Source organism: Enterovibrio sp. QJM3NY_24 (genome assembly GCF_057786035.1).
Window position 1 is genome coordinate 921,363 of record NZ_CM173520.1, and the last position, 57,671, is coordinate 979,033.

Sequence of the window (57,671 nt, forward strand, 5' to 3'; positions counted from 1 at the left end):
AGATTCGATGCAAATAAAAATCCCATTACTGCCGTTGTGAACCAACATATTTTTACTCTGGGTGCATATTCATGCGAGCCCGAGGAAGCTCTCAGGCAAAAAATGGATCTCTCTCCTGTGACTCAGTTTGATAATAAGCTGGCGCTTTATCAGGTCACGCTGTGCTATCGCACCGACAATTGGTATGGCGATTTGGCTGGCGAAACATTCGAGCGCGTTCGCTCGATCTCTCTTTCTTTCGGTCGATAGGAAATCACCATGCAGGTTTCTTTGCCTTCTCATCAACGCGGCATTGCCTCCATCATCTTTGTCATCATCTTTCCGCTGCTTTTCAGTGTTTTCGCACTCGCGGTGGAATCGACACGTTACCTACAAACACATGCACGGATCGGTGATAGCGTTGAAGTTGCGTCACTTGCAGTCGCCGCAAATGCAACCTTCGACACCACAACGAATCAGGAATTAGCAAAAGGCATTGTCGACGCGTATGTGCCTGATGGTGAAATCACCCTATCAGACATTAATATCGTCCGTAAAAGTTGCGATCAGATATACGGCAGCAACTGCGGGAAACCTGGGATATACGATAAAGAGGGGCTGGTATTCACCGAATACAGAGTCACTCTCAGCTCAGAATTTGAATCTTGGTACCCAGAAGATGACTATGCTGCTGGCTATGAAGAAACCTTGGTATTAGAAGGCTCAGCCGTCGCGCGAAAGTACCAAGGATTTACTATTGATGTCGCCTTTGTCGCGGATTTTTCCGGTTCCATGTTGGCAAGCTGGAACAATGACATCAAATACTTAGGCGTGATTCAGGTGATTTCAGACATCACCCAAAAACTCCAAGCCTTTAACGAGTCAACAGAACTTGAGCTCAATGGTCAGCGCATCCTCAACCGCGTTTCCTTTATTGGTTACAATATGTATCCCCATGATGGAAGCCGCTATTACAGCAATGTGGACTATTACGGAAACTATTCGAGCCTAACTTGGGAGTGGTGGAAGAACATTCCCAACATCAATTTCAATGCGACAGTATCCGACCCACTAAATAACAAGCGTACCAGTATCACGGGCCGATACGCCCAGGATTATTCCGCATTCAGAACACTCGATCTCACTGAAGACTTCCCGAGTTTTCGATCAACCATTTCGCGCTTCTATCCTTCTTACGGCACGGCGTCCTATGAAGGAATCATTGAAGCGGGGAAGATTGTTACCCGCGGTGAGAACGTCCGAAAACTCATCATTGTACTGTCTGACGGTGAGGATTCTATTGACGAGAATAATCCAACAGATAACCGCTACCCCGGTTATGCAGCCCTTCAACTCTACAACCGTGGCCTTTGTGACAATATTCTTAGTTCGTTAGAAAGTAAAAATATTGGTGGGAGACAAGTGGAAGCGAAAATCTTTGTCATCGGTTTTGGTTACGACATTGATAAAAACCCTGGGCTTAAAATCTGTGCCGGCGAAGAAAATATCCAGTCTGCAAGCTCTTACCAAGACATTTATGACACGGTACTAGAGCTTATCAGTGAAGAAGTCGGGCACCTGTATTTCCGTCACTACGACCAATAACCCCATTTTCGACCATTAACGAACACGAACAGAAAGAGAAAAATTATGAAATCAGCGCTTTCTCTAGCAGCTTTGCTTTTTACAGTGTGTACTCTGTCAATGCCAAGTGCAGCAGCAACCCTTCCAGCGATAGTTTTTGAAGATATTTGCGCTGACAAAAATACCGAGGTCGCCTTTCGCGTCAGCCTCGAACCGTCAACTGAAGTTCTATTCCATCGCGCGCAATATTTGCAGTTAGAGCGTTCAGTGGAGGGCCACCCTGCTGCGCCTTTATTTATCGAAGCACTGGTCAATGCTGGTCTAAACAAGCAATGCGCCGAGTTTTTAGTCAGAGAAACCCCAAGTGTTGCAGTGAAGCACAACCAGTTAATCGCCATGGTGCATTTTGGTTTTGATAAGTCTTCCCTCACGCCAACGGGTAAGAAAATTCTGGCGGGCATCGTTGACACCATCAAGCGTGCTGACACGCCACTGTCTATTGAAGGTCACACTGACAGTGTTGGTAGCCATGCGTACAACCTTAAACTCGGCTTGCAACGTGCAGAGTCGGTAAAAGGTCAGTTGGTTCACGCGTCAGGTGCAAACGCAACAGGAAAAAACACGCCAATTAAGACCCTGACGCGTGGCGAAACCGCACCTGTGACGAGTAATAAAACTGCCGCAGGCAAAGCCCAAAACCGCCGTGTGGAAGTCCGTACATTGGTGTTACCTGAAGACACGACGAGCAATTAACATAATCCTAGACGACACTAATACAAGGGTCACACAGGAGGATATGGCGATGATCAAATGCGAAGAATATGACTATGTAGAAATCGTCTGTTTATTTCATTACCCGATCAAGCTTGTATTAAAATCCAGTGAGGTGGTGGAAGGAATTGCCCAAGACACGGCACGCAACGGCGACAAACAAGAATGCATCGCCATGAATGTGAATAGCAAGACTGTGCTTGTCTTGCTAGACCAAGTACTCACATTAGATGTCCTTATCGACAATCCGCATTTTAAACACATCACTTTTTCGCAATAGGTCTTCGCAATAGGTCTTCGCCAATCGTATTTCACTGATCACGGTTTGCCCAACACCAGGTTGGGCGATACCTTTCCAGTGGCGAAACAAAAATTCCATTTCCAATTTGATTTCGAAACATTACACTTGCCATAGATGGAATCTAACTGGATACACTATGGCAACGGCAACACACCTCGCTGAATTACAACAGCAAATCCGACAGCGCTATCACGACTTGAGCAAGCGATTACAACAAGTCGCCCATTATGTGCTCGACAACCCAAACAGCATCGCCTTTGATACTGTCGCCGTGATTGCGACCCATGCCAGTGTGCCACCTTCCACGCTGATCCGGTTTGCCAATGCGTTTGATTTCAGTGGCTTCAACGAAATGAAGCAGCTTTTTCGCAAGAATCTGGTGGAAGAAACCAGCAGTTACACTGAACGCGCCAAACTGCTTAAAGAAAGCCAAACTGACGCGTCCTTAGATACCCCTAGCAACATTCTTCAGCAGTTTTCTCATGCCAATACGATCGCTTTACAAGAACTAACCAGTGCAGTGAGTCCCGAGCAACTGAATGCCGCGGTGGATTTACTGGAAAACGCCGATACCATTTACGTGGTCGCCATGCGGCGCGCATTCAGCATTGCCTCTTACCTGACTTATGCTTTACGCCATTTGGAACGTCGCGTTGTGTTAGTGGATGGCTTTGGCTGCATGGCCTCCGAGCAATTAGCACTCGTGAATGAAAAAGATGTGGTCATTGGTGCCAGCTTTTCTCCGTACTCGCCCGAGACCATCGAGCTTTGTGAGCGAGGAGCCGCCGCCAAAGCAAAACAAATCGTGTTTACTGATAGCCAAGTCAGCCCATTGGCGGCAAACAGTGATGTGTGTTTTGTGATTAAAGAAGCAGAAGTTGAGTCATTCCGCTCACAAACAGCGACTTTGTGTTTGGCACAATCGCTCGCCGTTTCGCTCGCGTTTCGATTGAGCAGGCAACTGTAAACGCAACGCTCAGATCAGACTCAAGAGACCATCAGAAGAAAGCTTGATACCTGATAGAAACAGAAAGAGATAACAGAGTTGATAGATTAGCGTTTGGCTGACGCGATGGAGCAACCACACGCCCATCGCCACACCCAATGGAGCAAGAGGAATTAAGATCAGCGCTGTCAGCAAGTTGGTTTGGTCAAACTCGCCAATGGCGGCATAAGGAATAATTTTCACCACGTTCAACATGGCAAAGAACACCGCCATGGTCGCTACTAGCGTCACTTTTTCGAGTTTCAGCGGTAACAGGTAAATACTCGCGGGCCGCCGCCTGCATGCACCGTGGTGCTCGAAAATCCACTAATACCGCCCCAAATTGATCCCGACAGTCTCCCTTTTCGTCTTTTCGCGGCTTTCATGACGCCCAGTTCAGACAGCACATAGTGCCCGCAGAACCACAGGGACAAGACGCCGATGGTGAGTTTTAGCCCCGCCTGTGGCACGGCATGCATATAAAAACCTGCGAGCGCAATGCCCACCAGCCCGCCCGGTAACATGCGTTTTATGACGCTGTAATCCGCATTCTTGTAGTGGTATCGCACCGCAAAAAAATCCATGACCAATAATATCGGCAGCAAGATAGCGGCAGCCTGCGTCGGAGCAACCGCAAAGGCCATCAAAGGCACCGCAATGATCCCCAATGCGCCGCCAAGCCCACCTTTACCGATGCCATAGATCAGCACCGCCGGCGCAGCTAACAGATAGAAGTAAGGGTCGGTGATCACAGACAACAGGGCATTCTCTTTTATTGGCTTTGTTCGATCATAGCCAGTTCACAATGCTCGTTGGCAGGAATGTCGTTCCTCATTTGATATAGCCAGCCATAAAAAGCCCGCGCTGATGGCGGGCTGATTTTGATTGTGAAATGACAGCTAAGAAAGTTCGTTCATTGACTAGCAATCGAGCGCGATGCCATATTCTTCGCCTGCATCTTGAAGCCACAATGCCACGTAATCCGCAAAACTTCGCCTCACGATAAGGTCATAGCAGTTCTCACTTCGGTGTCTGATAAACACCTGCGCTTTGGCGAACGTCGTTCCCACACACTTCCCAATCGGGAAATGACGCGGGTCAACGTCATAGGGCATGGATTTTTTCAGCACATCGACAGCATGCGATCCTGTCAGCGTAAGCAAAGTTTGTCCGCCAGATACATCAACGACCTGATAATGCCCGCTCAAGACAGCACGCAACGACGCTTCGGTTTGTTGTGCCGAGTCTTCAAAGCTCAATACTAACCATTCATCTGGCGATAACCACCACACTTCATGGCGTTCTGACACGGATGAGGTGCACGCCGATGTCGGCAGCGAGAGCTCAAGTACTTGTTCAACATTCGCCGCGAATTCGGCGGTTGGTTCACCACGAAGGATCAACTGACTCACCCCGTCGTATTCATGAAGATGAACACCCGGCGCGGTAGGATGTGTTTTGCCCAAATGATGCAGCGGCAAAGCATTTTTCACCGCAAAGACCTCTGACAATGGCGACACATCCGCGTCTTTGACCGTTAACGACTTTTCATTTTTGATGTCGTAAAACACCGAGCTACAAATCTGCGCTTCCAACACTGTGCCATCCGCCAAGGGGAAATGCACATGATCCCCCATACGATTTAGGCCGTTTTTGATCAGCGCCAGCGCGATAGAACCGCCCAAAACATCACTGTAATAGGAAGACGTCACATGCCCAACCATGGTCATCGGAATGGGCTGATTAGGGTTATCAACCGCTTGCGCCCCTTCTGGGATGACTTTGCTAGGTTCAGTACACTTCAACCCCACCAGCTGTTTTCTGTCGGTTCGCGATGTGTCTTCTCGCGCCCATGAACGACGACCAATAAAGCTGTACGTTTTCTGTTTACCGGTTATCCAACCCATGTTGAGATCTTGCGGCGTCACGGAACCATCGCTGTCTTGCCCCACGATGATAAAGCCTTTTTCAGCGCGCAGAATGTGCATGGTTTCCGTGCCATAAGGGGTAATGCCATACGGTTCGCCCGCTTTCATCACTTGTTCCCACACATACATGCCCGCGTTGGCATTCACGTTGATTTCAAACGACAGTTCACCCGTGAAACTGATACGGAACACGCGGGCTTCCACCCCTGCGACCATCATCGGTTTCCAGCTCATAAAGGGCATGGTTTCTTCGGAGATATCTTCATCGCCCACTAACTGCTTAAGCACATTGCGGCAGTTTGGACCAGAGATGGTCATGGTTGACCAATGATCGGTCACGCTGGTGAAGTAAAGATCCAGTTCAGGCCATTCGGTTTGATGCCAAGCTTCTAACCAGCGCAGCACGCCCGCTGCGCCACCGGATGTGGTGGTCATTAAAAAATGCTCGTCGCTAATACAAGAAGTGACACCATCATCAAACACCATGCCGTCTTCATGGCACATCAGGCCATAGCGACAACGTCCGGGGGCGAGTTTGTCCCAACCATTGGTGTAAATACGGTTGAGAAACTCACGCACGTCTTTGCCTTGAATATCAATTTTACCCAAGGTGGACGCATCTAAAATCCCGACACTTTCACGAGTCGCACGGCACTCTCTGCTCAGTGCCTGCGCCATGGTTTCATCCCCTTTCGGGTAATACCAAGGACGCTTCCACTGTCCAACATTTTCAAATTTCGCGCCTTTCTCAACATGCCATGCATGCATGGCGGTATAACGCACAGGGTCAAACATGGCTCCGACATCACGTCCCGCCAAGGCACCGAAGGTGACAGGGGTATACATAGGGCGGAAAATTGTCGTGCCCGTTTCAGGTATGGTTTTACCCATGGCATTGGCGGCGATAGCCATGCCATTAATGTTGCCTGTTTTACCTTGATCCGTACCAAAGCCCATCGCTGTGTAACGTTTGATGTGCTCAATCGACTCGTAGCCTTCACGCACGGCAAGCTCAATGCCTGCCGCGGTCACGTCATTTTGAAAATCCACAAACTGTTTTGGCGCACGGCTGACCGGCAAACGGTGCGGCGCCAGATACAGTGCCATGCCCAAATCTGTTGCCACTGCGCCCACCAATGGCATGATTGGCGTTTCGAGTGAGACATTCAGTGCCTCAGCCACTCGTAGCGCGGCATCGGCACCATCTTTCATCACGTCTGCTAGTGCACTTTGGCCGATCACAGCACCCGCATAGTCCATGCCCTTCACACTGTTTGAAGGCACAAAGGCAGCAATATCTTCATTCCACACTGGGCGTCCACCCGTGTGACAGCTCAAGTGTAAAGCTGGACTCCAGCCTCCACTGCTTGCGAGCACATCACAGGCAATCACTTGCGTGGTTCCCGTAACACTACTGCCTGTTTTGTCGATAGGCACAACTTCAGCGCCCGTCACTTCATGTCCGCCTTTCAGGTTCATCACGGCATGGCCTTGGAGCACAGTGATCCCCAATGCTTTTGCTTGTTGAACACGTTCACCGTCAGAAAATGGCCGCGTATCGACAATGGCGGCGACGGTTCGACCGCTTTCATGCCAATCTATCGCTGTGTCGTAGGCTTCGTCATTGGTGGTCATCAAAACCAACGTGTCACCGGGTGCTACGCCGTAGCGGCGCAGGTAAATTGACACCGCAGACGCCAACATGCTGCCGGGTAAATCGTTATTACCGAAGACCAACGGGCGTTCAATCGCCCCCGTCGCCAATAACACACGTTCAGCGCGAATATGATGAACGCGTTGTCGAACGCCATGTACTTCGTCGCCAAGGTGATCCGTTCTTCGCTCGACCACCCCAACGAAGTTATGGTCGTAGTAACCAAATGCGGTGCTGCGATGCAGTAAGGTGCAATCAGGATCTTTTTTAAGTTTGGCAAGAGTATCAGCAACCCATTGGTCAGCAGGCTTGCCGTCGATTTGCTCACGACAATGCAGTAGACTGCCGCCCATTTCGGCTTGCTCATCGACCAATATCACGCGAAGCCCTTGCCCGATCAGTGCGCTCGCCGCCATTAAGCCCGCCGCGCCCGCGCCGACAATCAACACCTCGCAGTGATGATGCATTTTGTCGTATTTATCAGGGTCGTTAGCACCGGGAACTTCGCCTAGCCCTGCCGCATGACGAATATGTTTTTCATACGTCGGCCACAGCGACTCGGGATACATGAAGGTTTTGTAGTAAAAGCCTGCGGGCATCATCGCGCCACCAATTTTACCCACCATCCCCATCACGTCTTTTTCAAGGCTTGGCCAAGCGTTTACGACTCGTGCATTCAACCCATCGTACAATTCTGTTTGTGTCGCCCGTTGATTGGGCAAGGCAGTGGAAGGCAGAGAGCCCAGTTGTAAGATCGCGTTCGGCTCTTCCGCGCCAGCACCAACAATGCCGCGCGGGCGGTGATATTTGAAACTGCGCCCCACCACTTTGACACCATTGGCGATCAACGCCGACGCCAAGGTGTCACCTTTGTGCCCTTGATAGACTTTCCCATTGAAGGTGAACGTCAGCGACGAATCACGATCAACTCTTCCACCTTGAGGTAAGCGATTAATCTGACTCATGCGCCTGCCTCCCCATTCGTATCCGGTGCTGAGGCACCCACTTTGTAAACGGCTTCGATGTCGTAGGTGACGGTATTGCGCTGCACGTTGAAAAATTTGCGACAGCCTGCCGCGTGAAACCACATTTCACGGTGACTGCCTTTAATATTTTTTCGATGAAACAGGTAGTGCCCCCATTCTTTATCACTCAGGGCGTCAGGGTCTTGCGGGCGAACAATGTGCGCCTCACCGCCATAGGTATATTCGTCTTCTTCTCTGTGTTCTTCACAGTAAGGGCAGTAGATACGTAGCATGTCAGTTCCTTTTCCAATACTGCGTGACGTTAATGCGCAACACCGGCAGCGCCGTGCTCATCAATCAAATAACCCGACACAAAACGGTCAATATTGAACGGGGCTGCTAGGGGGTGAGGATTGTCATTAGCAAGGGTATGGGCGAACACATGACCGGAACCAGGCGTGGCTTTGAAGCCGCCCGTTCCCCAACCACAGTTAAAATACAGCCCTTGGATGTCTGTTTTGCTGATGATCGGACATGCGTCGGGACAGGTGTCCACAATGCCACCCCAATGGCGGTTCATTCTCACACGACTCAAGAAGGGGAACATTTCGACAATGGCAGCAATGGTATGCTCAATCACAGGGAAGGAGCCGCGTTGACCAAAGCCGTTGTAAGCGTCAATACCTGCACCAATCACCAAATCGCCTTTGTCAGATTGGCTGATATAACCATGCACTTGATTGGACATAATCACGGTATCAATACACGGTTTGAGTGGCTCGGATACCATGGCCTGCAATGGATGCGATTCAATCGGCAAGGTCATCCCTGCCATGCGTGCCAGTTCGCCAGAGTTCCCCGCCACGACACAACCCACTTTTTCAGCGCCGATAAACCCTTTTGAGGTTTCCACCCCTTTGATTTTCCCGTCTTCAATACGCAAACCCGTCACCTCGGTTTGCTGAATCAAATCCACGCCTAATTGGTCAGCCGCTCGCGCAAAACCCCATGCAACGGCATCATGTCGCGCCACACCGCCTCGCGGTTGCCAACTTGCGCCCATAATGGGATAGCGAGTGTTTTCGGAGCAATCGAGCAGCGGCACTAAGTCTTGAACAGCTTGCGTATCCAGCACTTCGCAATCAATCCCATTTAAGCGATTGGCACTCACACGACGCTCAATATCTCGCATGTCTTGCAAAGTATGGCCAAGGTTAAGCACGCCGCGTTGGCTGAACATCAAATTGAAATTCAATTCTTGCGAAAGCCCTTCCCAGAGTTTGAGGGAATGTTCATAAAGCTGCGACGCTTCATCCCACAAATAATTCGAGCGAACAATGGTGGTATTGCGCGCGGTGTTTCCTCCGCCCAGCCAACCCTTTTCGATCACTGCCACGTTCTTCACGCCGCACTCTTTCGCAAGGTAATAGGCCGTCGCTAAGCCATGCCCGCCGCCACCGACGATGATCACGTCGTAGTAAGGTTTTGGGGTGGGGTTACGCCAAACACGCTGCCAGTTTTCATGGAAGGTAAGTGCATGTTTAAACAGTCCGAATCCTGAGTAGTCTGTCATTCCCTTGTCCTGAGTCGCGGATGAATCCAATCCCTCCGATGAAGACGGAGGCGGGTTGCACCAAAAGTGTAGTCATTTCATCGCTGTTGGGCGGAAAAACCGCCTCGCTATCTCACTCATGGTAAAGACGCGCAGTATAGGCAGAGTGCGAAATTGCGCCTGCACCCGCAGTGTTTGCGACAAGGCGTAAATCACTTTTTCACAAACTACGTGGATACACCTCTCTGGTTAGCACTATGCTATGTTGTAAAGGTCATCAAAGTGGCAAAGCCCGATCCCGCCACCTTATTAAGCAATCTTGAAATAAGCACGCGCAAACAACCAAGAGTCAAAAATGACAAAACCCAAAACCAACCCTGCCATTGCAGCCGTCATTGCGCCGGGTGAGTGCTCTCTTCCTCCCCATTCTCTGCATCACTACATAGATGACGAGAACGATGTGACGTGCTTTTCAACCCTACCAACCGAAACCGCACTGGCGATCACCTTCAATGGTGTCAGCCACGCAGTCATGATGGTGACACCTCAAGACATCGAGGATTTTGTTTACGGGTTTTCCTATAGCGAACGCGTAATTCGTGACGGCAGCGAGATCCACGACATCGTGGTTGAAACAGAAAACGATGCCTTGTTGGCGCACGTTACTTTAGCCAATCGCGCTCATGCAAGAATGTCACTCACCAAGCGTCATTTGGCTGGAAGAACGGGGTGCGGCATCTGTGGCGCGGAATCACTTGAGCATGCTATTCCCAATCTAGAGCCGTTAAATCATGTCGATCCGTTGCACAATGACAAAATCCTGAAGTTACGCGACACATTGCGCCAATGGCAATCGCTCGGTCATATCAGTGGTGCCATACATGCCGCTTTGCTGGTTAACGCGGAAGGGAATATTTTGCTTTGTCGCGAAGATATTGGTCGGCATAACGCGCTCGACAAAGTGCTGGGTGCAGCCTTACGTGGACGGATATTAAAAGACTCTCACGCACTGCTCGTCACGAGTCGATGCAGTATTGAACTGGTACAAAAAGCAGTGATGGCAGGTGTCGGCACGTTGATTACATTGGGCACGCCGACATCGCTGGCTGTGAATACCGCTATCCAAGCCAATCTCAATTTGATTCATCTTCCTCGAAAAGACGCACCCCGCTTTTACAATCGCGCAGCTACCCGCTAACCACCAACTCAAAAGCCAATTACAATAAACATTTACTATTAATCAGATCGCATAATGGTTAACTTTCACCCAATTCTGCCCAATAAAAAATTATCCTCTTAGGCAACGCTTAACGAAGGCTTTGCTTCACCATGGATCAGGATCACAAATTCTTCCGCTGGAAACAAACACGTCGTAATGGCATGCTCAGTTATGTTTCAAAAAGGTTTCTATTTTGTAGCATCGCATTAATAAGCGGACGATTTATCTCTCTATATTTATTCGAAGACCCCACTGTCATCGAAGTTTTTTTCCAAAATTTCCCACGTTATTTTCTGATGGTCGTTTCCGCTTGTTTCATCTTGTGCATGTTGGAATGGCACATCAAAGAATTGATGTTTAGGCGAAAGTTAGCAAAACATAATTTAGAGCAATCATAAATACATTTCCCCGGATCAAATTTTCTGACCCATTTATGATAATTACGCGTACCTGCTTGTATAAAATGCCATTAACGTGAGCAATGCGTGATGTTGATGCAATTGTTTATTTTCATACTCTGGCAACCTAAGAAATATGTTAGTCAGACGAGTCACTCTCTCAGGAAGAACATGAACTGGATGGTAAACAAAACCCCATCAAATGGGTGTGTAACATGCTGAATACCCTTGACTGCCCATTGGATCAAAAAGTGACATTTGCGGAAGTGCCGCCGAGAGTCGTTCCTCCATCATTGCTTTTGGAAGCCGATCCGTCTGCAGCCAGTATTGCCTCTTATTTGCTGGATTCTTGGTGTTTTGCCGGCTTTCAAAATAAGGTAGTCATTGCCGCTTGTGTCATTAAGAAAACGGACACCAATCTTGCTGAATTATTCAACATTTCCGTTTCGCCAGAATTCCAGGGTAGTGGATATGGCACTGATCTTCTGAAGCACGTCATTCAGTTCACGCGAAACAAGAAAATTAAGCGGCTAGAATTAGGTACAGGTACATTTGGTCATCAACTCGCTTTTTATCAGCGTATGGGGTTTCGTGTATCTGCGGTGATAAAAAATCATTTCCTTGATAACTATGACGAGCCAATTTGGGAGAAAGGCGTGCAACATAAAGACATGCTAAGGCTGTATTTAGATTTGTAACTCCCAGACATTTATATGGATGGGAACAATCCAGATTGCCTGTATTTCGGTGTGCTGAACTTTGCATTGTGAGGGCGTCTGACTTTAGAGAGTCTATTCGTTTCTGATCACTGGGGCTTCTCTTTCAAAAGCACATTGAGCTCGCGTATCTTCTCGCGAAGCGACTGCACCTATGAATGCAATGCCATGGTTTCCTTCTCTGCCTTCACTGACAATTTAACTCAAGATCACCGGGTTCCGTCCCCTTTGGTTTCACAATTAACCAAGAGGCGAATACCGCGGTGAAACGACCAAACATGCCCACGCCCATCGTAATCAGCATGATGACCACAATGCGACCTTCGCGTGACACTAACGTTCTTATTATTGAGAATCTAATTCTTTCAGAATCTGCTTAAGCACATCAACAGGCTGTGCCCCTGTCACTGCACTCTCTCGATTAAAAACAATGGTTGGCACCGAAGAAACACCAAGCTCACGCCAATAGGTTAGATTTCCCCCCAGAGCCTCTTCTGCTGCTTCATCGTCTAACACAGCCATCGCTTCACTGGTGTTCAAGCCCACATCTGCCAGTAATTTAGCCAGTGTCTCTCGATGAGAAATGTCCTGTTGCTCCGAAAAATAGGCATCAAATAGACGTTGCTGCAATGCCATTTGTTTCCCTTGTGACTTGGCATAGTCAAGCAGTAAGTGTGCATCTCGCGTATTGTAGGTTTTCATGTCATCAAAGAAGTTGAAAGTAAAACCCAATTCGGCCCCTAGACTGGTCAGCTGTTGGCGTGAACGAATGCCATCTTCTTTACTATTGCCATACTTTTTCATCAAATGCTCACGCAGGTTTTCCCCTGCTTCGCCAACATAGGGATTTAGCTGAAACGGCTGCCATTCAATGGCAACACGATCTTGCATGCCCAATTCTTCTATGGCTTTTTCCAAGCGTTTATAGCCAACAATGCACCATGGGCAAACGACGTCAGAGACGATATCAATATTGATTTTTTTATTCATGACAACCTCGATAAAAGTAAACTCCAAGTAACTTATAGTAACCTTAATCACCCCGTCAACCAGTTTACTTTTTGTAACCTAGATTCTATTCAAATGTAAGAAAGGCGCTTTGCAGCGCCTCGTCTTTTCTTGCCCAACTGGACATATTTAGCTGTCTATCATGCGACTTAATTTTGCGTAGTCTCGGATTCATTGTCTTCAGGTTGTTGTTCCAGCGCATCCTCAATGCCCAAAAACAAGCGAAACGCATCAATGTCGATAGGACGACTAAGGTAGTATCCTTGCGCCAAATCGCAGCCTTTTGATTTCAGCATTTCAAGTTGCTCTTGTGTTTCAACACCTTCAGCGACAGTTTTCATTTTAAGCCCTTGAGCCATCGAGATCACTGCAGTGGCAAGCGTCTCGTTGAGCTCGACATCCGTTATGCCATCGATAAATTCTCTGTCAATTTTCAATGCATCAAAAGGAAACTGCAGCAGGTAACTCAACGATGAATAGCCTGTGCCAAAATCATCCATCGACAATGCCATACCCATGTCATGCAGTTTGGCTATCATCTCTTTGACATAGGGTTGCTGACTGAGCAACAAACCTTCTGTCACTTCTAACTCCAACCTTTCAGGTGCAAACTCTTCACTGTCCATGATCTCTTGAAGGTCATCGATGAAGTTTGTTTGCCGGATTTGCTGAGGTGATATATTCACCGCTACGTTGAGCAAATGGCCCGCGGCATTGGTGAGACGCGAAAAATCACGAATGGCGGTCGCTAGCACAAACTTGCCAACTTCGTAAATGAGATTGGATTGCTCTGCAATGGGAATAAATTCAACGGGGGACACGGAGCCCAATTCGCTGTTGTCCCATCGCAGCAATGCTTCCGCGCCCACAACTTCATTGGTTTTCAGGTCGATAAACGGTTGGTAGACCACAGAGAACTCGTTACGCGCCAACGCCCAAACCAGATGATATTCAATGCGTAAACGTCGATGCACATTGTCATTCATTTCGGACGTAAACATGCGGTATGAATCTTTCCCGCCACTCTTCGCTTGATGCTTGGCAATATCTGCATTCGCAAACAGTCGCTTAAAATCATCCGTATCTAGCGGTGAAATAGAAATGCCAATACTGGCAGTGACATGCACTTCACCTCCTCCATTCACCGAAATGGGTTTATTGAGCGCTTTACGCAGTTTACTGGCGATCTGGCAGGCATTTTCAGTTTGATGGAGTCCTGGAAGAACAATAAGAAACTCATCGCCACTCACACGTCCAATGGTATCCACTTCCCGCACGGCGTCGACAATGCGTCGGGACAATTCAACCAATACTTGGTCACCAACATCATGACTCAATGTGTCATTAATAATCTTGAAACTATCAATATCAAGCAACATAACCGCAGTCAACAGACCACGTCGCAGGTCATGCGCAATGGCATAGCGCAGGCGATCCAACGCCAAGTTTCGGTTAGCCAAACCTGTCAGCGAATCGTATAACGCGCGTTGCATGATCAACTCTTCATTCCGTCGGATACGCAACTGGTTATAAATTCTCAGTTTCACTTCGGCGGGCGACACAGGTTTGGAAATGTAGTCTGCGCAGCCAATGCGCAACCCCATCTCACGACCTTCATCTTCCTGATGCTCGGTGATCAAAATAATAGGAATGTCTTTGGTGGTTACATCATTTTTGAAGGATTGGCAAAGCGTAAAGCCATCAATGTCTGGCAGCTCTACATCCATTAAAATCAATTTAGGGTGTTCCGACTTAACTAACACACGCGCCGTTGCACCTGTTGTGGAGAAAATGACACGATACTCTTCACCAAGTATGGCGTTCAGAATGCGTATGCTATTGGGTGATGCGTCAATAACAAGTATCGTGTCTTTATCGGCCGCGCTATGATTAACCATCATGAGATGTGCCTCTCTCTTCGGCTGTTGCCGTGCTTAAATTCTGCTCGGTCTTGAAGGTTTTCAGCGCGATTAATGCTTGTGGATAATCCAGCTCAATCAATTTGTCTCCTACAGGTTTGAGCTTCGACGCCATATCACAAAAATCCACCAACATTTGGTAGTAGTTGTCTATCGCCATCATATCTTGCGCCATTATTTGCGATTCAAGCGTGGACAGCCTTTCTTGGAACCTATTGTCGAGCTTTGATGCTCTACTTGCTTTGTCCGTTGCCTTTTTCCCCTCGAATGAATGGGGAGCGGACGATAAGGCTACGTTGCTTCGTTTCAGTAAAATGCTACCAATCTCTTTTATCGCATTATCAATATCACGACGGAACTGACTTAAAGACGCTTGGTGGTCTTCTAACGCAAGTAAAGCATTTTGCAGTTGCTTTGCGGATTTTCTCAAAGCAATAACAGATAAATTCCCCGCACTGCCAGCGATGGTATGCACATTCTCCGCCGCTTCCGTCAACTTGCCAGACTCGATAAGTGCACACACTTGATTTTCCTGTGATCTTGCTTGGTGTACAAAATCACTCAGCAGTTTGAAATAAAGTGTTTCATTGCCCATCACGCGCTTGATGCCATCGCTGATATCAACATATTCGTATTCTTCTTTTTGCTCGATTTCTTCTGGCGTTGAATTGTCTCTAGAGGTCACCGCTAGCCCTAAATATACGGCCAATTTTTGGAGTAGAACGTCCGCGTCAAGCGGCTTGGAAACATGATCGTTCATTCCGGCATCAAGACAACGTTGGCGATCGCGTTCCATGGTATGAGCGGTCAGTGCAAAAATGGGTAACGACTCTTTATCTGCCGTTTCACGAATAATACGCGTGGCTTCTAACCCATTCATATCCGGCATTTCCAAATCCATTAAAATGGCATCGTACAATTCTGGTGCTGGGCATACTTTCACCACCGCCTCTCTGCCAGATTCCGCAACATCGACTTGGAAATCATTGCTGATCAATACTTCCTTCGCGATTTGCTGATTGATCGACATGTCATCGACCACAAGGATACGCTTTCCCCCTCCACTCACCGTGACGGCGTTTGACTGGCCTTTCGCAGCAATCACTCGGCGGTGGGTTTTTGGCAAGTTTTCACCCAAAACTTCCATCATGGTGTCAAACATCACGGAAGCTGAAATAGGTTTGTGCAAATACCCATCAATTTTACCGTTACCTCGATCTTTCTCTATGACAGCACGATCGAATGCACTGATCACAATGACCAACGGTATCTGCTCTGGCGTCAAGTCACTGCGTAGCTTTTCAAGTAAATGAAAACCTTTCTTTCCGGGCATGTGCCAGTCAAGTAACACCAAATCATAGGGTTCTCCTTCAAGATCTAGGTGCCCTTCTTTGATGGCATGAAAAGCACTGTCTACGTCAATCGCGGATTCACAATAAAAACCTAGCGAAGAAATGATGGCAGAATGGACGGCAATGGAGGATGGATTGTCATCAACGACCAGCACTCTCAGTCCGCGTAAATCAACAGGCACTGCAAAGCTTTTTTCTACGCTGACTTTGGCGACCTGAAGTTCAAGGTTAAAATAGATGCCAGAATCCTCACCCATCACTTCTTCGTGAATTACACCGCCCATTTTCTCGATGAGATAGCAAGCAATGAGCAGATTGAGCGACTCGTCTAACTCGGACATCGCCATCGCGGCACGCTCCGCAAGTTCATCTAAGTCGTCATAAGGCACATCGTCATCCGTCACCTTTTGGTGCACTGCAAATTCAAGCGTCACGCTCGAATCAGAAAGTGTTCCGGCATGAATGCTCAGGATGATTGGGCAACCGCCACCAACAAAAATGGCTTCGGTAATCAAGTTCAGCAAGATTCTTCGAAGTCTGTCAGGGTCGCCAACTAACGAACGCGGCACATCCAACGGCACGTTGAACAACAGTTCTACGGAACGACTTTCCGCTTCACCAACCAAATAGTCACGCAAGCTTTCCAGCAGTTGGTCGAGGTCAAAAGGGGTATTGTCCAGCGAAATAGCGTTAACTGACAGCTCTTCAAAATCTCGTAGGTTGTCGCCAATCACTGAAGCGCGTTTCATTGCGCCACTCAAGCTATCAACGTACACAGATTGCTTGTTACTCAACGATGTCTGTTTGAGCACTTGCGCGCAACTCACCGCAGTCGAGATCAAGGGATAAAGCGCCATATTCACTTCAGATAACACGTTGAAGCTGCGGCTTAATGCCCCTGAGATACCCTTTCGCGCCCCTGCAACAAGGTGGGTTCCCATCTTAAGATAAAGTTCATCAGGCGCGATGGGGTACACCATATAATCGCTTGCACCCGCGCGATAAGCCGCCTGTTTTTGTTCGTCGGAAAAATGCATTGACGTCAAAATAATTCGCGTGTCTTTGCAAGTGGGGAGAGAGCGGATTTTTTTGACAGCAGCTTTTAATGAATCACCACCTTCAAACGAAAACTCCATGCTAAGCACAAGAATATTGACAGGGTGCTGCTCTAAAATCGTTATCAGTTTCGCCGGTGTTGCCACTGAACGAAGCCAATATCCACTTTCGCTCAAAACCTGCTGGTGAAAATCAATGTGTGACAGATCTTCATCGGCGAGCACAATTACTGGCTCGTTCTTCACCAAACCTTTCATTAGGTCTTCCTTCAGACTGGTTTTATACAAGCGCTAAACACTCGAAATGATTCGCCAAATCAACAACGACGGTCCGCTTCACATGTTCATCGAGCGTAAAAGCACTTCGTTCCACTGCATGAGACCGCATTTACTAGTACGTATTTAGCGTCAGTTGCTTTCTCTCGCCGTCTCATTATCGAATCAAAAAATTTCTCTTTAAAACTAGTGTCTTTTTATCACCACTGCCAATTTGGTGTGATGCCATCGACAAAATTGCCTTTAGGCTGCATCAACGAACCGTGATCAAAAAGGGATATGCCCTGGCTTTCATCACTGTCATAAATGTGGAGGAACGTTTCCCAAAAAATGCTTTACATTCATCAGTCTCATATATGAAACACAAATTATCAAAAACCTTATTCCCGTCCCCTAACTCAGTTATCAGCCGTGAAATTTATGTACTAGGTTTAATCAGTAAATCAAGTTTGAATCTTTAGACTCATTTTCGAGTCAATCTGTTAACGGGAGTTCTTTATGGCTATCACCTTGGTCCTCAGTCAGGTTGTTGGACAGGCATTTGTTGTTAAACCTGACGGTCAAGTCAGTCCAGCTCAAGCCAATATGCAGTTGCATACGGGCGATCTGATTTCCGTCCCGAAAGGCAAAAATGCGTGGCTTGTGACAGAAGATGAAGAACAAGTCGATGTGCTTGATGAGGCGCTGTTTTTAGGTGATGAAGGGTTCAATAGCCTTGACCTTCCCTCCGATGTATTAGATATCATTGCCTCACTTGAACAGGGTGATGACCCTACACAACTCGAAGGTAAAGAGACCGCAGCAGGTGAAGAACTCAATAGTTCATCCGCTGGTGAACAAGTCATCATTGAATCGAACGGTTACCGGGGCGGAGTCAGTGGCATCGGAATGTTTGATACCACCGGATTAAGCGCTGCCGGTTTAACCGGCGCCCAAATCGAATCGCTCAGCTCTGCGAGATATGCCAACTTGTTTAATCGCGCATCAAATGCTCAAGAAGAGAACATTGAAGCAAAAATTTCAGGGGATCTTTCGGCCACCATTATAGATGGCGATGTATTGACTGCTTCGGGCAATCTCACTTCCAGTGATGCTGACGGGGCAGATAACCGTTTTATTGCAGAAACCATTCAAACACTGCGTGGCGAAATGACCATCAATGAAGATGGCAGCTGGACCTATACATCGACTGACCCAACAGGAGCGATCGAAAGGCTTGGTGAAGGGGATACCCTTAACGAATATGTCACCGTGCGAGCTGCCGATGGCACGGAACAACGTATTACCCTGACGTTTGAAGGCAGTAATGACGTGCCCGTTTTCTCTGCCATAAGTTCTGGTGAGATAACGGAAAGTGACGGCATCATGAAGGCCGCTGGTTCGATCAATATTATTGACCCCGACGCAGGCGAGTCCTTTATGCAACCTGGGTCGTTTAAGGGGGAATGGGGAACGGTGATTATTGACCGTGCTGGGAACTGGTCATACACAGTAGATAACAGCAATAAAGCGGCCATCAACTCGATGACGGACGGGGAAAAGGTAACAGACACCATCACCGTCTACTCCGTCGACGGTACCGAAACCATCATCACACTCAGTATCAATGGTGCCAATGACGATGCCATTATCGGCGGTGACATTGCCACAACTATCGTTGACAACAGTGGCACACTGTCAACTTCTGGCACGCTCTCGTCCACTGACATTGATGGTAACGACAACGCCTTCATCGCGGAAACACTTACCACACCTCGTGGTGAAGTGACCATCGATGAAAACGGCAACTGGACATATACGAGCACCGACCCAACGGGCGCTATTGAACGCTTAGCGGAAGGCGAAACCCTCACCGAGGTCGTCACGGTACGCGCGGAAGATGGCACTGAACAGCAAATCGTCCTCACTATTGAGGGTGTGAATGATGCGCCTGTATTCTCCGCGATTACCACCCGCGATGTGTATGAAACCAATGACGTTATCAGCGTTAATGGCTCATTAAATATCGTCGACCCTGATGCGGGTGAATCCTTCATGCTAGCGGGCACATACCTGGGCGACTTTGGTTCTGTCACCATTGATCGTGCGGGAAATTGGACCTATACCACGGACCCATCCCAAAGTACGTCGCTCGATACACTTAGAGAAGGCGAACAACGCGTTGATACCATCACGGTGCGCTCAGTTGATGGCACAGAAACTGACATTCTTGTCACCATCATAGGGACAAACGATCCGGCGCAGATTGCCGGTGATATTGTTGGCACTATCGTCGAAGCCGACGGCACCCTGTCCACCAGTGGCCAATTGACCTCGACGGATGTTGATGGAAACGACAATGTATTCACCCCGCAAACCATTGCAGGACGTTGGGGTGAAATCACCATTGATGCCGACGGAAGCTGGACATACGTCACCACAGACGACAACGGTGCTATCAATCGCTTAGGCGATGGTGAGCAACTGACAGACACGCTTAGTGTTCGCGCTGAAGATGGCACCATTCAAACCATCACGATCACGATTGACGGCACTAATGACGTAGCAGTGTTTGGTGGAATGACCAATGTGTCTGTTACTGAAGCCGATGGCCAATTATCAACATCAGGTAGTGTCAATGTATCGGATGCAGACACAGGCCAGAGCACCTTCCAAGCAGGCACATTCACTGGCGAATTTGGCGACATTACCATTGATACCGCGGGCAACTGGACCTACACGACAGATCCCGTTCATAGCAACACCTTTGATGCCTTGGATGCGGGCGATCCGCTTCCTGACACCATCACTGTCTATGCCCAAGATGGTACCCCATTAGATATTACCGTCACCATTACTGGTACAGACGATCTCCCTGTCGTCAGTGGTCAATTTGGTCAATCCCTCGTGGATACAACAACAGGCAACACACTGACTGCATCAGGCACCATTAACATTTCAGATGTCGATGCCGACGACGCCCCGACTTTCGAAGATACACGCATCGAAAGTGAGTACGGCGTACTCGAACTGGTTGATGGCAACTGGACATATACCCTGGACAAAGAAGCGGCGAGTGCTCTTAACGCAGGTGAAGTTGATACCGATGTCATCACGCTCACCGCGAGCGATGGCACACAGCAAAACATAGTGATCAGCATTACGGGGACGAACGACGCTCCAGTCCTTAGTGGCGATACCACTGGCTCACTCAGTGATGACGATAACCTAACCATCAGCGGCTCGATTGAAATCATCGACCCAGATACAGGTGATTCCCCCACTGTACCCAATGACACCATCGATGGCAGCTACGGTACCTTAGCGCTAGTCGATGGCGAGTGGAGCTACACCTTAGACCCTGACAGCACTGCCTCTTTGCCAGAAGGCGAACGCACGACCGATACCATCACGATCACTGCATCCGATGGCTCGACCCACGATATTGTGATCACCATAACTGGGACAGACCAACTGCCTGTGCTTGAAGGTGATACAACAGGGGCCATCAAAGAAGGCTTTAGTACGCTCATAGCGACAGGAACTATCAACCTGGTCGACGTCGATGAAGGCCAAACCCCAACCTTGCCAAACGGCACAACTGAGGGCGCATACGGCTCACTTGAATTAATCGACGGCGCATGGGCGTACACCTTAGATCCAGAGCTCGCACAATATCTCGATGAAGGGCAAACCACCCAAGATACCATCAGTGTCACGGCTTCTGACGGCACAGTTCATGACATCGTTATTACCATTACAGGCAGCGAAGACGCCGCCGTACTAAGCGGTGAAACCAGTGGCAGCGTGAGCGATGAAACTGGCGCGCTCACAACAGGCGGCAGTCTTTCCATCAGCGATCCTGACACCAATGACAACCCCACGTTGCCGGATAGCAATCAGCAAGGGCAATACGGCTCATTTAGTATGGTGGGCGGGAATTGGACCTACACCTTAGATCCTGAGCTTGCCGAAGCATTGGGTGAAGGCGTAGAAGTCACCGACACTATTACGATCACAGATTCAATGGGCGGCACCCATGCGCTTGTGATTTCAGTTACAGGCACAGATGATGCCGCCGTGCTAACGGGTGATACCACAGGCGTGTTGACTGAAGGCACAGACGTTATTACGACGTCCGGCACGATAGAGCTGATCGACCCAGACTCAGGTGACACGCCAACTATTGAAAACACGACCGTCACAGGAACGTTTGGCAGCTTGGCGCTGGTCGACGGTGAATGGACTTACACGCTCAACCCTGGTGCCGCACATTCGCTAGGCGCAGATCAAAGCACCACAGATACCATTACGTTGACAGACAGTGAAGGCAAAGAACACGACATTGTTATTACCATTGAAGGTACCGACGATGCTGCCGTTGTGAGTGGCGATTTCACAGGCACTGTCACCGCGCAGATTGGCCCAGAAATCACAATAAACAATGTCTTTGTATTAGGTGATGATATCGATGTGGATGGCGAGCAATTCAATGCCAGTTCACAGCCTAGCTCGATGCATTTCGATTCAGCGGGATTCAGCGCGACCATTACAGACAGTGACGGTCAGCTAAACAATTCAGCAAACCAAACTATAGAACTCGACGGTCAGTCTTACCCTGTTTCCGTCACTGCAACCGTCGAATACACAGACGTCTACGACAACGTGTTCACCATGGGCGTCTTATCAATCGACAATGGAGACGGAACTAGCACGACACTGTTGGTTCAAATTGGTGGCCCTGACATTTTGCCTGGTACCGATCTCAATGTTGTTGAAGGCTCATATACCGACGTGAGTTCTATCGACTATGTAGATGTCACCGACGCCACGACAGTCTCTGGTAGCCTTTCCATCTCAGATGCAGACGCGAATGACTCGCCAAGCTTTACCAACACCACGATCGACGGTGACTACGGTACCTTTACGCTGACGGACGGCGCATGGACCTACACCCTCGATCCCGCTAAAGCCAACGCACTTAACGATAACCAAACCGAGCAAGAAGTGTTCACCCTCACCGCCTCGGACGGCACGGTGCAACAGATCACCGTGGATGTCACAGGCGCAGATGATGCAGCGATTATCACGGGTGATAGCACGGCAAGCATTACCGAAGACTCCGGCGCACAAACCGCGTCAGGCACCATCACGATCACAGATGCAGACACCGGTGATACACCCACCATTCCGAATGGCACCTTGGCGGGGGAATATGGCTCGCTGACCTTGGTTGATGGCGCATGGACGTATACCGCGGACAGCACGTCTATTCAATCATTGGCTGACGGTGATACCGCAACCGACACCATTACCGTCACCGCATCCGATGGCACCACCCAAGACATCGTTATCACCATTACAGGCACAAACGATGCGGCTGTTGTGACTGGCGATACCACAGGGGATGTGACCGACCAAAATGCCTCAACCTCAGGCTCGATAAATGTTAGTGACGTCGATAACGGCGAAACCGCGACCATCGACAACACCACGATTGAAGGTGAATACGGTTCACTTGTTTTGGTGGATGGAAATTGGACGTACAACGTCGATTCTGAGAAAGCGCAGACGTTACCGGATGGCCAATCTGCGAACGATGTCTTCACCTTAACCGCTTCTGATGGTTCGACCCATCAAATCACCGTGACTGTTGAAGGCACGGATGATGCTGCTGCGGTCACCGGCGATCTCAGCGCCAGCGTGGCTGAAGGTGGCGAGGCTTCGGTATCGGGCTCTATCAACATCAACGACCCTGATGCTGCTGTCCAGCCCACCCTTGAAAACGGCACGGTGGCAGGCGAATACGGTAGCCTCACGCTGACCGACGGTGAGTGGACGTACACGGTTGACCCAAGCAAAGCACAGTCTTTGGGTGACGGTGATTCTGCGACCGACACCATCACGGTGACGGCATCGGATGGCTCAGCGCACCAAATCACGATCACAGTGACAGGCAGTGACGATGCCTCTGTGGTCACCGGCGTCACCACTGGCGGGATTGATTTAGGTGCAGATACGCCGGAAACCAGCACATCAGGCACCCTGTCAATTTCTGACGTGGACGACGGTGACTCGCCAAGCTTTACCAACACCACGATCGACGGTGACTACGGTACCTTTACGCTGACGGACGGCGCATGGACCTACACCCTCGATCCAGCTAAAGCCAACGCACTTAACGATAACCAAACCGAACAAGAGGTGTTCACCCTCACCGCCTCGGACGGCACGGTGCAGCAGATCACCGTGGATGTCACGGGCGCTGATGATGCGGCGATTATCACGGGTGATAGCACGGCAAGCATTACCGAAGACTCCGGCGCACAAACGGCCTCAGGCACCATCACGATCACGGATGCGGATACCGGTGACACGCCTACCATTCCGAATGGTACGTTGGCAGGGGAATATGGCTCGCTGACCTTGGTTGATGGCGCATGGACGTATACCGCCGACAGCGCATCGATCCAATCATTGGCTGACGGTGATACCGCGACGGATACCATCACGGTCACCGCATCCGATGGCACCACCCAAGACATCGTTATCACCATTACAGGCACGAACGATGCGGCTGTTGTGACTGGCGATACCACAGGGGATGTGACCGACCAAAATGCCTCAACCTCAGGCTCGATAAATGTTAGTGACGTCGATAACGGCGAAACCGCGACCATCGACAACACCACGATTGAAGGTGAATACGGTTCACTTGTTTTGGTGGATGGAAATTGGACGTACAACGTCGATTCTGAGAAAGCGCAGACGTTACCGGATGGCCAATCTGCGAACGATGTCTTCACCTTAACCGCTTCTGATGGTTCGACCCATCAAATCACCGTGACTGTTGAAGGCACGGATGATGCCGCTGCGGTCACCGGGGATCTCAGCGCCAGCGTGGCTGAAGGTGGCGAGGCTTCGGTATCGGGCTCTATCAACATCAACGACCCTGATGCTGCTGTCCAGCCCACCCTTGAAAACGGCACAGTGGCAGGTGAATACGGTAGCCTCACGCTGACCGACGGTGAGTGGACGTACACGGTTGCCCCAAGCAAAGCACAGTCTTTGGGTGACGGTGATTCTGCGACCGACACCATCACGGTGACGGCATCGGATGGCTCAGCGCACCAAATCACGATCACAGTGACAGGCAGTGACGATGCCTCTGTGGTCACAGGTGTCACCACTGGCGGGATTGATTTAGGTGCAGACACGCCGGAAACCAGCACATCAGGCACCTTGTCGATTTCTGACGTGGACGACGGTGACTCGCCAAGCTTTACCAACACCACGATCGACGGTGACTACGGTACCTTTACGCTGACGGATGGCGCATGGACTTACACCCTCGATCCCGCTAAAGCCAACGCACTCAACGACAATCAAACCGAGCAAGAAGTGTTCACCCTCACCGCCTCGGACGGCACGGTGCAACAGATCACCGTGGATGTCACAGGCGCAGATGATGCAGCGATTATCACGGGTGATAGCACGGCAAGCATTACCGAAGACTCCGGCGCACAAACCGCGTCAGGCACCATCACGATCACGGATGCAGACACCGGTGATACACCCACCATTCCGAATGGCACCTTAGCGGGCCAATATGGCTCGTTGACCTTGGTTGATGGCGCATGGACCTACACTGCTGACAGCGCGTCGATCCAATCGCTGGCTGACGGCGATACCGCAACCGACACCATCACGGTCACCGCATCAGACGGCACCACGCAAGACATCGTGATTACCATTACAGGTACGGATGATGCCGCTGTGGTGACGGGCGATACGACGGGCAACACCACGGACCAAGGCACCACAGTGTCGGGCTCTATCAGCATCAGTGATGTGGATAACGGTGAAACCCCAACCATCAGTAACACCACGATTGAAGGTGAGTACGGCAGCCTTGCACTCACTGACGGTGAGTGGACGTACACGGTTAACGCCGAAAACGCACAAACCCTGCCAGACGGGGAATCGGCAAACGACACCTTCACCCTCACGGCATCTGATGGATCAACCCATCAAATCACGGTCACTGTCGAAGGCACTGACGATGCCGCTGTCGTCACGGGCGATCTCAGCGCGTCTGTTGCTGAAGGCGGCGATGCGTCTGTCTCTGGCTCAATCAACATCAACGACCCTGATGCTGCTGTCCAGCCCACCCTTGAAAACGGCACGGTGGCAGGCGAATACGGTAGCCTCACTCTGACCGACGGTGAGTGGACGTACACGGTTGACCCAAGCAAAGCACAGTCTTTGGGTGACGGCGATTCAGAAACTGACACCATCACGGTGACGGCATCGGATGGCTCCGCGCACCAAATCACGATCACGGTCACGGGCAGTGACGATGCCTCTGTGGTCACCGGCGTCACCACTGGCGGGGTTGATTTAGGTGCAGATACGCCGGAAACGAGCACATCAGGCACCCTGTCAATTTCTGACGTGGACGACGGTGACTCGCCAAGCTTTACCAACACCACGATCGACGGTGACTACGGTACCTTTACGCTGACGGACGGCGCATGGACCTACACCCTCGAGCCAAGCAAAGCCAACGCACTCAACGATAACCAAACCGAACAAGAAGCGTTCACCCTGACCGCCTCGGACGGCACGGTGCAGCAGATCACCGTGGATGTCACAGGCGCTGATGATGCGGCAGTGATCACCGGCGATACCACCGCGGCGATCACTGAAGACGTGGGCGCACAAACCGCGTCAGGTACCATCACTATCACGGATGCGGATACCGGTGACACGCCCACCATTCCGAATGGCACCTTAGCGGGCCAATATGGCTCGTTGACCTTGGTTGATGGCGCATGGACCTACACTGCTGACAGCGCGTCGATCCAATCGCTGGCTGACGGCGATACCGCGACGGATACCATCACGGTCACCGCATCCGATGGCACCACCCAAGACATCGTTATCACTATCACGGGCACGAACGATGCGGCTGTTGTGACTGGCGATACCGCAGGGGATGTGACCGACCAAAATGCCTCAACCTCAGGCTCGATAAATGTTAGTGATGTCGATAACGGCGAAACCGCGACCATCGACAACACCACGATTGAAGGTGAGTACGGCAGCCTTACACTCACTGACGGTGAGTGGACGTACACGGTTAACGCCGAAAACGCACAAACCCTGCCAGACGGGGAATCGGCAAACGACACCTTCACCCTCACGGCATCTGATGGATCAACCCATCAAATCACGGTCACTGTCGAAGGCACTGACGATGCCGCTGTCGTCACGGGCGATCTCAGCGCGTCTGTTGCTGAAGGCGGCGATGCGTCTGTCTCTGGCTCAATCAACATCAACGACCCTGATGCTGCTGTCCAGCCCACCCTTGAAAACGGCACGGTGGCAGGTGAATACGGTAGCCTCACTCTGACCGACGGTGAGTGGACGTACACGGTCGACCCAAGCAAAGCACAGTCTTTGGGTGACGGCGATTCAGAAACTGACACCATCACGATCACCGCGTCGGATGGCTCAGCGCACCAAATCACGATCACGGTCACGGGCAGTGACGATGCCTCTGTGGTCACCGGCGTCACCACAGGCGGGGTTGATTTAGGCGCAGATACGCCGGAAACGAGCACATCAGGCATCCTGTCAATTTCTGACGTGGACGACGGTGACTCGCCAAGCTTTACCAACACCACGATCGACGGTGACTACGGTACCTTTACGCTGACGGACGGCGCATGGACCTACACTATCGACCCAGCTAAAGCCAACGCACTTAACGATAACCAAACCGAGCAAGAAGTGTTCACCCTCACCGCCTCGGACGGCACGGTGCAGCAGATCACCGTGGATGTCACGGGCGCTGATGATGCCGCAGTGATCACTGGCGATACCACCGCAAGCATTACCGAAGACTCCGGCGCACAAACGGCCTCGGGCACCATCACCATTACCGATGCAGACACCGGTGACACGCCAACCATTCCGAATGGCACCTTGGCGGGTGAATATGGCTCTCTCACGCTCGTGGATGGCGCATGGACGTACACACTTAATCAAGAAGCCGCGCAGTCGCTCAATCAAGACCAAGAAGTCACGGACACCATTACCGTCACCGCCTCTGATGGCAGCACGCAGGACATCGTTATTTCGTTAACGGGAACGGATGACGCAGCGGTTGTTTCGGGTGACACAACCTCGTCACTCAACTTGAGCGACGGCATCACTATCGGTAATGCCTTCGTCATAAATGAAAACTTCATTGCAGAAGATAGTCATTTCAACACATGGGATTTCCCTTCAACACTGACGTTTAATGACAGCGGCACCACGGTTGTGATCAATGATGATGACAGCAGATTAGATGGAGATGGCGGCAGTGGTGGCAATAGTGTCGATGAAATCAATGAACAATCGACAGACTCAACCCAAACGATCATCTTAGATGGCGAAACCCTGAGCGTGAACGTCGACTACTCCCTCCAGTACACAGACACTGAAGGAAATGTTTATACCTTCGCCGTGGTAGACGTTGATACCAATGCAAATGGGACTCACTCTGGTGAAAATGCTGAGAGTGGTAGATTACTTATCCAACTGGATGGTCCAGAGATCACCCCGAATACATCTCTTACTTTCGTACCAGATTCATACAGCAATGTAACGTCTCTGAATTACTCAGACATCGCCGAACCTGTGACCGCGACGGGCACACTGACTATCAGTGATGCCGACAGCGCCGACTCACCAAGCTTTGAAAACACGACCATTGAGGGAGAATATGGCTCCTTAACGCTGGTTGATGGCGAATGGACATACACCCTCGACCCAGAGAAAGCGCAAGCCATCGCCAGTGATGCAACCGCGACCGACACGATCACGCTGACCGCCACTGATGGCACGACGCAGAGCATCACGATTTCTCTACAAGGATCCGATGATGCTGCTGTGATCACTGGCGATACCACCGCGGCGATCACAGAAGATGTGGGTACACAAAGCGCCTCGGGAACACTCAATATCGTGGATCCTGATTCGAACCAAACGCCAACTTTTACCAACGAAACCATCACGGGTGAATACGGTAGCCTTACGATGGTGGACGGCGAATGGACCTACACGGTCAACACCGATGCGGTTCAATCGCTGAATGAAGGGCAAGAAGCGACGGATACCATCACGGTGACCGCTAGCGATGGCTCAACACAAGACATCGTGATTTCGTTGACAGGAACGGATGACGCGGCAGAGATAAGTGGCACGACTACCGCAGCCCTGACAGAAGGTAATACCGGAGACACCATCACCGCAAGCGGCACACTGACGGTGACCGACCCTGATGGTGATGCGGTAGACTTCCCTAATAGCAGTCACAACGGCACCTATGGATCACTGGAAATGGTGGACGGCGAGTGGACCTACACCATGAACAACGACGCCACTCAGTCACTGAATGAAGGACAGGTGGTGCAAGACACCATCACAGTCACCGCTTCTGATGGCACGACCCAAGATATTGTTATTGATATCACAGGTTCAGATGATGCCGCAGTGCTTTCAGGTACATCAACAGCAACGATCACCGATACGAATGCTTCTTCTCAAAACGTCACGGTTGGTCGAGGAAGTGACGGTACGTGGGATGCCACCAACGGCGATAACTTATACCTCAATTTAAGTAATGTGAATTCCGATGCCGCTTACACCAACAGTGTGGGCTACTACGTGCTGGATGCAGGCGGTAATGTCGTTCGCGCAGCCATCATCTTTGATAATGCGCATTCCACCAACGGCACCAGCGTTAACATCAATACCGCAGGCGGCGAAAAAGTCGGGCTGTTTATGATCCCAAATGGTGATAGCCAAGGCTTTAATGTCGGCAGCGTCAGCCTTAGTTTTGGTGGTAGCAGTGTAACGGCCTATCAAGGTGGCGCATCAAGTACCACTTTTGTCTCTGACTCCTCGAAAAATAGCGGTTACGACAACGAATACAATTCAGGCACTTATTCTGCGTGGGAAGACATTGCTGGGGGTGGGGACAGAGATCATAACGATGTCACCTTTTATGTCTCCGCGACACAACAACAAGAAAGCCCTATCACCGCCAGTGGGTCTGTATCTGTCTCGGACGTGGATTCCGGCGATACGCCGACACTGCCGAACACCACTGTTCAAGGCGAATTTGGTTCGTTAACCATGACCAATGGCAATTGGACTTATACCTTTGACCCAGACAAAGCGTCAGCGATAGACGAAGAAACATTGGAAACCATCGTCATCACGGATTCCGAAGGTGGCAAACATGAAATTGTGATTGCGATTCAAGGTACTGACGATGCGCCGATTGTGACGGGCGTATTCTCAGGCGCCGTGACCGAAGGCGATGCCGATGATGTGATTACGGTTAGTGGGACAATTTCAATTTCTGACGCTGATGCGGATGACACACCAGAGTTTGAGAACACAACGATTGACGGTCAATACGGTTCGTTAACGCTGGCAGATGGCGAATGGACTTACACGCTGGATCCAGTCAAATCTCAAGTACTGTCTGAAACCGACTTTGTACAGGACACGATTACCCTTACCGCGACCGATGGCACAACGCAAAATGTGGTTATTTCGGTGACAGGCACTGATGATGCGCCGTTTGTGGTGGGAACAAATTCCGCTACTGTCATCGCACCAGATAGTATGACCTCGGAATATGTTGATGTGAAAAATGCCTTTGTGCTCAACGAAGGATATTCATTTACATCTGGTGACATGATGTACTTAGGTTCAGAGCCGCCAACACTGGATTTTAACAAAGCGCCAACCACAGTGCGTTTCTACGACAATGATAGCTACATGGATGGCGACGATTCCTACAATGAGCGGGCTGATGACCTGTCACAAACCGTTGAAATCAATGGCACAAGATACGTTGCCAATTTTGACTACACAACCGATTACACCGACCGTGCCGGCAACGTTTATACCTTTGCCGTCGTCGATGTCGATTTCGACGGAGACCAAATGCATGATAGAGATTCCAACGAACAAGGAAATTTTATCATTCAACTATCTGGCCCTGAGATTACTGCGGGGACACAATTAAACCATGTTCCAGGTTCGCTCATTCGTGATGGTAAGTTGTCTTATCAAGAGTTGGCGGATGACTATAGTCAATCAACAATCGTGGCAACAGGCTCTTTATCGTTGTCTGACGTGGACAACGGTGATTCCCCCTACTTTGCCAATACTGAGGTGAATGGCAGCTATGGCTCACTTTCCTTGGTGGATGGAAATTGGACATACACGCTAGATCCACAATCAACCCCCATGCTCAGTGATAATGACACCGTCAACGAAGTTATCACATTAACAGCAACGGATGGCACGCAGACACAAATCAATGTCACGATTGGTGGTTCGCAAGCAGCACTAATCCAATCTGCCGAAACAGAGCTGAATAGTTCCCTCTCTGATGTCATTTCACTCGATGATGTCACTTTCTCGGGCAGTGACAGCAATGACCGCATCGCAGGAAGCGACAGTGCTGATGTTCTGCTCGGTAATGCTGGGCACGATGTTATTTTAGGCGGTGGCGGCAATGACTTCATTGATGGGGGGTTAGGCGATGATCTCATTCTTGGCGGGCAAGGCAATGATTTGATGGCGGGTGGCGCAGGGTCTGATACGTTTGCATTTCTCAATGGTGACCAAAGCACATCCAGCACCCCAGCTGTCGATCATATTGCTGACTTCGACACCTCACAAGATGCCATTAACCTGTCTGACTTAATGCAAACTGAGCCATCTGATACCCTCGAAAGCTTTTTGTCATTAATTGATGATGGCGAGGGTAATGCAATGTTGAACATCGCTAGCCAAGGAGACGGCAACGTCGACCAACAAGTTGTTTTCGACAACATGAGTGTGGAGGATATGGCTTCAGCCTATAGCGTCGACATATCCGGCATGACATCAGAGCAAGTTAGCACCTCGGTCATCGATGCGATGATCATGCAAAGCAAGATGATTATTGATTAGCCTAAAATAACGATAAGCCCAAGAGCCTTGCGCTAAACTTTTGCCAGTCAGTTCGCTGACTGGCATTTTTTATTACATTATCCTAACCTACCGCTCGCAAAAATTGCGTTATAATCTCACTCCTTAATTTTCCAGCTGAGCCGAAGCTCGCTGACAAAAAGTGATGAACAAACATGAAACTAACACGATTTCTTCTGCCTCTTTTTGCCGCTGTTGCCTTGACAGCTTGCAGCGATGACTCGCCGTCTAATTCTGAAAAATACTCCACGTTAGATGTGCCTGTTCAAGTGGCAAACTTACCGGTTGTGACTGAAGTATTTAGCCTCTCATGCGGTCATTGCCGCTCTATGGAAAGTGCTATCCCCGCCATTGAAGCGGCTGCCGATGTGAATATTGGTAAAGCGCATGTTACCTTCAATGAAAGTGCCACTTTTTCGGCTCTTATCTATTACGCCGCCGTCACTCAAACGGAAGGCAAACCATCTGAAGAGCTGGTTGAAGCATTGTTTAAGTATGTCCAAGAAGGGCAAACAGATGACGCTGAAGAAAACAAAGCGCAGTTGGGCAAGGTGTTTAAAAAGTTTGGTCTGACTAGCCCATATGATCTGAATGAAACACAACAAGCCGAGCTGTTTAGCGCGCTAGAACGGGCTGATGAAATCACAACGGAAGCTGGCATTGTGTCAGTACCCACTTTCCTTGTTAACGGCAAATACATCGTCAATACCAGTGCTCATGATAGCGCTGAGGATTTGGCTGCAACATTGAAAATGCTAATGAAAAAAGATAACCAAGCGAATTGAACCAGCGAGTCTAGCCTCTGACAATCAGAGGCTAGGTTATGCAAAGTAGATAATTTTCAAGGAGAGAAGATGATTCTAGAAGTCGCCATACTCAATGTCATACCCGGACAAGAAGCCGACTTTGAAGCAGCTTTTGCCAAGGCACAAGCCATTATCGCGTCACAACGCGGTTATATCAGCCATGATGTACGACGCTGTATGGAACAGATGAATCGCTATGTGCTGTTGGTGAATTGGGAAACACTGGAAGACCATACTGAGGGCTTTAGGCAATCAGAAGGCTATTTGGAATGGAAAGCCTTGCTTCATCATTTCTATGACCCGTTTCCGACGGTCGAACACTACGAATCAGTAAAAACCCTACAACCTATCCCATAAAAAAACGGCGCATTGCGCCGTTTTTGTGTTTTCTCGGAATGCCTTACGCTTCGTTCGTTTACCGCATTGCTCAATCAGGCAATGCGTTCAAAACCTGCTTGCAGATCGGCAATCAAATCGTCAATGTCTTCCAGGCCAATATGCACGCGTACTAACGTACCTTCAAAATCAACAGGCCCTGCTGGGCGAATGGCATTGAGCTCTTCGGGTTGGTTCGCCAGAATCAAAGACTCATACCCGCCCCATGAATACGCCATGCTGAAATGCGTGAAGTTATCCAAATACTCAGCGATTTGTTCATCAGTCAGCTTCTTGTTCAACACGAACGAGAACAAACCACAGCTTCCAGAAAAATCGCGCAGATAGTTTTCATGCCCGATTGCTTCAGGCAATGCAGGATGATTGACTCGCGCCACTTCAGGGCGTTCACTCAACCACGCTGCAACCGCGGTGCTGCTTTCGTGATGTTGTTTCAGACGAATACCTAAGGTGCGAAGGCCACGAGATGCCATGTAAGCTGTATCGGCATCAACCATTTGTCCCATCAAGTAGGAACGTTCACGAAGACGCTCCCAACAACGTGAATTGGCCACCGCGGTTCCAATCATGGCATCAGAATGACCGACGATGTATTTGGTGCCCGCTTGAATCGAAATATCAATGTCATGCTCAAACGCATTGAACAACACACCAGCAGCCCAGGTGTTATCAATCATGATCACAACGTCTGCGTTAACCGCACGAACAGCATTGACGATCGCGGGGATATTTGGCACTTCCATGGTAATGGAATTCGGCACTTCTAAAAACACCACCGAGGTGTTTGGCGTCATCAGCGTTGCCACATCCGCGCCACGCATTGGATCATAATAAGTGGTCGATATACCCATGTCGGCTAGTATCGTGTTGCAAAAACCCTGAGTTGGCTCATAAGCGCCACCTGTCATCAATACGTGATCGCCAGATTTCACAAACGACAGCATGCTGTTAGCAATGGCCGCGGCACCACAAGGGTACAATACACAGCCCGCACCGCCTTCTAGCTCTGTCATAGCATCTTGGAAGGCAAAGTGAGTCAGCGTGCCGCGACGACCATAAAATAACCCTCGTTCACCCCGTTGCTTAGTCGCCAATTTCTTCTGTTCGACGGAATCAAAAACAATTGACGATGCGCGTTGAATCACGCTGTTAACGCTGCCATGGCAATATTCTTTTTTTCGACCTGCCGACACTAACTTTGTGTTCAGTTTTTCTGATGACATGAAATTTCCTTTTTCAACCAAGCCTACCTTCGTTTAGCAAGCTCAGTACGACCAATTTTCCTGCTAGCCCCAAAGGTTACCGCAGAACTTTACGTTTTGCAGCGCCTAATCATCACGCGTGAAAAAAAGGATAACTCATGCGATGTGGGCGGCAAAAAAGTCACAATACTGGTCAAATCACACACTGAGCCATTAGCCCTATAATTCACACACCAAAAGGCGCAAAAAAGAGACACTGTACTACATTTAAGATACGTCTATTTTGGGATGATATTTGCAATGAGATCAATCAGTAAACATCAGCATATTTCAACAACGCGATGGCATATTGTCTTGCTGTCAGCGGTGATCGTCTGGATTGCAATGACAACATCAGCACATTCGGCTGAGCAAGGGAACGCGTCAAACCCGCTGGTATTTGGTGTTGTGCCGCAACAATCTTCCGCCAAGCTTATTCGCGACTGGAGTCCTGTGATGAGGCAAGTCAGTGAGCTATCTGGCTTGAAAATTCGCTTCGCAACCGCCCCCAATATTCCTGAGTTTGAAAAAAGACTCGCCGCCGGGGATTACCATATCGCCTATATGAATCCTTACCATTTTACGGTGTTCAACCAATCCCCTGGCTATCAGGCGATTGCCCATGCAAAGGGCAAACGTATCAAAGGCATATTAGTGGTTGGCAAAGATGCAAAGGTCACTTCGTTAAAAGACTTGGATGGAAAAAACGTTGCCTTTCCCGCCCCTGCCGCGTTTGCAGCCACCTTACTGACACAAGCAGCCTTAAAAAACGAAGGGGTCACATTTAAACCCTATTATGTCGGCTCTCACGATTCTGCCTATTTGGCCGTTGCGGATGGTCTGTTTGATGCGGGCGGCGGCATTGTTCGCACATTGGGCGCGACACCTGAAAATACAAAGAAAAACCTCAACGTACTTTTCACCACAGAGGGATTCACACCGCACGCGATTGCTACCCATCCTTCACTTCCCGATGATATCAAACAACGCTTACAAGCCGCATTTGTTACCCTCGCAGAAACGCCAGAAGGCTTGGAAGCGCTTAAAGCTCTCAATATAAAAGGATTTCAATCCGCGAGCGACGCAGATTGGGATGATGTTCGAGCACTAAACATTTCGGTCATTAACCCTGGCTAATGTTAATAGGGCACCACATCAATGACTTTTCGCCTAAAAACCATACTAGGCATCGCTCTGATCGAGGTGGTGCTGCTTGCCATTCTCATTGCCTCGGGAATTGGCTGGCTTCGAGATTCTAATGAGCAGCAAATTATCGCCAACGGTGAACGCTTATCTGACACGTTCGCCATTGCTGTTCGCGATGCCATTATTTCAACCGATCTTGCAAACCTGCGTGCTTTTAGCAAAGAGGCCACGCGCAACGACGATATTGCTTACATCCGCATCTTCAACGATCAGAACCAACGACTAGCACAATCATCAAGTATGTCAGATGAGCTTCATGTTCCGAACTACAACCAGCTTCCCTCTGAATCAAAAGACGGCATCTATGATATTCGCGCTGAGATTAAGATTGACGAATGGAAAGTGGGGCACATTGAGTTGGGGCTGGACGTCAGTGCGTTTAGTCAACTGATCCAAGATGCACAGAAATATGCTGTTTCGTTGGCATTGCTCGAAATGGTCCTTGTTGCACTGTTCTCATTTGGACTTGGCTCACTGCTTACCAAACAACTCTTGCAACTCCAACATGGCGCGTTAGAGATCCAACAAAAAGGTCCCGGTATTTCAGTCCCTGTAAAAGGCAATGACGAAGTGGCACAAGTTGCCAGAGCGTTTAATAAAATGTCTGTCACTTTGGCGCATACCTATGAAGAACTCTCTGTTGAAAAGAACCGATATAAACAATTGGCCGTGCAAAACAAGTTGCTCGCAGACATTGTTGAACAATCGCACGAAGCCTATTTGATCACGGATTTACAAGGATATATTTCGCGAACCAACAATGCATTGAACGAATTAATTGGCTATCAAGAAGAAGAAATCGTTAATAAACACGTGCAAACACTGCTGTTTGGTGAGAGTCCCGAGGCTGATGCGGCTTATGACATCGCTGACACCATGGAGATTGGCGCAACAACAATCGTCACAGTGGAATGCCTTACCAAGACTCACAAAAAGATATGGACAGAAATAAGTGCCTTTCCGATTCTCGACAGCGTTGGAAAAATCGACCGTTACGCATTTATTGTTCGTGATATTAGCGAGCGTTATCACTTTGAGCAAAAGCTCAAACAAGCGGTCACCTCCGCGGAACAAGCCAACAAGTCAAAATCCGAATTTCTCGCCAACATGAGCCATGAAATCCGCACGCCTATGAACGGCATTATTGGCATGTCTGAAATGCTAAAAGAGTCATCGTTGTCGCGCGAGCAACGCAGCTTTACCAATATCATCAACGGCTCGGCAAATGACTTACTTCAACTTATCAATGACATTTTAGATTTTTCAAAGTTAGAAGCGAATAAGCTCTCTCTAAGCAACATCCCCTTTTCTCTTCGAGATTTGGTAGAAAATTGTGCCACTCTATGCTCTGTTACCGCAACGAAGAAAGAACTGTTATTGGTGATTGATATCCCCCCTGAACTCAACACTGACGCGATAGGGGACGAACTCCGACTACGTCAAATTGTCAACAATCTGCTCGGAAACGCGATCAAGTTTACCGATAACGGTTACATCAAAGTCATCATCCGTGGCGAACCCTCAAAGCGAAATGGTTATATCAATTATGTTTTCAGCATTGAAGATACTGGCATTGGCATCCCTCAAGACAAACTGAGCGACGTGACTAAAGCATTTGAACAAGTCGATGGCTCCACCACACGACGTTATGAGGGGACAGGTCTCGGACTTTCTATCACCCAAAGCCTACTCGATCTGTTTGATAGCAGTTTGCAAATCACGTCACAAGAAGGCAAAGGCAGTCAGTTTTCGTTCACTATCGCCCTGCCTTCTGTTAACAAAGCTAGCTCTGACAGCGGTGTGCTATCAGGTAAGCAGATTGCCATCGTTAATGCCGACCCACTCCACCGATCTATTTTGAACAGGTACTTTGCATTTTGGCAGGCAGAGACCACGTATATCACCGCCGTCGAGCACATTGCTCACTCGAAAAAGCACTATGACGCCGCTGTAGTCTTGATGTCCATGCACAGTGAATGGCAAACGACTCAGGTCTGCCCTGTCATTGGCGTCGTACCCGAAGTCAAACAACTTGAGATATCGGCAAATCTTTCCGATACGCATTTCATCGCTAAGCCAATACGTATGTTGCAGCTATTGTCTGAACTACAACACGCCATGAAAGAGGTGCTGCCTAAGCCATCAAACGCATCACACAGCGTTACACTACCAACGATGCCGGTGTCGCTGCAGACATTATCGATTGTTGTGGTGGATGATATTGAGTACAACCGAGATGTGCTGCGTCTTTACCTTGCGGATATTGCAGACAATATTGAATTCTTTGCCGATGGCAGAGACGCCATTGCACACTACAAACAAAACCTTTTTGATATCTTGATCACCGACGTTTCCATGCCTCACATTGACGGCTATGAAATCACCCACCAGATTCGTATGTTCGAACAGGAACACAATGTGCCACCCGTGTTCGTTATTGGCCTGTCAGCACATGCCAGCACCGAAGATGCCACCCGTGCGCTCAATGCGGGGATGGATTCGTACTTAACCAAGCCCGTCAATCGGGCAGATCTCGTCCAGACACTCAGTGATGCAGCTAAACAAAGAACATCAACAGCTCACCATTAACACATGCACAAACGTCAAAAAAGCGCAGGAAGCTCGTTGATCTCCTGCGCGTATCTTTAAACACGTTTCTCAACGCTGAGCGATGAGTCATCAACGTTGAACTCGCAAAGCAGTATGGTGATTTAGCCGTTAGTAATGAAGGCTTCTAAACTGGCTAAATCTGGTAATGCTGTCATCGCCCCTTTTTGTGTTGTCGCCAACGCACCACAAGCATTTGCCCAAATCACCGCTTTTTTCGCTGCTTCAGGGCTAGTCAGAAGCGATGTTTCTGAAATGCGTTCTTTCGATAGGTTAGCGAGCAATCCTCCCACAAAGGCATCCCCTGCACCTGTGGTATCGATAGGTTTCACCGTTTTACCTGTGATCAGTGTTTGTTGGTTACCTTGCACCAACAATGCCCCTTTCGCGCCCTGCGTCACCAAAATTAACGGAGTGCCTAACGTAGCCATCTCTTCCAACGCGGATTGCAAATCTGGCTTTTGGGTCAAAAATAGCAGCTCGTCATCCGAAAACTTCACCACATCAGCCATGGCAACTGCACGCATCACTGTCGGGATGATATCGCTCTGGTCTTGCCAAACTTCGTCACGAAGGTTGGGGTCAAAGCTAACAAAGCCTCCCGCCGCTTTAATCGCCTCCATCGCCATAAACGTGCTGCTTCGACTTGGTTCATTCGCCAATGAAATCGAGCAAGTATGCAGCCATTCTCCAGCAGAAAACGCCGGAATATCTTCCGGCATCATAAATTGGTCAGCGCTGGGTTTAACCATAAAGGTAAAACTGCGCTCGCCATTGGCATCCAGATCCACCACCACAGTCGAAGTGCGCTTGTCCTGATCGAGCACAAGATGATCAATATTCACGTTTTCATGTTTTAGCGTGGCAGCAAGAAAACGACCAAATGGGTCATCACCAACACGTCCAAAGAAGCCAACATCACCACCAAGGCGTGATACCGCTACAGCCACATTCGCTGGCGCACCACCGGGACATTTTAGGTATGTCATCTCTGTATCAGGGATCAAATCCACAACCGCATCACCGGTCAACCACACTTTGCTCATTCAATGATTCCTATAAAAACATGTTTTAAAATCATAGACCGCAATCAAGCGGTCTATTGAAGTGCTACTCTGCCTTTTCGTAAAAAAGCGGTTTTATTAAAAACAAGAGTTTTGCTGGCGATAAACCGAGGACTTACCCTTGTGTAGTCTGCACAGGATTGTTGATGCGTGTAAGAACAAACGACGTACAGAACGCCGAAGCAATTACCGCTAGATACATCATAAGATCCATGAGTGAACTGGTGTAAAGCAACATACCTGGAATGAAAGTAATCCCCATACCCGACGCACTCACGTTGAAAACATACGCCACCATGCCGCCAACAGAACCGCCGATCATCCCCATGAGAAAGGCTTTGCCGTATTGCAGGTTCACACCGAACAGCAACGGTTCAGTAATACCAAACAAGGTTGAAACCGACGCACTGTAGGCATTCGCTTTTTTCACTTTGTTTTTAAGCAGCGTGGCAATCGCAATGGCGGCACCAAACTGACCGGCCATTGAGGCTGTGATCAATGGGTTAAGCGGGTTTGAACCGGTTTCATTCAGCAAACCGATTTCAACCACACCCAATGCATGATGTAAGCCAGAGATAGTGATGACTTGTTGCAATGCGCCCACCAGCATGTAGCCAATACCAAATGGCAAATCTAGGCCAAGCACGACCAACTGCGTGGACTGATGCTCCACGACCTGAAGCATGGGCCCAACGATAAATAAAATGACACTGATAGCGATCAAAATGGTCAGAAACGGCGTGATAACCAGATCCATGACAGCAGGTACGACGCGGCGTAAACGCTGTTCTAGCCACGCGACAAACCAACCTGCAAAAATCGCCGGCAATACCGTACCCTGATACCCCACCAGTGGAATCGTGAAGCCAAATACGCTGACAGACATCGGATCGGCACTACCACCCGCCACCGCCCAAGCGTTGGGTAATTGAGGTGCGACCATCATCAAGCCGACCACAATACCGAGTACCGGATTGCCACCAAATCGTTTGACCGCAGAATAAGCAATCAAAACGGGCAAGAATGCAAACGCCGTATCAGTGAGCATGCTGAACAACGCTAAACCGTTACTCGTAAACGGCACGTCGAGCTGAAGCAACAGTCCACGAAGCCCCATCAATAAGCCTGTGGTAACAAGCACAGGGATTAACGGGATGAGAATGTCGGCAAAGGTACGCACCACTTTCTGCGTCACCGTCATGTTTGCGTACGCATCTTGTTTGAAGTCGCCAGATGATTCGCCCGCGTCGGCGCTTTTACCCAGAAGCTTGCTAACTTCTGCATAAACGTGGCTCACCTTGCCTGTACCAATAATAAATTGGTGTTGGCCTGACTGCGCAAAATAGCCGCTAATTTCTGTGATGTCTTTGGCAGCATCCACATCCACCTTCTCAGCGTCAACCAACACAATGCGTAAACGCGTGGCGCAATGCTCAGCATTTCGGATGTTTTCTTTGCCGCCGACAGAAGCAATGATCTTCTTGGCTACGGAGGTATAGTCCATGATTATTCCTATGATTCCTTGGTTAATTCTGTATGTAGTTCCTGAGGAACAAGTGCTTCTGACGTGATCGGGGAAGTGTTCACTGAAGGAGAAATCTCGTACGCATCGAAGTAGTAGTGAATCTCTGACGTCGAATTCAGTTCGATCTTGCTATGAGGCGAGTGCGGAAAAACACGAGCAGTAAACGCAAGACGTCCACCATCAATGAAAATCTCAGCAATACTGCCATCGATTAGCACGTCAATTTCCAACGTCTCACCCACCGGATACGACGCGCGGCGCTGCTCGCCCCACTGTTTTGCAAATCGTGAGGACATATTGCTGCGATCAAGCGTGATGCGTTTTTCATCGGCATCAATGATCAAATCAAGGGATTCGTTTTCAGTCGCCAGCAAACTCAGTGTGGTAAGGCACTTCACGCCATCTAGCGTTAGTGTGAAGCGATAACGGTTTGGGATACCTGCTGCTAATACCTTCATGCCTGAACCCATGCCTTCACCTTGCTGATGTTCAGCGTAAAGTGCTTGAATGGCGTCAACGGGCCGCTGGCAAAGCTGATTATCCTGAATAGTCAGTGCTCTTGGGAACGTTAAGCAGTTACTCCAACCCTCACGATCACTCGGGTAATCGGGGTCACCACATCCCGCCCATGCAGACAGAATACGTTCCCCTGTTGGATGGTTGTCCATGGTTTGCGGCGCATAGAAATCAAAGCCGCGGTCCAGCTCTTGCCTCACCTCCACATCAAAAGTTAGCGTGCGCCAATCTGCTCGGCCCAAGCAATACACCACGTTGAATTCGTTATGGAAGTGGTCCCCTTTTGGCGTGATGCCTTGTGGTGAAAACACCAGCACGTCACAGCCATCCAGTTCGAAGAAATCTGGGCATTCCCACATGTAGCCGCCAATGGTGTCATCGTCGTTTGTAAAACGAACGTCCAACTCTCCCATCAGCTCCCATGCCATCGCATCATCACTGCGATAAACCAACACACAGCCTTTTTCTTGCTCGGTCTGTGCGCCAAGCAACATGCGATATTCATTGCCAACTGCGAAGACTTTCGGGTCGCGAACATGGCCGCTGTAACCCGCAGGCACCGTTGGGATCAGCGGGTTCTGAACGCTTTTAGTCACCACGCCATCTTTGGACAAGGTTGCCACACACTGTGTCGCGTCACGAATGTCGTTTTCGTATTTAAGGTTGCCCGTGAAATAGAGCAAACATTCCTGATCACCATTTTTTTGTTTCAAACAATACGCCGCGCCAGAGTAGACACCGCGTGCGTCGTAATCCGTATCTGGGGTCATCGCGAGTGTTGGTGAAGACCAGTTCACAAAATCATTAGAGCGCACATGCGCCCAATGCTTCATCCCATGCGCAATACCAAACGGATACCACTGGTAAAACAGGTGATACTCATCGTTGAAATAACAAAATCCATTCGGGTCGTTCAACAGCCCAGCCACCGGAGAAATATGGTAGCTGGGACGCCAGTGGCTTGATGCCACTTGATGCTGGTAATCATCGAATATCGACCATGTCGCTTCAGTCAGCGCAACATACTTCGGGTCGGACAGTAATCTCAAAACAAGGTCTCCAAAAATGTTGTCTCCTTAGCGGAGCAGATCGCAAGCTTACGGCAGGTTCTTACTAACAGCATCAGTAACCGCAGCATTCAGAGGGTTCTTTTATTTGGTTTCGCTAAGAGAGAATTGGAACTGTGATGTAACAAATAATTTTTGTTACATTATGTTCTACAATGGCGGCGTTTTTTCATCAGAACAGTTCAATATTTTAGAGCGGATAACAAGAATGAGTACAGTGAGAGAAATCGCCAAACTAGCGGGTGTTTCCACCGCAACAGTTTCCCGCGTGATGAACAACCCAGACACTGTCTCACCCGAGCGCCGGGAAAAAGTGGAAGCTGTCATGACAGCATTTAGCTATCAACCTCATCAACGCAAGCGCCCCAAACCCACCAATTTATTTGGCGTAATAGTGCCGGATATTACGAACCCATTTTTCAGCCAGTTTCTTGATGTTCTAGAAAAGGAGGCTTATCTACACGGACGCAGCATTTTGTTTTTTAACAGTCGACACGATCGCCACCAAGAACGCATTTACCTTGAAGAGTGCGCACGACACAACGTTGATGGGGTGTTCTTGCTTCCGTTAACTTGCGAGACAGAGTTCCTCGAACATCTACAGGCATTGCCATACCCCGTTGTGATGCTGACTCGTACCTCTTCACTTATTACCAGCTTCGCGGTCGATCATGAAAAGGGCGGACGACTTGCCGCAGAGCATCTGGTTAAAAAAGGGCATCGACGATTCGGCTACGTGGGCGTGCGAGCCGGCCTTGAAGCCAAGTTGAATGGCTTTTCCGATTACTTAACGGAACGTCATTTCATACTGCCAGACGAATGCTGCTTCGATGTAAAAGCGGATGGTGACTTGAATGCCTTTGTCGTGCGTTGCTACCAAGAGAAAAAACCACCCACTGCCTTTTTCTGCATGAATGATGTTACTGCAGAAAAATTGCTTATTACTTTGCAAAAACACGGAATCGAAGAGGTGGATGTCGTTGGGTTTGATGACAGCATGACCGCGAGGCTGATGGCGTTTAGCAGTGTCGCTCAGCCCATTCGTGAGATGGCTTATCGAGGATTTGAAGAAATGTTGGTGCTCGTCAAAAACAAAGGTGAGAAAAGCGAAACGTATACGTCTTTGCTCTTCCCACCCAAGTTAGTTGTACGGTGATCACTTTTATTGCGGCTGAACATGGTAATGGCTATTCGGCGGCAGTTTCCACAGGCTCGACGGTAAACTTACCGACATCAACTGCCACCACCTTCACAGAAGCACCCGAAGGCAGAATGGCATCACGATGTTTCGGGCCAAGTACAAGTTTCCAATTCACGCCGGAATACCTGACTGTTGCCGGATTCGCTGCATCTAACTGCGCTTCTAAAACAAAGTTCAAACCCATCAGATCGCTGTGAATATTGTATTCGCGGCGTACCGTTTTTTGCATGTTCTTCATCGGCCACCACAGCAAGACGGTTAGCACACCAGCACCAATGCCTGACCCTGCAATTACCGCTGTCAACGTGGCCGGCACAACGCCAAACCACACCAATGCACCAGTGGTAATTGTTGATAACCCTAACGCCAGCAAAACAATGGTCGACAACCCAAGTAACCAGACTTCCACGATCAAAAACACCAAGCCAGTGATCACAGTGACTTCAGCCAAATTGTCTTGAATATACGCCATCAAATCCATTATTTTTTGCCTGCATTCAAGGTGTTAATAATACTCATTGCCTCTGCCACAACGCCTGCAGCGCTCGATTGACTGTCTGGAAGCAACACCACGGAAGATTCCTTAGCGATGGCTTTTTTAGCTTCAATTGCTTTAACAGCAAGATCCAATTGAATCGCTTTCTGACCTTCTTCCGTTGACGCCGTACGACCAATGACTTCAAGTGCCTCAGCTTGCGCTTGTGCAACAGCCAGAATCGCTTGAGCTTCACCTTCAGCTTGCAGAATTTGTTCAGATCTTTCTGCTTCTGCCGCTAATACGCGAGCCTGTTTGTTACCTTCTGCCACGTTAATTTCAGACTGACGCGCACCTTCGGATTCAAGGATCACAGCACGTTTTTCACGCTCAGCTTTCATCTGGCGCTCCATCGCATCCAAGACAGAACGCGGTGGATCAATGTCTTTAATTTCATAACGCAGCACTTGCACACCCCAAGGCAGTGCCGCTTCATTGATGGCAGAGACAATGGCAGTATTTAAGCTTTCACGTTCTTCAAACGTTTTATCCAATTCCATACGGCCAATTTCTGAACGCATAGAGGTTTGCGCCAGTTGAGTGACAGAGAAAATATAGTCATCTACGCCGTAACACGCCTTAACGGGATCAACAACTTTGATATAAAGCACACCATCGACAATCAATGAAATATTGTCTCGAGTAATTGCCGATTGGCTTGGCACATCAAACGCTTGCTCTTTTAATGTGCGAACGTAGGCCAAGCGGTCGATAAACGGAACAAGGATGTTCAAGCCCGCTTCCATTGTTTTGTGATATTTACCAAATCGTTCAATAACATAAGCCGTGTTTTGCGGCACAAACTTCACTGCTGAACGCAAGAAGATGACCACCAAAATGGCCAAAATGACCCACGTATTTAGCAGTGCTGGTAACAGCGCAATAAAATCCATTCTTGTTCCCTTAACTATTTGAAATCTTGGCCCATCATAACGAAAGGCGCTGACTAAAAATGCATCAAAGGATGGAAATTGGGACTGGACTAGGATTATTAACGGAAAGAATTTCTTGGCTAGAGAATGTGCGGTGAATAAACGTGAATCTAAAAGAAAAGAAGAAAAAGGTAAGGTGATGGATTACCTTACCTTCTAGTGACTCAGTTCGTGACTCGTTGGTTCACAATGAGAGGGCTTACCAAAGCCACGCTGCGCCACGCACACCACTTGAGTCGCCATATTTGGCTTTCACCACGGGTGTCGCGCATTCGCCACCCAGCACCCATTTCGCCATTCGCTTAGGGACATTGGTGTAAAGGCGCTCGACGTTAGACATACCGCCACCCAAAACAATTACGTCTGGGTCAATCACATTGACAACAGATGCCAACGCGCGGCCAATCGATCTTCATAGCGTTGAATACAGGCTTCGGCGTCCGCATCGCCTTTTTCAGCCATTTGAATAATTTCAGGGCCACGAAGTGTTTGGTTTGTTGTCAGTTCAAAGTCTTTCCAAAAGCCAGTCCCTGAAATAAACACTTCTAAGCAACCTGGTTTGCCGCAATAGCACGGAATGTCTTCGGCGTGCTTAGTGTCGGTTTCACTCTGCCAAGGCAAGGGATTGTGTCCCCATTCACCAGCCACACCATTTCCACCTGCGTGAACATGACCATCGATCGCGATACCCCCACCACAACCCGTACCAATGATCACACCGAAAACCATGTGTTTTCCTGCGCCAGACCCATCGACCGCTTCTGACACCGCTAAACAGTTAGCATCGTTGGCAATACGAACTTCCCGGTTGAGTAATTGCCCAAGATCTTTGTCGAGAGGCTGACCATTTAGCCACACGGAGTTGGCATTCTTCACCAAGCCAGATACCGGGGATAAGGTACCCGGTATTCCCAAGCCAACGCTACAGGTTTTACCGACGGCTTTTTCTGCGTCATCGACTAAACCTTTAATTGCTCGTAACGTTGCCTGATAGTCATGCTGAGGCGTTGGAACACGTTTGCGAAAAACTTCTTCACCACTCTCAGTGATAGCCATCACCTCAATCTTGGTACCACCTAAATCTATCCCAATTTTCACTGTGTTACTCCACGCGCACAAAGCGACAAATATGAACCCAAACAGGCTGTAGTTTTGCTTGCAGAGACTCGAATCATATCAAGTCCTTTCAAAAAATTGGTACAGCTCAACACCAATCAAAACTTAACATACCTGATAATCAGTGACTAAATGTGTTGAATTTACGATATAAATACAAAACCAGATTTTGCCATAACCACTTGATTAATAGCTTAAATAAAGATTTTTTTTCATATTTCGAGATATAACTCACTTTCTTTTCTCTAATTTCCGACTATTTTTACTAAGTGCACAATGTCGTTTGGTCGTTCTCTATACAGCGATTTAGGTGACAAAACGCACAAGGTAATGCAGAGCCAACCGACAAATGGTTTACCGTCGGTTTCTCCGCAGTAATATTGTTCGGCCTGGTTAATAGAGCGTTTTATGCTGCAATTGAATACTCACTTCGTTACACACTACCTTCGCATAAGTAAGTTGTCCTGAAGATATTCGTTAAATTTGTCACCATAAAAGATTCATTAGTAGGTCCACATGCTTTTTGCAAAGTAACAGATAGAAATATATTCAGGAGACAACATGTCTAAATCTACCGGTACAGTGAAGTGGTTTAACGAAGAGAAAGGTTTTGGTTTCATTCAACAGGAAAATGGCCCAGACGTATTCGTTCACTTCCGTGCTATCACTGGCGACGGTTTCAAAACACTGGCTGAAGGCCAGCAAGTAACATTTGAAATCGAGCAAGGCCAAAAAGGCCCACAAGCTGCAAACGTAGAAAAAGCATAATTTTTCTACCCGCAGAGAATTTAAAAGGACGCTTTCGGGCGTCCTTTCTTCGTTTTCCCTCTTTCATGTGACCAATTCCCGCAATTTCGTACAAATTTTCATCCCTGTTTTGCCCTATACTAAGCCGCTAAGGCAATGAAGGTCTGCAATGGAACATGCAAAATTTGATGCTTCTCCTTTGCTTGGTGGGCTAGAACTCCTGCAAGCAACGTATGAAAAGCAGGCGTTTTCACGCCATACACATGAAGGTTATACAGTCGGTGTGATCCGCCATGGCGCGCAGCGTTTTTGGCGAAATGGCAGCTATCACGTTGCGCCGACCAGTAGCATTATCATGGTCAATGCGGACCAAATTCATGATGGCCATTCTGCCAGTGAAGGCGGCTGGGCCTATGAAGCTATGTATCCCACTAACGCGCAGTTTCAAGCAGTGACAAAAGATCTTGGGCTGGCATCAGATGTCCCCTATTTTCCTTTTGCGGTAGAACAAGACCCGAAACTGGCTAACCAACTCCTGACACTTTTTGCCTTGCTGCGAAACAATGAAGACACCTTACTCACGGAAACCTTCACACACCACTTACTGCTAACGTTAACCTGTCGTTTCAATAAGCATCCTCAGCAACCCGTTGATATCGCGAAAATTGGACCACAGTTGGATGTTGTTAGAGAGTATCTCCATCAGCATGTCACTGACACTGTAAATCTTGACACCTTAAGTGTTCTATCCGGTATCAGCCCGTATCATCTTGTTCGCCAGTTCAAGGCTCGCTTTGGGCTTCCGCCTCATGCGTATCAAATACAACAGCGTATTCGTCTCGCGCAATCGATGTTGAAAAATGGCCTCTCTCTCGTTGATTGCGCTATCGCCAGTGGGTTTCACGACCAAAGTCACTTGCATCGCCATTTCAGACGCGCCATCGGTGTCACACCCAAACAATATCAGCGCGCAATTTCATGCAAGCTTTCAAAACCTCGCATTGATACAACGGCTGTCATGTCGTCATAACAAAAGATTAAAATATGCAAAAGGAATCTCCCGTGTCTCGCCCTAACACCCGCTCTTGGCTCAACCCTTGTGCTGATATGCTTCCTCTTAGTCTTGCCGTACTTCCATGGGGCGTGCTTTGTGGTTCACTGGGTATTCAGGCTGGATTTACCCCCTTTCAGGCACAAGCCATGTCGTTGTTCGTTTTCGCTGGTGCAGCACAGCTTTCGGGCGTCGCCATGATGGCTGCGGGGGCACCCGCCAGCACTCTATTTGGCACGACTTTTGTGATTAGTGCACGGCACCTGCTGTACTCGGTTAACTTGCGTCAGCATATCCGTATCCTGCCATTGCGATGGCGGTTGGCATTGGGCTTTGTTCTCACCGATGAAATGTATGCTGTTAGCGCAGCTCACACTGAGCGTACCGGCCACTTTGATCGTCATTATGCATTGATCACGGGCACCTTCTTTTATCTGTGCTGGAACCTTGCCACTTTGGTTGGTGTACTTGGCGGTACGCAGTTTGACAACATCGAAGAGCTTGGCCTTGAGTTCGCCATCGCCGCCACCTTCATTGCGTTGGTTATCCCTACCATCAAAGAACTACCTATTCTCGTCAGCGTGATTGTCTCTGCTGCTGCCATGGTGTTATTGACGCTGGCGGGTATGAGTAACGCACTGATCGCCGCGGCTCTTATTGGCATGATTGCGGGGTTTTTCTGCGAAAGTCTGACTCCCATAAAAAACGCCAACAAGGAGGATAAATAATGAACACATGGCTCATGATTCTCGGCATGGCATGCATCACTTTTTCTGTGCGTTATTTCTTCCTTGCTAAGAGTATTCCATTTCGAGTCACGCCTGTGATGCAGCGTATATTGAAGTTCAGTGCGCCTGCAGTACTAACCGCTCTCGCTGTTCCATTTTTGGTTTTCCCTCAGGGTGAATTGGATATTTCTGTTCAAAACCCTTTCTTGATTGCAGGCATCTTTGTATGTGCACTTAGCCTGCTGCGATTAGGCACTTTATCTACCGTTCTGATCTCGATGATTTTCTTTTGGTTTATTCGATAATTTCACAAGAACGGGATCTATCTCTGACACCTAAACTTCATTCGTGATACAGGCGTCTCTTTTGTTGAAAAATCAGCAATATAGACTATCTCTTAAATAGGGGTTTGTAAGTCATTGGAGAGTCTGGATGTTAGAGAAATGCTTGGTCGTTGATGATCATGAAATGATTCGTGAAACGATTGCTATCATGGCCAAATCGCTCGGCTTTAAAGAGTCGATTACCGCGGTTGATGGCGCAGATGCGATCTCTAAGCTTTATCATCATCGTCCTTCGTTAATCATTACTGATTTACAAATGGAGCCTATTGATGGGCTCGAAATGTTACGCCTGATTCGCAGCGGAAGATATGGGCTATCGAATGACATCCCGATCATCATCCTTACCGCCAATGCGTCCGAGCAAGTCATCGCCCAGTGTATTGCATTTGATGTTGATGCTTTCCTGGTCAAACCGGTCAATCGAAAGTCATTGCAAGATCGTATTACCCAGCTTTCTCAACAAGCCAAACCTAAAAAAACCATTGAGCACTATTTCTCGATGTATCAACAAGACCCCGCGAAATCGACAGCGTTCCAAGTCAATGGAACGGTGGCATTTAATGACGAGGACCTAAGAGAATTCGACATGCTTTTGCATGGAGAGAAAGCCAAAACGCCTCCCCCATCATCTGTTCAAAACTCACTGCAGTATGCACAAAACACGGAAGTGACAAAGCCCGATGACCGCAATAAATTCATCAAATGGCAAGATCGGTTCACCGTCGACAACGAAGAGTTGGATACAAGCAACAAAGAACTACTCAATATCATCAATGATACCTACGACCTCATTCTTGAACATAGAGAAGACCAAGCTTTTGAAGGCGTATCCAATCGTTTTCAGCACTATGTGAAACAGCATATTTTTCGCGAAGAAGCCTTGCTTGAAGAACATGGCTATGCGCGTTTAAAAATCCACCGAGACATCCACTTAAGGCTGGTGAAACAAGCCGACTTCGTGGTGCTGAAATGCCAAGCAGATCCAAGCTTTTATAAAACTGATTTTTTCAAATTTCTGCGCTTTTGGTGGGTAAAGCATGTGATTCAAGAAGACACGAAATACAGGTCCATTTTCTCTGGTGAATGATAACGAGAACCCAATGCGTACACATCTGCTTCTTTCCAGCCCTGAATCTCGCCACACTTTAGCCCAGCTTTTTTTAAGTGGCAGTGCGGTGATCATTCTCTTATTGCTAACCTTTCTATGGTTTTTCCGTGCTATCTATCAAGATACTGAGTTGAAAATGAATTACTTCTTACAGGCTGAAATAGCCAGTTTGAATGGAGCAGTCAGAGATTGGCAGGCGCATAGAGAGAGAGAATTACAAATCATCGCCCATGATAAACAAGTGAAGAGAATATTGTCGGAAAGTGGCGTCTATGACGGCAGAGAACTGCATAGCACGGATTCTTTATACACCGCCTTTGAGCTTTATGCAGACAGTTTTCAATTTGATAATGTTGCTGTGTTTTCGCCAAAGGGAGAGTTAGTTTTAAGCCTGAAATCTGAAAACCTCGCTCTGATGACGCAAGCCTACAAGCGTCATGCACATTCTATTCAATCCCAAAAAACATTTATATCAGCCCCAGAATCACCGAATGGCACTAAAACAGCCTCCATCACAATGGGAGCCGTGTTGTCGAAAGATGAAAGTCAAAGCACCTCACCGATACTGTTGGTGATACGAGACGCACATGACTTTGACAAGTTGTTTGTCACTCAAGAAACCGCACCGACACGTTTGGCATTCGCCGTCAACAAACTGGGGAAGGTCGTCTCTTCACCTAACGATACTTTTTCACTGCCCTCAACTCTCGAATCTTCGCCTCAACCCAGTGACGTTCCTACCCCATTAGACTTATTAGAAACGGTTTCAAACACGTTCATGTTGAATACTTCTGGGTTCAATGGTCATTTGCCCGATCAGTCTATTGGTATTTGGCAATGGCACACCACCTACCCTGTGGGGCTGGTGATTGAATTTAGCGCCGATAAAGCCCTTAGTGTGGTTGCCTATACGCGCACATATTTAGCCTTCGCGTTTCTGGTCGTCTCTCTCGCGTTTGCCATATTTTTATGGCGACACGCCAAATCCGTCCTGAAAATTGGTTTCAGCCAAAGTTACTTGGAATCCATTCTTCGCAATTACGCTGATGGCGTCATTGTGCTAGATGAGTTCGGTCATACCGTTTCCGTTAATGAATGCGCGAAAACACTCATCGGTCTACCAGAGAACATGCCACGTAATGTGCTTTTACATGATCTAAAAACCAACGATAACACCGTGCTGATCGAAGTACTAAAAGATGCAAAAGAACGCGCATTAGAACAAGGAGAATTCAGTAAAATTCAACAACAAGGTCAAGACTCAGATGCGATCTACTTGAATATTAAAGCCAACAAGCAGCATATAGGCGACAACTATTACGTTGTGGTAAACATTCGAGATATCACGCAGCAATCTAATGTTGAAGCAAAACTGAGCCGAAGCAATGCCTTATACTCCGTCTTCAACACCGTACAAGATATGTACATGACAACGGGGAATTCGGAACGCTCTTTCAAAAAAGCGTTAGTCGTTCTCGCGACGTTCACCGAAAGTCAAATGACGGCCATGTTAGAAGTCAAAAATGGCCGTCAAACCCTGTTATTCAAACACCAAACTGTTGGTCTCGCCGAAGCATTTGATACGCTCCCAACGCATCTCATTCCCATTGCAGAGTCCGCCATCAACCTTAGGCGCACTGAATACTCTTCACTGCAAGAGCATGATGAAAGCGATATCCAGAACTTTTTCACCCACTACGCGCTACTTCCTTTGATCACAAAAGGGGAAGCAATTGGCGTCATCGTTCTCGCGGGGCGAGAACAGCCGTATTCAGACGAGCAAATCAACTGGATAGCCCCAGTGGTTAAAAGCATTTGCAGTATGTTTTATTCAGACAAGCAAACGCAGCTTAACCAAGAAGTGAATGACGCACTGATAAAAACAAAGGAAGAAGCGGAACAAGCCAATGAGGCAAAATCAAACTTCCTTGCCATGATGAGCCATGAAATACGCACGCCTATCAATGGCATCATTGGTATGTCAGAGGTACTCGAACATACGCAATTATCTTACGAACAACGTCATTACAACGACACCATTTCTATCTCTGCGAATGCGCTGCTCGATATCATCAATGATGTCCTCGACCTGTCTAAAATCGAAGCAGGAAAAATGACGCTCAGAGAGGAGTCTTTTTCAGTCAATGAATTGATGGAAAACGTGACCAACATCGTTGCACCTAGAGTGAAAGATAGAGTCAGCTTTACGTCGTTTACCGACCCTGAATTACCCGCCGAAATCACATCAGATTTTGGCAAACTCCGACAGATATTGGTCAACATTGCTGGTAATGCTGCTAAATTCACCGATACTGGCTTCGTCGATGTTTCCATCGTTCAACTGCACCGCTCTGCCAATCATTGCGATATTGAAATCACAGTGACAGACACCGGTATTGGTATTAAACAGGACAACCTCAGCAAGGTGTTCGATAACTTTTCCCAAATTGACAACTCCAGTAAACGACGCTACCAGGGAACAGGGCTTGGGCTACCTATTTGCAGCAAGTTTGTCGATCTACTTGGTGGAAAAATCAGCGCTAAAAGCGAGATCGGTCGAGGTTCTGCCTTCACCACACACCTGACAGTCAGCATTCCTGACACTAAACAAGTCACTCTGATTCCTTCTGAGCGAATAAAGCAAAGCAACGTACTTTTGGTGTCTCGCTGTGTCAGTCAAATCACTAACATCCAAAAATATCTCCACTTTCATGAGACACACACCGTCATTGCTCGTGATGAAAACACAGCAATACGCGCCCTAGAACAATCAACGGGCTTTAGTGTGACAATTATTGACCACACCATTTCAATTGATGCGCTTAGAGAATCACTGACATCAACAAGTCAAACCAAACACATCCTTTATTTGGCCGACATCAAGGGATTAATAACCCAAGAGAAGTTGTCCATTTCAGCGGCTATCACGGCCCCATTCAATATTTTCAACATCACCCATGCATTAGAGAGCATCCTGTCTCTTGACGAACAAGGGTATCAGCGCGACGACATCTATCGTCATATAACGCATCGAGAACGAGCTTTGAGCCGTCCAGATGATGCCCTACTGAGAACAGGTCTCTCAATTTTGATAGCGGAAGACCACCCTGTTAATCAGGAATTGATTAAGACGGTACTTAAAAATCTTGGGTGCAACACAACCATTGCTGATAACGGAGCGATTGCCTTCGATCGTTTCATGGCTAGCCGCTATGACATGGTCTTTATGGATTGTCAGATGCCTGTCATGGATGGTTATGAAGCAACGCGGAAAATACGTCAGTTAGAAGCGGAGCATCACCTGCCCCCCGTGCCTATCATTGCAATGACTGCAAATGCACTGGTCGGAGACAAAGAGCGATGCTTAGAAGAAGGCATGACCGAATACATATCGAAGCCGTTCAAACAGCAAACCTTAATTTCAATGATTAACAGCCTAATGCCTGCGATTGAAGAGCCTGGTAGCGAAGTCAGTGACGGGCAAGCCAATGTCGCTATTGATGGAGGAGGCATGACCCTATCAGACAAGATGGCGACCTCCTCAAAGCTATCCACAAGCCAATCATTAATTAACGTGAAAGAGGTGCACGTCTCGACAGTGACGGCGCAAAAAGAAGACGCCCCTCCGCTATTTGATTTAACCACGCTAAAAGATACAACAGGTGATGATCCAGCGCTGATCGGCATGTTAATCGACCGCTATTTGGAATCCCAAGAGAAAGACATGGCTGCGTTAGAAAAGTCATGGAATGGCGGTCAATACATTGAAGTGAAAAAAATCGCTCACAAAATGAAGGGCGCAGCGTTAATGGTTGGTGCAGTTGACTTTGGTAGTCTCTGTAAAGATATCGAACAATATGATTTCGAAAACAATGAGTTACCGGAGTATTTACTTGAAAAATCACAAAGAAAATCTGATTTATTGTGCCAAAAGATGCGCGAATCAAAGCCCTAGTAGAACATCTGAAATTATGCAACCTTGAAAAGGTTGCTTTTTGAGTCCTTTTTTTAAAGATTGCTAACTAAGCTCCACTATCTTCAGCTAAGCCTAGGCAAATAGGCATTTTTTAATTAATTTTACTACAAATAATAAAAACATAATTTCAATAAATTCAAGATTTTTAGAGAGTACGCTATGCCGACTGTTATCCATTTTCCAACCGAAAATGTGCCACTTGCGCCGGAGCCATGCGCATTGACAGACCTGATCCGCGATGAACTTTTTCATCTGAGCTCAAATGAGTATATGGTGAACTGTATTCTTGAAAGGATGAAGCCCTTTATCGCGACATTAGATTGTGATTTGGAATTAGATGTAGAAATCACCCCAGAAAATGAAGAAGGCGTGCTGCAAATGATACCTTCAGTGCAAGCACTACAAACACGTTTTGATGGCATCATTTCTGAAATCATCTCTGAGCGCATACTGCATGAAATTCATCTGTTCCACATCGAACGCGCATCAAAACTCTGATTGTATGCTCAGAGATAAAAACTCAATAAAAAACATTGAAGGAGCATGATGCTCCTTTTTTGTTTCTGTTTCTTTTTTAAAGTCATTTTGCGAAAACCTCACCTCAATACCTAGCAATTTGCAGCTTGCGACGCTTTACACGTGGACCCTCCCCCATCTCCTTTGGGTGATTGCTAGCGCGTGTTTTATCGCCAAATGTTCACGAGAAACGATCACGACCAGCCTACATGCTACGTTTTCCGCGACAATTCAGGTGGAAATGCCCATTTACTTATATACTCATTATTAATATCAAAAGTGAGAATTAAATCTCATAACATAAATGGGTGCACTCTTGGCGTGACAATTGCATTTCCTAATCAGAAGTCATTATGTCTGGAGGCATTATGGGAGTAGCAGCGATTAGCACAGGTTCGATTCATACTTTTCAGTCCCGATCCGGTGCTCGAAAGTTTCCACGAATCGAATTTTCCGCACAAATCGAAATTGATGGCATTCTCTATCCGACGAAAGAATGGAGTGTTGGTGGTTTTTCGATTGGCGATGAAAAATATGCCGGTAAGAAAGGAGATAAGCACCACGGACATCTCTGTTTTGAGCTTCCGGTTGGGCGTTTTTCTACGCCCGTTCAATTCGAGGTGATGCGAGCTAGCGAAAACGGCTATGCACTCGGCTGTCAATTCTACTCTCTCAACTCGGGTCACCAAAAAACGCTACAAAGCATCGTTGATACCTACCTGACGGGCGAAACCATCTCTTTGGAGAGCGTGACTTCTTACGGTGTGAAAGCGCAGCTTCATGAAGAAGAAGTAAAGCGCATGCAGCAAAACTGGTGGCGTTTTGCCATTGTCGCCTTGGTGTCTGTCGCCTTGGTTATTACTGCAGCACTAATGATCCAGTCTCGTATCTTGTCCATCGCTTCCGCGCATGCGGCGGTTAGTCAGCCGGTGCTCACTCAACGCAGCTACAACAATGGCGTACTTAGGCTCGGTGACTACAAACCCGGCCAGCTGGTTGAGAAAGGGGAACTTCTGTTTACCGTATTTACAGAAGAGGGCACAGACCTTCTCGCCAAAGACACGCAGGTGCTCAGTGGCATCAACAGTGAAATCAATTATCTGCAAACACTGCTGCGTCAAAGCAAGGAGTCTGTCGCTCGTTACAATTCCCGCCTCTTCAACGAACTTCAGATCCTGACGGACAAACGAAAATTACTCGAACAAGAACTCTTGACGCGCGAGCGTATTTTATCGCTTTATGCAAATGGTGTGAAAAGAGGCACTGTCGATACTATTTCTCGTGAGCTTGAGCGTATCGAGGTATTCGAAATTGAGCGGGCTCTGCTTTCGATGGATACTCAAATTGAAGAAATCGAATCCCAGCTTGATCAGATATTGATTGGGGTTCCCCCACGAGAAGCACAAGGCAGCTTGAACTCTCCCTTTGAAGTGCAAAGTAAGCTCGACATGTTGGTGATTAAAAAAGACAGAGTACTCGAAGAGATCGAAAGGCTCAAAACCCGTGGTCTTGCTTACGCTCCTTGTAATTGCTATATCGTGACCATCAACGCCTCTGACGGCCAGGTCGTTCAAACAGGCACCTCGATATTTGAACTGTCTCCTGTCGCTCAACAAAACCGTACCGCGCGATCTATTTTGGCACTGATGCCTCTTGAAGGTGCGGAACTTCTGCATATTGGCATGCCCGTAGAATATCGACTCGCGAGTCGAGATGAGAAGTTAGTGGGCACTATCGACCATATTCAATACTACAGCGCATCAAACAGCGATATTTATAATGAAGAAGGTGAGTCATTGAGCGGCTTACCTAAGACTCTACCAAGGCTACAACAGTACACCTTAATAAAAGTCCTGCCTTCAGATTCAGACCGGGATTCTATTGTCAATGAACCTGCCACAGTCATCGCGACCGTAAGCTGGAAAGACATATTCAAACATTGGTTTAATCTATGAATGTCGACAAGTTGGTTGTTAAGAACTTCCACCGTGATGACCCCAGTCATGTCACGATCTTATGGTGGTTGTTCTTTGGCGCTTTCCTCTTGGGATTATGGGCGCTCTATACCATCTTACCGGCCGATAAAGTGCAACCCGAAGTGCTTTACACACTTGGCATTATTGGTGTCTGGCGCTATGGCTGGAAAAGTATCCATCTTATTCGCGGGCTTTATTATCAGTATGTGCGCTACCCTGCGTTATCCAGCTTGGCGGAAATGACACAAAAACCGAGCGAAATTCTCGTGGTAATCCCTTGTTATCGCACCACGCCAGAGATCAGTGCACCTGTATTTAAAGCGCTGATTGACGAAATTGGAAACTTTGGCGTTGCATGTCGCGCTGTTGCATGTGTGACCGATGAAGCTGACATTAGCATCATCGAATCTCAGTTTGATAAACTCAAGCAACGTGTTCCGGTCAGTCTCTACATTATCGATCAAGATGGCACAGGTAAACGCAATACCATGGCTGATGCACTCACTTTGCTCGCGGAGGAACGTCCAGTATCAAAAGACAGCGTCTTAATTTTAATGGATGGCGATACGGTATTACCTGAAGGTATTTTGACTAAAGTGTCTGGTTTTTTGATGCGTTATCACGACCTAGGCGCGTTAACGACACACAATAAACCCATTGTGAAAGGGAACTCTTTGACTCGCCAATGGTATCGTCAGCGCATGGCGCAACGACACTTTTATATGAGCTCCCTAAGTCTGACTTATCGGGTACTGGTGCTGACAGGTCGCTTTTCTGCATACCGCGCTTCTCTGGCTTTATCCCCCGATTTTATTGATAGCCTTCGATATGACCATGTTAAACACTGGCGTTATGGACGTATACGCATGTTGACTGGCGATGATAAGAGCACTTGGTTCTTTGTCTTAAAAGAACGTTGGAAAATGCTCTATCTCCCAGATGTTGCTGTCACCTGTTTAGAAGATGCCCCATCAGGTAGCTTCGTCAAAACAAGTATGTCATTGATGACACGTTGGTACGGCAACATGCTGAGAAGTAACATTCGCGCAATCCAGCTTGGCCCCAAAAAAGCAGGCTGGTTCCTGTGGTTTTGCTTGCTTGACCAACGTATTAGCATGTGGACAACCTTGATAGGGCCAGCATTAGCATTGGTCGTAGCAACCTATATGGGCGCCAAAGTGGTTATTGCTTACCTGTTCTGGGTCGTCGCCACACGAAGTGCAAATGTGCTTCTTATCTCGATACAGTCAGGACAGTTCCATCCTATATTCGTCCCCCTATTGTGGTACGAACAACTGATTGGTTCCTTGGTCAAAGTCTACCTGT

The 57,671-nt window shown here is 48.3% G+C and carries 35 protein-coding genes and 2 pseudogenes (2 of these 37 cut by a window edge); 22 read left to right on the forward strand and 15 right to left on the reverse strand.

Going from position 1 to position 57,671, the window contains the following annotated elements:
• From tadF to AC3CIC_RS20485, 5 genes are all read left to right on the forward strand, one after another.
• Positions 1 to 249: the 3' portion of a tight adherence pilus pseudopilin TadF gene (tadF, locus tag AC3CIC_RS20465; protein WP_488516849.1), read on the forward strand. 303 nt of this gene lie to the left of the window's left edge; 249 of the gene's 552 nt are visible here — the last part of the coding sequence; the start codon falls outside the window, past its left edge; its stop codon occupies positions 247 to 249.
• 9 nt (positions 250 to 258) lie between these two features.
• Positions 259 to 1,584, forward strand: a complete 1,326-nt coding sequence (locus AC3CIC_RS20470) for a TadE/TadG family type IV pilus assembly protein (RefSeq protein WP_488516029.1) — start codon at positions 259 to 261, stop codon at positions 1,582 to 1,584.
• 45 nt (positions 1,585 to 1,629) lie between these two features.
• Positions 1,630 to 2,316: an OmpA family protein gene (locus AC3CIC_RS20475; RefSeq protein ID WP_488516030.1), complete on the forward strand. Its 687-nt coding sequence runs from the start codon at positions 1,630 to 1,632 to the stop codon at positions 2,314 to 2,316.
• A 49-nt stretch (positions 2,317 to 2,365) separates the two neighbouring features.
• On the forward strand, positions 2,366 to 2,614 hold the full coding sequence (locus AC3CIC_RS20480) for a Rho-binding antiterminator (RefSeq protein WP_488516850.1): 249 nt from the start codon (positions 2,366 to 2,368) through the stop codon (positions 2,612 to 2,614).
• A 157-nt stretch (positions 2,615 to 2,771) separates the two neighbouring features.
• Positions 2,772 to 3,602 carry a MurR/RpiR family transcriptional regulator gene (locus tag AC3CIC_RS20485; protein WP_488516031.1) on the forward strand — a complete coding sequence of 277 codons (831 nt, stop codon included), beginning with the start codon at positions 2,772 to 2,774 and terminating at the stop codon, positions 3,600 to 3,602.
• A 9-nt stretch (positions 3,603 to 3,611) separates the two neighbouring features.
• Here AC3CIC_RS20485 and AC3CIC_RS20490 read toward each other — a convergent pair.
• From AC3CIC_RS20490 to AC3CIC_RS20505, 4 genes and pseudogenes are all read right to left on the reverse strand, one after another.
• Positions 3,612 to 4,378: pseudogene (locus AC3CIC_RS20490) on the reverse strand (sulfite exporter TauE/SafE family protein).
• 162 nt (positions 4,379 to 4,540) lie between these two features.
• Positions 4,541 to 8,167 (reverse strand): sarcosine oxidase subunit alpha family protein, encoded by a 3,627-nt coding sequence (locus AC3CIC_RS20495; RefSeq protein WP_488516032.1) that lies wholly within the window; start codon positions 8,165 to 8,167, stop codon positions 4,541 to 4,543.
• The gene (locus AC3CIC_RS20500; protein WP_488516033.1) at positions 8,164 to 8,460 is read right to left on the reverse strand and encodes a sarcosine oxidase subunit delta; all 297 of its coding nucleotides are present in this window, start codon (positions 8,458 to 8,460) and stop codon (positions 8,164 to 8,166) included. The genes AC3CIC_RS20495 and AC3CIC_RS20500 overlap by 4 nt, the downstream gene beginning before the upstream one ends.
• 29 nt (positions 8,461 to 8,489) lie before the next feature.
• The gene (locus tag AC3CIC_RS20505) at positions 8,490 to 9,740 is read right to left on the reverse strand and encodes a sarcosine oxidase subunit beta family protein (RefSeq protein ID WP_488516034.1); all 1,251 of its coding nucleotides are present in this window, start codon (positions 9,738 to 9,740) and stop codon (positions 8,490 to 8,492) included.
• 334 nt (positions 9,741 to 10,074) lie between these two features.
• Between AC3CIC_RS20505 and fdhD the strand changes: the two genes are divergently transcribed.
• Entirely contained in the window at positions 10,075 to 10,917 is an 843-nt protein-coding gene (gene fdhD / locus AC3CIC_RS20510; RefSeq protein WP_488516035.1) for a formate dehydrogenase accessory sulfurtransferase FdhD, read from the forward strand.
• 634 nt (positions 10,918 to 11,551) lie between these two features.
• On the forward strand, positions 11,552 to 12,034 hold the full coding sequence (locus AC3CIC_RS20515) for a GNAT family N-acetyltransferase (RefSeq protein WP_016959138.1): 483 nt from the start codon (positions 11,552 to 11,554) through the stop codon (positions 12,032 to 12,034).
• Positions 12,035 to 12,239: 205 nt separating this feature from the next.
• Here the strand turns inward: AC3CIC_RS20515 and AC3CIC_RS20520 are convergent, their stop codons facing one another.
• From AC3CIC_RS20520 to AC3CIC_RS20535, 4 genes are all read right to left on the reverse strand, one after another.
• Positions 12,240 to 12,386, reverse strand: coding sequence for a hypothetical protein (locus AC3CIC_RS20520; protein WP_488516036.1), 147 nt, complete (start codon positions 12,384 to 12,386; stop codon positions 12,240 to 12,242).
• Between the two features lie 11 nt (positions 12,387 to 12,397).
• Positions 12,398 to 13,042, reverse strand: coding sequence for a DsbA family oxidoreductase (locus AC3CIC_RS20525; protein ID WP_488516037.1), 645 nt, complete (start codon positions 13,040 to 13,042; stop codon positions 12,398 to 12,400).
• Positions 13,043 to 13,209: 167 nt separating this feature from the next.
• Positions 13,210 to 14,961 (reverse strand): two-component system response regulator, encoded by a 1,752-nt coding sequence (locus AC3CIC_RS20530; RefSeq protein WP_488516038.1) that lies wholly within the window; start codon positions 14,959 to 14,961, stop codon positions 13,210 to 13,212.
• Positions 14,951 to 17,644 carry a response regulator gene (locus AC3CIC_RS20535; protein WP_488516039.1) on the reverse strand — a complete coding sequence of 898 codons (2,694 nt, stop codon included), beginning with the start codon at positions 17,642 to 17,644 and terminating at the stop codon, positions 14,951 to 14,953. Before AC3CIC_RS20535 ends, AC3CIC_RS20530 begins: the two co-directional genes overlap by 11 nt.
• Positions 17,645 to 18,160: 516 nt before the next feature.
• On the opposite strand from AC3CIC_RS20535, the gene AC3CIC_RS20540 reads away from it, so the two are divergent.
• The 3 genes from AC3CIC_RS20540 (at position 18,161) to AC3CIC_RS20550 (ending at position 32,850) form a co-directional block, all read left to right on the forward strand.
• On the forward strand, positions 18,161 to 31,669 hold the full coding sequence (locus AC3CIC_RS20540) for a VCBS domain-containing protein (RefSeq protein ID WP_488516040.1): 13,509 nt from the start codon (positions 18,161 to 18,163) through the stop codon (positions 31,667 to 31,669).
• A gap of 173 nt (positions 31,670 to 31,842) precedes the next feature.
• Entirely contained in the window at positions 31,843 to 32,472 is a 630-nt protein-coding gene (locus AC3CIC_RS20545; protein ID WP_488516041.1) for a thiol:disulfide interchange protein DsbA/DsbL, read from the forward strand.
• 69 nt (positions 32,473 to 32,541) lie between these two features.
• Positions 32,542 to 32,850 carry an antibiotic biosynthesis monooxygenase family protein gene (locus AC3CIC_RS20550; RefSeq protein WP_017003865.1) on the forward strand — a complete coding sequence of 103 codons (309 nt, stop codon included), beginning with the start codon at positions 32,542 to 32,544 and terminating at the stop codon, positions 32,848 to 32,850.
• A 74-nt stretch (positions 32,851 to 32,924) separates the two neighbouring features.
• On the opposite strand, the gene metC is transcribed toward AC3CIC_RS20550, so the two are convergent.
• Positions 32,925 to 34,112, reverse strand: a complete 1,188-nt coding sequence (gene metC, locus AC3CIC_RS20555; RefSeq protein WP_016959786.1) for a cystathionine beta-lyase — start codon at positions 34,110 to 34,112, stop codon at positions 32,925 to 32,927.
• 279 nt (positions 34,113 to 34,391) lie between these two features.
• On the opposite strand from metC, the gene AC3CIC_RS20560 reads away from it, so the two are divergent.
• Positions 34,392 to 35,267 carry a phosphate/phosphite/phosphonate ABC transporter substrate-binding protein gene (locus AC3CIC_RS20560; protein ID WP_488516042.1) on the forward strand — a complete coding sequence of 292 codons (876 nt, stop codon included), beginning with the start codon at positions 34,392 to 34,394 and terminating at the stop codon, positions 35,265 to 35,267.
• A 21-nt stretch (positions 35,268 to 35,288) separates the two neighbouring features.
• A complete protein-coding gene (locus tag AC3CIC_RS20565; protein WP_488516043.1) occupies positions 35,289 to 37,925 on the forward strand; it encodes a hybrid sensor histidine kinase/response regulator in 2,637 nt (878 codons plus the stop codon).
• A 122-nt stretch (positions 37,926 to 38,047) separates the two neighbouring features.
• Here AC3CIC_RS20565 and cscK read toward each other — a convergent pair whose 3' ends face one another.
• The 3 genes from cscK to AC3CIC_RS20580 all read right to left on the reverse strand — a co-directional run bounded on the left by cscK (position 38,048) and on the right by AC3CIC_RS20580 (position 42,097).
• Positions 38,048 to 38,989 carry a fructokinase gene (gene cscK / locus AC3CIC_RS20570; RefSeq protein ID WP_488516044.1) on the reverse strand — a complete coding sequence of 314 codons (942 nt, stop codon included), beginning with the start codon at positions 38,987 to 38,989 and terminating at the stop codon, positions 38,048 to 38,050.
• A 133-nt stretch (positions 38,990 to 39,122) separates the two neighbouring features.
• A complete protein-coding gene (locus AC3CIC_RS20575) occupies positions 39,123 to 40,511 on the reverse strand; it encodes a PTS transporter subunit EIIC (protein WP_016959790.1) in 1,389 nt (462 codons plus the stop codon).
• A gap of 8 nt (positions 40,512 to 40,519) precedes the next feature.
• Complete coding sequence (locus tag AC3CIC_RS20580; protein ID WP_488516045.1) at positions 40,520 to 42,097, reverse strand: glycoside hydrolase family 32 protein; 1,578 nt, start codon at positions 42,095 to 42,097, stop codon at positions 40,520 to 40,522.
• A gap of 226 nt (positions 42,098 to 42,323) precedes the next feature.
• Here AC3CIC_RS20580 and AC3CIC_RS20585 point away from each other — a divergent pair, with 226 nt between their 5' ends.
• Positions 42,324 to 43,271, forward strand: a complete 948-nt coding sequence (locus AC3CIC_RS20585; RefSeq protein WP_488516046.1) for a LacI family DNA-binding transcriptional regulator — start codon at positions 42,324 to 42,326, stop codon at positions 43,269 to 43,271.
• Between the two features lie 31 nt (positions 43,272 to 43,302).
• On the opposite strand, the gene AC3CIC_RS20590 is transcribed toward AC3CIC_RS20585, so the two are convergent.
• From AC3CIC_RS20590 to mak, 3 genes and pseudogenes are all read right to left on the reverse strand, one after another.
• Positions 43,303 to 43,797: an NfeD family protein gene (locus AC3CIC_RS20590; protein ID WP_016959793.1), complete on the reverse strand. Its 495-nt coding sequence runs from the start codon at positions 43,795 to 43,797 to the stop codon at positions 43,303 to 43,305.
• Positions 43,797 to 44,744 (reverse strand): SPFH domain-containing protein, encoded by a 948-nt coding sequence (locus tag AC3CIC_RS20595; RefSeq protein ID WP_016959794.1) that lies wholly within the window; start codon positions 44,742 to 44,744, stop codon positions 43,797 to 43,799. Before AC3CIC_RS20595 ends, AC3CIC_RS20590 begins: the two co-directional genes overlap by 1 nt.
• Before the next feature lie 238 nt (positions 44,745 to 44,982).
• A pseudogene (gene mak, locus AC3CIC_RS20600) lies at positions 44,983 to 45,839 on the reverse strand (fructokinase).
• Positions 45,840 to 46,460: 621 nt separating this feature from the next.
• Between mak and cspE the strand changes: the two are divergent.
• From cspE to AC3CIC_RS20645, 9 genes are all read left to right on the forward strand, one after another.
• Positions 46,461 to 46,667 carry a transcription antiterminator/RNA stability regulator CspE gene (gene cspE / locus AC3CIC_RS20605; RefSeq protein WP_016959796.1) on the forward strand — a complete coding sequence of 69 codons (207 nt, stop codon included), beginning with the start codon at positions 46,461 to 46,463 and terminating at the stop codon, positions 46,665 to 46,667.
• Positions 46,668 to 46,815: 148 nt separating this feature from the next.
• Entirely contained in the window at positions 46,816 to 47,676 is an 861-nt protein-coding gene (locus AC3CIC_RS20610) for an AraC family transcriptional regulator (protein WP_016959797.1), read from the forward strand.
• Positions 47,677 to 47,690: 14 nt separating this feature from the next.
• Entirely contained in the window at positions 47,691 to 48,425 is a 735-nt protein-coding gene (locus AC3CIC_RS20615) for an AzlC family ABC transporter permease (RefSeq protein ID WP_488516047.1), read from the forward strand.
• Positions 48,425 to 48,730, forward strand: coding sequence for an AzlD domain-containing protein (locus AC3CIC_RS20620; RefSeq protein WP_016959799.1), 306 nt, complete (start codon positions 48,425 to 48,427; stop codon positions 48,728 to 48,730). Before AC3CIC_RS20615 ends, AC3CIC_RS20620 begins: the two co-directional genes overlap by 1 nt.
• A gap of 127 nt (positions 48,731 to 48,857) precedes the next feature.
• Positions 48,858 to 49,856, forward strand: a complete 999-nt coding sequence (locus tag AC3CIC_RS20625) for a response regulator (RefSeq protein ID WP_488516048.1) — start codon at positions 48,858 to 48,860, stop codon at positions 49,854 to 49,856.
• A 13-nt stretch (positions 49,857 to 49,869) separates the two neighbouring features.
• Positions 49,870 to 53,832, forward strand: a complete 3,963-nt coding sequence (locus AC3CIC_RS20630; protein ID WP_488516049.1) for a response regulator — start codon at positions 49,870 to 49,872, stop codon at positions 53,830 to 53,832.
• A 180-nt stretch (positions 53,833 to 54,012) separates the two neighbouring features.
• Positions 54,013 to 54,351, forward strand: a complete 339-nt coding sequence (locus tag AC3CIC_RS20635) for a hypothetical protein (protein ID WP_016959802.1) — start codon at positions 54,013 to 54,015, stop codon at positions 54,349 to 54,351.
• Positions 54,352 to 54,737: 386 nt separating this feature from the next.
• Entirely contained in the window at positions 54,738 to 56,324 is a 1,587-nt protein-coding gene (locus AC3CIC_RS20640) for an HlyD family secretion protein (protein WP_488516050.1), read from the forward strand.
• On the forward strand, positions 56,321 to 57,671 hold the 5' portion of the coding sequence (locus tag AC3CIC_RS20645) for a glycosyltransferase (protein WP_488516051.1). Its footprint extends 158 nt past the window's final position; only the first 1,351 of its 1,509 coding nucleotides appear in the window; it begins with the start codon at positions 56,321 to 56,323; its stop codon lies beyond the right edge, outside the window. Before AC3CIC_RS20640 ends, AC3CIC_RS20645 begins: the two co-directional genes overlap by 4 nt.

What these genes read in the sequence shown, in the direction of transcription:
- AC3CIC_RS20470 (WP_488516029.1), top strand. Translation starts at nt 259, where the DNA reads ATGCAGGTTTCTTTGCCTTCTCATCAACGCGGCATTGCCTCCATCATC.
- AC3CIC_RS20475 (WP_488516030.1), top strand. Translation starts at nt 1,630, where the DNA reads ATGAAATCAGCGCTTTCTCTAGCAGCTTTGCTTTTTACAGTGTGTACT.
- AC3CIC_RS20480 (WP_488516850.1), top strand. Translation starts at nt 2,366, where the DNA reads ATGATCAAATGCGAAGAATATGACTATGTAGAAATCGTCTGTTTATTT.
- AC3CIC_RS20485 (WP_488516031.1), top strand. Translation starts at nt 2,772, where the DNA reads ATGGCAACGGCAACACACCTCGCTGAATTACAACAGCAAATCCGACAG.
- AC3CIC_RS20495 (WP_488516032.1), bottom strand. Translation starts at nt 8,167, where the DNA reads ATGAGTCAGATTAATCGCTTACCTCAAGGTGGAAGAGTTGATCGTGAT.
- AC3CIC_RS20500 (WP_488516033.1), bottom strand. Translation starts at nt 8,460, where the DNA reads ATGCTACGTATCTACTGCCCTTACTGTGAAGAACACAGAGAAGAAGAC.
- AC3CIC_RS20505 (WP_488516034.1), bottom strand. Translation starts at nt 9,740, where the DNA reads ATGACAGACTACTCAGGATTCGGACTGTTTAAACATGCACTTACCTTC.
- fdhD (WP_488516035.1), top strand. Translation starts at nt 10,075, where the DNA reads ATGACAAAACCCAAAACCAACCCTGCCATTGCAGCCGTCATTGCGCCG.
- AC3CIC_RS20515 (WP_016959138.1), top strand. Translation starts at nt 11,552, where the DNA reads ATGCTGAATACCCTTGACTGCCCATTGGATCAAAAAGTGACATTTGCG.
- AC3CIC_RS20525 (WP_488516037.1), bottom strand. Translation starts at nt 13,042, where the DNA reads ATGAATAAAAAAATCAATATTGATATCGTCTCTGACGTCGTTTGCCCA.
- AC3CIC_RS20530 (WP_488516038.1), bottom strand. Translation starts at nt 14,961, where the DNA reads ATGATGGTTAATCATAGCGCGGCCGATAAAGACACGATACTTGTTATT.
- AC3CIC_RS20535 (WP_488516039.1), bottom strand. Translation starts at nt 17,644, where the DNA reads ATGAAAGGTTTGGTGAAGAACGAGCCAGTAATTGTGCTCGCCGATGAA.
- AC3CIC_RS20540 (WP_488516040.1), top strand. Translation starts at nt 18,161, where the DNA reads ATGGCTATCACCTTGGTCCTCAGTCAGGTTGTTGGACAGGCATTTGTT.
- AC3CIC_RS20545 (WP_488516041.1), top strand. Translation starts at nt 31,843, where the DNA reads ATGAAACTAACACGATTTCTTCTGCCTCTTTTTGCCGCTGTTGCCTTG.
- AC3CIC_RS20550 (WP_017003865.1), top strand. Translation starts at nt 32,542, where the DNA reads ATGATTCTAGAAGTCGCCATACTCAATGTCATACCCGGACAAGAAGCC.
- metC (WP_016959786.1), bottom strand. Translation starts at nt 34,112, where the DNA reads ATGTCATCAGAAAAACTGAACACAAAGTTAGTGTCGGCAGGTCGAAAA.
- AC3CIC_RS20560 (WP_488516042.1), top strand. Translation starts at nt 34,392, where the DNA reads ATGAGATCAATCAGTAAACATCAGCATATTTCAACAACGCGATGGCAT.
- AC3CIC_RS20565 (WP_488516043.1), top strand. Translation starts at nt 35,289, where the DNA reads ATGACTTTTCGCCTAAAAACCATACTAGGCATCGCTCTGATCGAGGTG.
- cscK (WP_488516044.1), bottom strand. Translation starts at nt 38,989, where the DNA reads ATGAGCAAAGTGTGGTTGACCGGTGATGCGGTTGTGGATTTGATCCCT.
- AC3CIC_RS20575 (WP_016959790.1), bottom strand. Translation starts at nt 40,511, where the DNA reads ATGGACTATACCTCCGTAGCCAAGAAGATCATTGCTTCTGTCGGCGGC.
- AC3CIC_RS20585 (WP_488516046.1), top strand. Translation starts at nt 42,324, where the DNA reads ATGAGTACAGTGAGAGAAATCGCCAAACTAGCGGGTGTTTCCACCGCA.
- AC3CIC_RS20590 (WP_016959793.1), bottom strand. Translation starts at nt 43,797, where the DNA reads ATGGATTTGATGGCGTATATTCAAGACAATTTGGCTGAAGTCACTGTG.
- AC3CIC_RS20595 (WP_016959794.1), bottom strand. Translation starts at nt 44,744, where the DNA reads ATGGATTTTATTGCGCTGTTACCAGCACTGCTAAATACGTGGGTCATT.
- cspE (WP_016959796.1), top strand. Translation starts at nt 46,461, where the DNA reads ATGTCTAAATCTACCGGTACAGTGAAGTGGTTTAACGAAGAGAAAGGT.
- AC3CIC_RS20610 (WP_016959797.1), top strand. Translation starts at nt 46,816, where the DNA reads ATGGAACATGCAAAATTTGATGCTTCTCCTTTGCTTGGTGGGCTAGAA.
- AC3CIC_RS20615 (WP_488516047.1), top strand. Translation starts at nt 47,691, where the DNA reads ATGCAAAAGGAATCTCCCGTGTCTCGCCCTAACACCCGCTCTTGGCTC.
- AC3CIC_RS20620 (WP_016959799.1), top strand. Translation starts at nt 48,425, where the DNA reads ATGAACACATGGCTCATGATTCTCGGCATGGCATGCATCACTTTTTCT.
- AC3CIC_RS20625 (WP_488516048.1), top strand. Translation starts at nt 48,858, where the DNA reads ATGTTAGAGAAATGCTTGGTCGTTGATGATCATGAAATGATTCGTGAA.
- AC3CIC_RS20630 (WP_488516049.1), top strand. Translation starts at nt 49,870, where the DNA reads ATGCGTACACATCTGCTTCTTTCCAGCCCTGAATCTCGCCACACTTTA.
- AC3CIC_RS20635 (WP_016959802.1), top strand. Translation starts at nt 54,013, where the DNA reads ATGCCGACTGTTATCCATTTTCCAACCGAAAATGTGCCACTTGCGCCG.
- AC3CIC_RS20640 (WP_488516050.1), top strand. Translation starts at nt 54,738, where the DNA reads ATGGGAGTAGCAGCGATTAGCACAGGTTCGATTCATACTTTTCAGTCC.